Annotated in this window: 55 protein-coding genes and 2 tRNA genes (2 of these 57 cut by a window edge); 46 read left to right on the top strand and 11 right to left on the bottom strand. The window is 71.4% G+C overall.

Annotated features, from left to right (window positions below; all coding sequences use genetic code 11):
• Positions 1 to 293, top strand: partial view of an NAD(P)H-binding protein gene (locus tag AB0K12_RS09970; RefSeq protein ID WP_364557630.1) — the final stretch only. 472 nt of this gene lie to the left of the window's left edge; the window shows 293 of its 765 coding nt (coding positions 473–765); its start codon lies off the left edge, out of view; it ends in the stop codon at positions 291 to 293.
• A gap of 38 nt (positions 294 to 331) precedes the next feature.
• Here the strand turns inward: AB0K12_RS09970 and AB0K12_RS09965 are convergent, their stop codons facing one another.
• The 4 genes from AB0K12_RS09965 to AB0K12_RS09950 all read right to left on the bottom strand — a co-directional run bounded on the left by AB0K12_RS09965 (position 332) and on the right by AB0K12_RS09950 (position 5097).
• Positions 332 to 1030, bottom strand: a complete 699-nt coding sequence (locus AB0K12_RS09965; RefSeq protein ID WP_364557627.1) for a hypothetical protein — start codon at positions 1028 to 1030, stop codon at positions 332 to 334.
• Positions 1031 to 1072: 42 nt separating this feature from the next.
• A complete protein-coding gene (gene nhaA, locus AB0K12_RS09960) occupies positions 1073 to 2869 on the bottom strand; it encodes a Na+/H+ antiporter NhaA (RefSeq protein ID WP_364557780.1) in 1797 nt (598 codons plus the stop codon).
• Positions 2870 to 2935: 66 nt separating this feature from the next.
• Positions 2936 to 3625, bottom strand: a complete 690-nt coding sequence (locus tag AB0K12_RS09955; RefSeq protein ID WP_364557624.1) for a GAP family protein — start codon at positions 3623 to 3625, stop codon at positions 2936 to 2938.
• A 101-nt stretch (positions 3626 to 3726) separates the two neighbouring features.
• The gene (locus tag AB0K12_RS09950; protein ID WP_364557621.1) at positions 3727 to 5097 is read right to left on the bottom strand and encodes a Dyp-type peroxidase; all 1371 of its coding nucleotides are present in this window, start codon (positions 5095 to 5097) and stop codon (positions 3727 to 3729) included.
• A 253-nt stretch (positions 5098 to 5350) separates the two neighbouring features.
• On the opposite strand from AB0K12_RS09950, the gene AB0K12_RS09945 reads away from it, so the two are divergent.
• Positions 5351 to 5947 carry a helix-turn-helix domain-containing protein gene (locus AB0K12_RS09945; protein WP_364557618.1) on the top strand — a complete coding sequence of 199 codons (597 nt, stop codon included), beginning with the start codon at positions 5351 to 5353 and terminating at the stop codon, positions 5945 to 5947.
• A gap of 41 nt (positions 5948 to 5988) precedes the next feature.
• A complete protein-coding gene (locus tag AB0K12_RS09940) occupies positions 5989 to 6372 on the top strand; it encodes a hypothetical protein (RefSeq protein ID WP_364557615.1) in 384 nt (127 codons plus the stop codon).
• Positions 6373 to 6416: 44 nt separating this feature from the next.
• Here the strand turns inward: AB0K12_RS09940 and AB0K12_RS09935 are convergent, their stop codons facing one another.
• Positions 6417 to 6911, bottom strand: a complete 495-nt coding sequence (locus tag AB0K12_RS09935) for a DUF523 domain-containing protein (protein WP_364557612.1) — start codon at positions 6909 to 6911, stop codon at positions 6417 to 6419.
• Complete coding sequence (locus tag AB0K12_RS09930) at positions 6881 to 8230, bottom strand: DHA2 family efflux MFS transporter permease subunit (RefSeq protein WP_364557778.1); 1350 nt, start codon at positions 8228 to 8230, stop codon at positions 6881 to 6883. The genes AB0K12_RS09935 and AB0K12_RS09930 overlap by 31 nt, the downstream gene beginning before the upstream one ends.
• 35 nt (positions 8231 to 8265) lie before the next feature.
• Here AB0K12_RS09930 and AB0K12_RS09925 point away from each other — a divergent pair, with 35 nt between their 5' ends.
• The 8 genes from AB0K12_RS09925 (at position 8266) to AB0K12_RS09890 (ending at position 13452) form a co-directional block, all read left to right on the top strand.
• Positions 8266 to 8973, top strand: coding sequence for a TetR/AcrR family transcriptional regulator C-terminal domain-containing protein (locus tag AB0K12_RS09925; RefSeq protein ID WP_364557609.1), 708 nt, complete (start codon positions 8266 to 8268; stop codon positions 8971 to 8973).
• Between the two features lie 128 nt (positions 8974 to 9101).
• On the top strand, positions 9102 to 9464 hold the full coding sequence (locus AB0K12_RS09920; protein WP_364557606.1) for a hypothetical protein: 363 nt from the start codon (positions 9102 to 9104) through the stop codon (positions 9462 to 9464).
• The gene (locus AB0K12_RS09915) at positions 9461 to 9838 is read left to right on the top strand and encodes a hypothetical protein (RefSeq protein WP_364557603.1); all 378 of its coding nucleotides are present in this window, start codon (positions 9461 to 9463) and stop codon (positions 9836 to 9838) included. The genes AB0K12_RS09920 and AB0K12_RS09915 overlap by 4 nt, the downstream gene beginning before the upstream one ends.
• Before the next feature lie 31 nt (positions 9839 to 9869).
• The gene (locus AB0K12_RS09910) at positions 9870 to 10475 is read left to right on the top strand and encodes an SRPBCC family protein (RefSeq protein WP_364557601.1); all 606 of its coding nucleotides are present in this window, start codon (positions 9870 to 9872) and stop codon (positions 10473 to 10475) included.
• A 124-nt stretch (positions 10476 to 10599) separates the two neighbouring features.
• A complete protein-coding gene (locus tag AB0K12_RS09905) occupies positions 10600 to 11841 on the top strand; it encodes an MFS transporter (RefSeq protein WP_364557598.1) in 1242 nt (413 codons plus the stop codon).
• A 95-nt stretch (positions 11842 to 11936) separates the two neighbouring features.
• A complete protein-coding gene (locus tag AB0K12_RS09900) occupies positions 11937 to 12668 on the top strand; it encodes a metal-dependent hydrolase (protein WP_364557595.1) in 732 nt (243 codons plus the stop codon).
• A 32-nt stretch (positions 12669 to 12700) separates the two neighbouring features.
• Positions 12701 to 12919, top strand: coding sequence for a helix-turn-helix domain-containing protein (locus AB0K12_RS09895; protein ID WP_364557592.1), 219 nt, complete (start codon positions 12701 to 12703; stop codon positions 12917 to 12919).
• Positions 12919 to 13452: a hypothetical protein gene (locus AB0K12_RS09890; RefSeq protein WP_364557589.1), complete on the top strand. Its 534-nt coding sequence runs from the start codon at positions 12919 to 12921 to the stop codon at positions 13450 to 13452. The genes AB0K12_RS09895 and AB0K12_RS09890 overlap by 1 nt, the downstream gene beginning before the upstream one ends.
• Positions 13453 to 13456: 4 nt before the next feature.
• Here AB0K12_RS09890 and sigJ read toward each other — a convergent pair whose 3' ends face one another.
• Positions 13457 to 14350: an RNA polymerase sigma factor SigJ gene (gene sigJ, locus AB0K12_RS09885; protein WP_364557586.1), complete on the bottom strand. Its 894-nt coding sequence runs from the start codon at positions 14348 to 14350 to the stop codon at positions 13457 to 13459.
• A 74-nt stretch (positions 14351 to 14424) separates the two neighbouring features.
• On the opposite strand from sigJ, the gene AB0K12_RS09880 reads away from it, so the two are divergent.
• A tRNA-Ala gene (locus AB0K12_RS09880) sits at positions 14425 to 14497 on the top strand.
• Positions 14498 to 14556: 59 nt separating this feature from the next.
• Here the strand turns inward: AB0K12_RS09880 and AB0K12_RS09875 are convergent.
• Positions 14557 to 14955, bottom strand: coding sequence for a VOC family protein (locus AB0K12_RS09875; RefSeq protein ID WP_364557583.1), 399 nt, complete (start codon positions 14953 to 14955; stop codon positions 14557 to 14559).
• Positions 14956 to 15045: 90 nt separating this feature from the next.
• Between AB0K12_RS09875 and AB0K12_RS09870 the strand changes: the two genes are divergently transcribed.
• On the top strand, positions 15046 to 16005 hold the full coding sequence (locus tag AB0K12_RS09870; protein WP_364557580.1) for a WYL domain-containing protein: 960 nt from the start codon (positions 15046 to 15048) through the stop codon (positions 16003 to 16005).
• 138 nt (positions 16006 to 16143) lie between these two features.
• Here AB0K12_RS09870 and AB0K12_RS09865 read toward each other — a convergent pair whose 3' ends face one another.
• A complete protein-coding gene (locus AB0K12_RS09865; RefSeq protein WP_364557577.1) occupies positions 16144 to 16347 on the bottom strand; it encodes a DUF4236 domain-containing protein in 204 nt (67 codons plus the stop codon).
• Between the two features lie 156 nt (positions 16348 to 16503).
• On the opposite strand from AB0K12_RS09865, the gene AB0K12_RS09860 reads away from it, so the two are divergent.
• Positions 16504 to 17250 (top strand): metallophosphoesterase, encoded by a 747-nt coding sequence (locus tag AB0K12_RS09860; RefSeq protein ID WP_364557574.1) that lies wholly within the window; start codon positions 16504 to 16506, stop codon positions 17248 to 17250.
• Positions 17251 to 17294: 44 nt separating this feature from the next.
• On the opposite strand, the gene AB0K12_RS09855 is transcribed toward AB0K12_RS09860, so the two are convergent.
• Positions 17295 to 20687, bottom strand: a complete 3393-nt coding sequence (locus AB0K12_RS09855) for an alpha-L-arabinofuranosidase C-terminal domain-containing protein (RefSeq protein WP_364557571.1) — start codon at positions 20685 to 20687, stop codon at positions 17295 to 17297.
• A gap of 229 nt (positions 20688 to 20916) precedes the next feature.
• Between AB0K12_RS09855 and AB0K12_RS09850 the strand changes: the two genes are divergently transcribed.
• From AB0K12_RS09850 to AB0K12_RS09740, 23 genes are all read left to right on the top strand, one after another.
• Positions 20917 to 21900, top strand: a complete 984-nt coding sequence (locus AB0K12_RS09850; protein ID WP_364557775.1) for a LacI family DNA-binding transcriptional regulator — start codon at positions 20917 to 20919, stop codon at positions 21898 to 21900.
• A 75-nt stretch (positions 21901 to 21975) separates the two neighbouring features.
• Positions 21976 to 22974 carry an ABC transporter substrate-binding protein gene (locus AB0K12_RS09845; protein WP_364557568.1) on the top strand — a complete coding sequence of 333 codons (999 nt, stop codon included), beginning with the start codon at positions 21976 to 21978 and terminating at the stop codon, positions 22972 to 22974.
• A 78-nt stretch (positions 22975 to 23052) separates the two neighbouring features.
• A complete protein-coding gene (locus tag AB0K12_RS09840; RefSeq protein WP_364557565.1) occupies positions 23053 to 24564 on the top strand; it encodes a sugar ABC transporter ATP-binding protein in 1512 nt (503 codons plus the stop codon).
• On the top strand, positions 24561 to 25601 hold the full coding sequence (locus AB0K12_RS09835; RefSeq protein WP_364557562.1) for an ABC transporter permease: 1041 nt from the start codon (positions 24561 to 24563) through the stop codon (positions 25599 to 25601). Before AB0K12_RS09840 ends, AB0K12_RS09835 begins: the two co-directional genes overlap by 4 nt.
• A complete protein-coding gene (gene yjfF, locus AB0K12_RS09830) occupies positions 25598 to 26593 on the top strand; it encodes a galactofuranose ABC transporter, permease protein YjfF (RefSeq protein WP_364557559.1) in 996 nt (331 codons plus the stop codon). The genes AB0K12_RS09835 and yjfF overlap by 4 nt, the downstream gene beginning before the upstream one ends.
• A 272-nt stretch (positions 26594 to 26865) precedes the next feature.
• Positions 26866 to 27975, top strand: a complete 1110-nt coding sequence (gene chvE, locus AB0K12_RS09825; protein WP_364557556.1) for a multiple monosaccharide ABC transporter substrate-binding protein — start codon at positions 26866 to 26868, stop codon at positions 27973 to 27975.
• Positions 27976 to 28034: 59 nt separating this feature from the next.
• Positions 28035 to 29564, top strand: a complete 1530-nt coding sequence (gene mmsA / locus AB0K12_RS09820; protein WP_364557553.1) for a multiple monosaccharide ABC transporter ATP-binding protein — start codon at positions 28035 to 28037, stop codon at positions 29562 to 29564.
• Positions 29565 to 29569: 5 nt separating this feature from the next.
• Positions 29570 to 30832: a multiple monosaccharide ABC transporter permease gene (mmsB, locus tag AB0K12_RS09815; RefSeq protein WP_364557550.1), complete on the top strand. Its 1263-nt coding sequence runs from the start codon at positions 29570 to 29572 to the stop codon at positions 30830 to 30832.
• A gap of 80 nt (positions 30833 to 30912) precedes the next feature.
• The gene (locus tag AB0K12_RS09810; protein WP_355412953.1) at positions 30913 to 31926 is read left to right on the top strand and encodes a LacI family DNA-binding transcriptional regulator; all 1014 of its coding nucleotides are present in this window, start codon (positions 30913 to 30915) and stop codon (positions 31924 to 31926) included.
• A gap of 38 nt (positions 31927 to 31964) precedes the next feature.
• Positions 31965 to 33602, top strand: a complete 1638-nt coding sequence (gene araB / locus AB0K12_RS09805; protein WP_364557546.1) for a ribulokinase — start codon at positions 31965 to 31967, stop codon at positions 33600 to 33602.
• Positions 33599 to 34270, top strand: a complete 672-nt coding sequence (locus AB0K12_RS09800; protein WP_364557544.1) for an L-ribulose-5-phosphate 4-epimerase — start codon at positions 33599 to 33601, stop codon at positions 34268 to 34270. The genes araB and AB0K12_RS09800 overlap by 4 nt, the downstream gene beginning before the upstream one ends.
• Entirely contained in the window at positions 34267 to 35727 is a 1461-nt protein-coding gene (gene araA, locus AB0K12_RS09795) for an L-arabinose isomerase (RefSeq protein WP_364557541.1), read from the top strand. Before AB0K12_RS09800 ends, araA begins: the two co-directional genes overlap by 4 nt.
• 92 nt (positions 35728 to 35819) lie before the next feature.
• Complete coding sequence (locus tag AB0K12_RS09790; RefSeq protein ID WP_364557538.1) at positions 35820 to 37028, top strand: FAD-binding protein; 1209 nt, start codon at positions 35820 to 35822, stop codon at positions 37026 to 37028.
• A 90-nt stretch (positions 37029 to 37118) separates the two neighbouring features.
• Positions 37119 to 37913 (top strand): LLM class flavin-dependent oxidoreductase, encoded by a 795-nt coding sequence (locus AB0K12_RS09785; protein WP_364557535.1) that lies wholly within the window; start codon positions 37119 to 37121, stop codon positions 37911 to 37913.
• A gap of 35 nt (positions 37914 to 37948) precedes the next feature.
• Positions 37949 to 38341, top strand: a complete 393-nt coding sequence (locus AB0K12_RS09780; RefSeq protein WP_364557532.1) for a DUF3224 domain-containing protein — start codon at positions 37949 to 37951, stop codon at positions 38339 to 38341.
• Positions 38342 to 38390: 49 nt separating this feature from the next.
• Positions 38391 to 39476 (top strand): class I SAM-dependent methyltransferase, encoded by a 1086-nt coding sequence (locus tag AB0K12_RS09775; protein WP_364557529.1) that lies wholly within the window; start codon positions 38391 to 38393, stop codon positions 39474 to 39476.
• A gap of 67 nt (positions 39477 to 39543) precedes the next feature.
• Positions 39544 to 40563, top strand: coding sequence for a 3-oxoacyl-[acyl-carrier-protein] synthase III C-terminal domain-containing protein (locus AB0K12_RS09770; protein WP_364557526.1), 1020 nt, complete (start codon positions 39544 to 39546; stop codon positions 40561 to 40563).
• On the top strand, positions 40560 to 41063 hold the full coding sequence (locus AB0K12_RS09765) for an isoprenylcysteine carboxylmethyltransferase family protein (protein ID WP_364557524.1): 504 nt from the start codon (positions 40560 to 40562) through the stop codon (positions 41061 to 41063). Before AB0K12_RS09770 ends, AB0K12_RS09765 begins: the two co-directional genes overlap by 4 nt.
• A 34-nt stretch (positions 41064 to 41097) precedes the next feature.
• Positions 41098 to 41262 carry a hypothetical protein gene (locus AB0K12_RS09760; RefSeq protein WP_364557521.1) on the top strand — a complete coding sequence of 55 codons (165 nt, stop codon included), beginning with the start codon at positions 41098 to 41100 and terminating at the stop codon, positions 41260 to 41262.
• A 121-nt stretch (positions 41263 to 41383) separates the two neighbouring features.
• Complete coding sequence (locus tag AB0K12_RS09755; protein ID WP_364557519.1) at positions 41384 to 42865, top strand: von Willebrand factor type A domain-containing protein; 1482 nt, start codon at positions 41384 to 41386, stop codon at positions 42863 to 42865.
• A gap of 89 nt (positions 42866 to 42954) precedes the next feature.
• Positions 42955 to 43027 (top strand) — tRNA-Ala (locus tag AB0K12_RS09750).
• A gap of 115 nt (positions 43028 to 43142) precedes the next feature.
• Complete coding sequence (locus AB0K12_RS09745) at positions 43143 to 43757, top strand: TetR family transcriptional regulator (RefSeq protein WP_364557516.1); 615 nt, start codon at positions 43143 to 43145, stop codon at positions 43755 to 43757.
• Between the two features lie 9 nt (positions 43758 to 43766).
• Entirely contained in the window at positions 43767 to 45215 is a 1449-nt protein-coding gene (locus AB0K12_RS09740) for an FAD-dependent monooxygenase (protein WP_364557513.1), read from the top strand.
• Between the two features lie 132 nt (positions 45216 to 45347).
• Here AB0K12_RS09740 and AB0K12_RS09735 read toward each other — a convergent pair whose 3' ends face one another.
• Positions 45348 to 46298 (bottom strand): helix-turn-helix domain-containing protein, encoded by a 951-nt coding sequence (locus AB0K12_RS09735; RefSeq protein ID WP_364557510.1) that lies wholly within the window; start codon positions 46296 to 46298, stop codon positions 45348 to 45350.
• A gap of 71 nt (positions 46299 to 46369) precedes the next feature.
• On the opposite strand from AB0K12_RS09735, the gene AB0K12_RS09730 reads away from it, so the two are divergent.
• From AB0K12_RS09730 to AB0K12_RS09690, 9 genes are all read left to right on the top strand, one after another.
• Positions 46370 to 47638 carry an MFS transporter gene (locus AB0K12_RS09730; RefSeq protein WP_364557507.1) on the top strand — a complete coding sequence of 423 codons (1269 nt, stop codon included), beginning with the start codon at positions 46370 to 46372 and terminating at the stop codon, positions 47636 to 47638.
• Positions 47635 to 48294, top strand: a complete 660-nt coding sequence (locus AB0K12_RS09725; RefSeq protein WP_364557504.1) for a peptidyl-tRNA hydrolase — start codon at positions 47635 to 47637, stop codon at positions 48292 to 48294. Before AB0K12_RS09730 ends, AB0K12_RS09725 begins: the two co-directional genes overlap by 4 nt.
• 188 nt (positions 48295 to 48482) lie before the next feature.
• On the top strand, positions 48483 to 49271 hold the full coding sequence (locus AB0K12_RS09720) for a hypothetical protein (protein ID WP_364557501.1): 789 nt from the start codon (positions 48483 to 48485) through the stop codon (positions 49269 to 49271).
• Positions 49272 to 49308: 37 nt separating this feature from the next.
• Positions 49309 to 51297, top strand: coding sequence for an ATP-dependent zinc metalloprotease FtsH (gene ftsH / locus AB0K12_RS09715; protein WP_364557498.1), 1989 nt, complete (start codon positions 49309 to 49311; stop codon positions 51295 to 51297).
• Between the two features lie 71 nt (positions 51298 to 51368).
• The gene (locus tag AB0K12_RS09710) at positions 51369 to 51968 is read left to right on the top strand and encodes a DUF937 domain-containing protein (RefSeq protein ID WP_364557495.1); all 600 of its coding nucleotides are present in this window, start codon (positions 51369 to 51371) and stop codon (positions 51966 to 51968) included.
• 103 nt (positions 51969 to 52071) lie between these two features.
• Positions 52072 to 52506, top strand: coding sequence for a calmodulin-binding protein (locus AB0K12_RS09705; RefSeq protein ID WP_364557492.1), 435 nt, complete (start codon positions 52072 to 52074; stop codon positions 52504 to 52506).
• 75 nt (positions 52507 to 52581) lie between these two features.
• Entirely contained in the window at positions 52582 to 53163 is a 582-nt protein-coding gene (locus tag AB0K12_RS09700) for a nucleoside triphosphate pyrophosphatase (protein WP_364557489.1), read from the top strand.
• A gap of 10 nt (positions 53164 to 53173) precedes the next feature.
• On the top strand, positions 53174 to 53944 hold the full coding sequence (locus AB0K12_RS09695) for an EI24 domain-containing protein (RefSeq protein ID WP_364557486.1): 771 nt from the start codon (positions 53174 to 53176) through the stop codon (positions 53942 to 53944).
• 1179 nt (positions 53945 to 55123) lie between these two features.
• A protein-coding gene (locus tag AB0K12_RS09690) for a DUF4192 domain-containing protein (protein ID WP_364557484.1) crosses the window boundary here: on the top strand, positions 55124 to 55979 show its 5' portion. It continues 317 nt past the right edge of the window; the window shows 856 of its 1173 coding nt (coding positions 1–856); the start codon lies at positions 55124 to 55126; its stop codon lies off the right edge, out of view.

The raw sequence follows: 55979 nt of genomic DNA, 5'->3' as shown, positions 1-55979 counted from the left end.
CGCGCGTCCCCATGCAGACCGTGGACGTCCGGGACGTCGCCGGGCACCTCCTCGCGACCGTCGCTCGCGGGCCCGGCGGCACGATCGAGGAGTACGGCGGGCCCGAGGTGCTCACCATGGAGGATGCCGTACGGCGGTGGCAGCGGGCGCGGGGGCTGCGGCGGCCGGTGCTCCGCCTACGACTGCCCGGCGCCTCGGGGCGCGCCTTCCGCGCCGGTCACCTCATCACCGAGGCACACCCCAGGGGCACGATTACCTGGAACGACTACCTGGGCACACCCACACGCCCCTGAACGACCGCCCCAGGCGCTGTTCAGGACGGCGGCTGCTGTCAGGACGGGGGCTGCTGGTAGCCCTGGGCCGGCGGCTGCCAGCCCTGCTGAGGCGACGATCCGCCGGACTGCTGATCGGGCGCGGGCTGCTGCGGCGACCAACCGGGCTGCGGCTGACCAGGCTGCCCCTGCTGGCCGGACTCGGGCTGCCAAGGCGCCTGCTGGCCGGGCTGGGATTGCGCACCGGGCTCAGGCTGCCAAGGGGCCTGGGCACCGGGCTGGGCGGCGGGGTCGGAGGGCCACGAGCTCTGCTGGCCGGGCTGGGGCTGCCAGGCGGGCTGCCGGCCTGGGTGGGTGGGCTGCCATTCTGGATGGTGGCCCGGCTGCTGGTGCCGGCCGGGGTGGGTGGGCCAGGACTGGGCGGGGGCGCCGGCGGGCTGGGGGGTGCGGCGGGCGACCACGCCGAAGACCAGCAGGGCCGTGCCGGCCACCTGGAGCACGATCACGAGCAGGTTGGCGAGCGGCAGGATGATCTCGTACGCCGTCCTCCCCATTTCGGTGACCAGCGTGGTGACGGAGAACACGATGGCGGCCTGGATGACGGCTCCGATGAGGAGCACGACGCAGCCGGCGATGCCGAGGCCGGCCCCCCGCCCATGATCCTTCCTGCGCATCGCCATCATGACGATGCCACCACCTAGAACGATGACCATGAGGAGCAGATCCGCGATGTTGATGATGACGTTCGGCATGGTCATCCGGTGAGATCTCCAAAAAGGGACGAAAGTGACCCGACGACGCTACGCGGACTGGCGGAGATCTTCCACCGCACGCGTGATCGAATCGAGGTCGTGGCCGCCTTCGTACCGCACGCCGTTCAGGAAGAGCGTGGGCGTGCCGCGCGCCCCGCTCGCCTGCCCCGACTCCTCGTCCACGGCGACCCTGGCGACGTGGCGCGGCACGTCGGCCCAGGGGTCGACGTCGAGCTGGGCGGCGTAGTGCTCCAGGTCGGCGTCGGTGAGGAAGCGCTGGTTGGCGTAGAGGATGTCGTGCATCTCCCAGAAGCGGCCCTGGTCGGCGGCGGCCTCGGCGACGATGGCGGCCGGGGCGGCGCGCGGGTGCAGGGTGCGGATCGGGAGGTGGCGGAAGACCACCCGCACGTCGGGGTTGCTCCTGCGGACCTCCTCCAGGATGGGCTGGAGGCGGCCGCAGTAGGGGCATTCGAAGTCGCCGTACTCGACGATCGTGATCTTGGCTCCGGCGGGCCCGCGCACGTGGTCGGTGGGCCCCACGGGCACGGCGAGCGTCTTGGGGAGGTCTTCTGACGGCTCGGCGTCGGGCGGCGCGCACACGCCACCGCGGTCCCACGCGAGGCGGAAGATCACCCAGCCCAGGACGGCCGACAGCAGCGACCCGGCCAGGATGCCGATCTTCGCCTGGTCGTGCAGGGCCGAGTCGTCGAAGGCGAGGTCCACGATGAACAGCGAGACGGTGAACCCGATGCCGGACACCGCGGCTCCGCCGAGCAGCTGGCCCCACACGAGGTTGCCGGGCAGGATGCCCCATTTGAGGCGCAGTGGCAGCCAGGTGCCGAGCGCGATGCCGACGAACTTGCCGAGCACCAGCCCCAGCGCCACGCCGATGGCGATCGGCGAGGTCATGGCCGCGCGCAGGGTCTCGCCGTCGAGCCGCACCCCGGCGTTGGCCAGCGCGAAGATCGGCACGATGACGTAGCTGCTCCAGGGGTGCAGGCGCAGCTGCAGCCGCTCGTTCACCGACACGGCCCGCTGGACGCGCCGCGCGGCCTCCCTGGCGGCCTCGGCGGTGGGCGAGCTGGTGAACCCCTGGACGGCCTCGCCGGCCAGCAGCAGCTTGTGGTCGGTGGGGGCGTAGACGAAGACGAGGATGCCGAGCGCGATGCCGACCAGCGTGGGGTGGATGCCGCTCTCCAGCGTGGCCACCCACAGCGCGAACCCCAGCACGATGTACGCCGGCGCCCGCCAGATCTTCAGCCACCGCAGCGTGAGGATGGCCGCGAGCAGCACCACGGCGGTGAGCAGGGCGGGCAGGGCCAGGGAGTCGGTGTAGAAGATCGCGATGATCATGATCGCGAGCACGTCGTCGACGATGGCCAGCGTCAGCAGGAAGGCGCGCAGCGGCTCGGGACACCGGGCCCCGACCACGGCCAGCACGCCCAGCACGAACGCGGTGTCGGTGGCGATCGGCACGCCCCAGCCGGACGCGCCGGGCCCGCCGAAATTGAGCGCCAGGTAGACGGCGGCGGGGACGAGCATGCCGCCGAACGCCGCCACCGCCGGCACCGCGAGCAGCCGCCGGTCTCTGAGCTGCCCGAGCCGCACCTCGTAGGAGACCTCGAGGCCGATGAGGAAGAAGAAGACGGCCATGAGGCCGTCGTTGACCCAGTGGCGCAGGTCGAGCATGAAGTGGGCGTCGCCGAAGGACAGGCCGGTGTTGATGTGCCAGAACGCCTCGTAGCTGTCGCCCCAGGGGGAGTTCGCCCACAGCAGGGCCACCACCGTGGCGACGAGCAGCACGGTGGTGCTGCCCGCTTCTGTACGGAAGAACGCCCGCAGCATCTTCACCCCCAGAAGCCCGATCCTAGGTGGGCCAGAACAGCAGGTGAAGCGCGCCCCCTGGGGAGGCTAGGAGGGCTGGAAGAACAGGAAGAAGGCGGCGTCGCGGGCGAGCAGGAACCCGATGATCGCCAGCGCCCAGCTCACCATCGACGCGGAGTGCTTGGCGAGCCAGGCGCGCAGCCGTTCCAGCTTGGGCTCCAGCCAGCCGCCCGCCGCCGCGCGCAGCGCCATGAGCGCCAGCGCGGGCAGGATCATCACCAGCACGTACGCCCCCAGCACCGCGAGCCACTGCCCGGCCGCCAGCCCGGCGCTCGTCATCATCCCGACCGCCGCGAGGTACGGCACCATCGTGGCCACCTCCAGGGCCCCGGCCGTCAGCCCGAGCAGCACCATCGTGCGCGGCCCGCCCGTCCTGGGGACGAACGCGCGCTCGGGCCGGCCCCGCTTGGCCCGCCGCTTCGGGTCGAACCTGAAGCTGAGCGCGAACAGCCCGACGCCGGCCGCGAGCTGCACGATGTAGGCGGTCCTGCTCTGCAGCGCGTCGCCGAACGCCTCCATGAAGGCGCTCGCGCCCAGCATGAGCGCCACGCCGACCAGGAAGTAGAAGCCGGCCACGGTGGCCAGGTAGATCAGCAGCCGGCGGCCCCGGTCACGGTCGGTGGTCAGCAGCAGGAAGACGGGGATGCCGAGGGTGCCGAAGCTCGTGCTGTCGATCACCGCCAGGGCCGCGAGGGTGAGCAGCAGCGCGATGGTCATGGGGACAAGTGTGCTGAACACGGCCCCCGGCCTGCCTCCTCCGGCGGAGTGAACCCGGCGTACATCCTTGTGCTCATGCCGCCGGAGGAGCGCCGTGATCGTCAGAGATCACGCAGGTAGGCCAGGGAGGGGGCGAAGAAGTACTCGCCGCCCTTCATGGTGACCGTCTGCGGCACCTGAGGCTGCGGGACCGACATCTCCGGCTTGCCCCACACCTTGGGGAAGCGCACCTTGACGTCGCGGTCACCCTGACCGATGACCGGGTCGTGCCCGGTGGCCGGCATCTCGAAGTCGGGGTTGTTCGCCCAGGTCTGCTGCATGAACTCGAACTGGCCGAGGAGTCCGGCGTTGAACGCCATGAACAGCAGGCCCACCTCGCCGCTCGGGCGCCGCTCCGGCGGGGAGTCGTCCCACGGGTCGTCCGTGCGCTCGCCGTACGTCTGCCCGCGCCGCGCCATGACCACCTCGCGGCCGAACGAGCGCGGGTTGGTCTTCCTGACGTGCGCGGAGAACGGGCACTTGGAGCCGTCGTCGGCGTCGAAGGTGAAGTCGTTGACGACGGTGCCGCCGGCCGGCCTCGACGTGAGCGTCAGCGGGGTGCCGTCCTTGAAGCGGCCGACGAGCATGGCGCCCGCCCGTTCGCGGTCGGCGCCCTTGAGGCCGAGGCTGTCGGCGAGGTCGCGCTCGATCTCCTTGAACGCCCGTACGTTCTGCTCCAGCTTCCTGAAGACCAGGTAGCTGCCGTGGTGGCGCTTGGGGTTCGGGGCGAAGGGGTCCGGCACCAGGACGTTGGACAGCGGGAACGCCGGGTTCCAGTGCTTCTTCGGCTCCTTGTCCACCTCGTCCTTGACGAACAGCGGCTGGCTGCGCCCGTCGACGTAGCCGAAGTGCTCGATGCCGTCGCCCGCCGGGTTGCGCATGCCCTGGCCGCGCTCCTCGCCCAGCAGCCTGGCGCTCTCGGGCAGGTCGCCGAGTATCTCCTCGCGCAGCCGGTCGACGGGCCCGCGCTCGGCGTCGCCGATGAGGATGACGGCGTGGATCTCCCGCTGGTAGGTGCGCTCCCACTCTTCGACGGGCGGGTCATTGACGACGGCGGTGCGGCGTTTCATGCCGTCGCGGAACACCGGGTCGTCGAACTTGCGGACGTCCTCGACGGAATGGCCGAGGTCGCGGTAGCCGGCCTTGCTGATGCCGACCCCGACGTAAGGGGTGCCCGGCCCCCGTCCTGCCCCGAAGTCGCGGATCTCCTGCAGGTGCTGCCGGGCCGACTTCATCTTCGTGGTGGCGAGGCGGCGCAGGAACGCCCGGCCCTCGGCCACGTCGTTGAACCGGACGAACAGCACGGACAGGTGCTCGCGTACGTGGGCGCGCAGGATGTTCGGCTGCAGATTGTCGAGCATCGCCTTGGTGTCGGCGTCGAGCGCGGCCGAGTCCCAGGCGAGTGGTCGTTCGTTGGTCAGGTCGACAGGCATCGTGCGTGTCCCTTTCCCCGTTTCCCGATTATGTGAAAAATCGGACCCCCTACGCGCTGAGGGAGAAAGGTTCGCAAGAATCTCTCGCCTTTCAACGCGTCCCACCCCTTCGACTCGCGAACGCCCGCGAAGGTTTCGCCTCCAACGGGATTGCTGGATTTCCCGTTGCGCGGAAACGGGGAACGCCCATTCGGGGCTCCTTTAGGGTGGTGACGGTGAAAAGCGGTGTGTCACGGAGTGCCCGGAGGCGGCCATGAGGAGCCGGCAGTGGAGCCGTTCCGGAGCCACGCGCGACACCCTGTTACGCGCGGCTCGCGACGTCTTCCTGGCCAAGGGGTACGCCGACGCCACGGTGGCCGACATCGTGGCGGCGTCGGGCATCAGCGTCGGCAGCCTTTATCACCATTTCGGCGGTAAGCCCGGTTTGTTCCTGGCGTTGTGGGAGCAGTTCACGCGCGGGCAGGAGGAACGCACCGCACGTGCGGCCAAGGCGGCCGACGGCGCCTCACAACGTTTTCTCGCGGGCGCCCGCGCCTATCTCGAAGGAACGTGGGAGCAGCGCGAGGTGGCCAGGCTCTTCCTGGAGAGCGACGGGCCCGCGGAGTTCACCACGCTGCGCCGGCAGCGCGGGTGGGGCTGGATCGGCGGCAACAAGCGGGTGCTCGGCCTCGCGGACACGCGGGAGAGCCACGTCCTGGTGGTGCTGCTGACCACGATGATGGGCGAGGCGGGCCGTGAGGTGGCCGCCTGCGAGACCGACGACGACGCCGCGGCGACGATCGGCGAGGTGATCCGGCTGGTGAGGCGGCTGCTGCCTACACCGCACGGCGTAGCGGAGCCGTCTTCCTAGGGACGATGGCCGCGGGTCGGCCGGGTGGGAGTGTGGGACGCATGGATCTGCTCCGCCGGGTGCTCGCCGTCTCTTCGGCGGTGTACGCGCTCGTCTTCCTGACGTTCGCGCTGGCGCACGCCGGGGTCGCGATCGGCCCCCTCCGTGAGCCGGTGATCGTGCCCGCCGTCGTCGTCGAGACGTTGTGCGCCGTGGCCGTCGCCATCGGCGTGTACGGCGCGGCGGCCCGCCGGGCGTGGGCCTGGGACGGCCTCCTCTACGGGCACGCGGCCGCGCTGGGCGGCGTGCTGCTCGGCATCGCGGCGACCACCCTGAGCCCGGGCGGCGGGACGACCGTGGTGCTGCTCTGGTATCACGGCGTGATGGCCGCCGCGCTGACCGCCGGCCTGGCGGCCGCGTTCCACGCCTCCCGGGTGCGCGGATGACCGGCGCGAGGGCGCGCCGGCCGCCGGCTGTGCATGCGGTCTGGTCACGCCTCCAGGGCGCGCAGGTAGTCGGCGGCCTCGGCCACCTGGTCCTCTGCGAAGACGCGGATGCCGTGTGACTCCAGCAGGGCCGTCGTGACGCCCTGGCCCGGTGCGCGGCGTCCGGAGAAGGAGCCGTCGTAGACGGTGAGGACCCCGCAGGAGGGGCTGCCCTCCTTGAGCACCGCCATGCGGACCCCCTGGGAGCGCGCGACCGCGAGCGCGCCCCGCGCGCCCGCCACGAACGCGGCGGTCACGTCGGCGCCGTCGGTCGCGAGCACGCGGGCCGTGCCGTCGAGCACGGCGGCGCCGCCCAGACCGCCCTCGATCTCGGCCGCGGGACGCGGAACGGGCAGCCCGCCCGCCACCTCGGGGCAGAACGGCACCAGCCGCCCCTCCTCCCGCCACCCGGCGAGCAGCGCGTCGGAGCTGGTCTTGGCGCCGCCGTCGTAGCGCACCTTGCGGCCCATCAGGCAGGCGCTGACGAGGATCCTCTCCACGCCTTCGATCCTATGAGCGCGATCGGCACCAGCGAGACCGCGGTCAGGGCCGCCACCACCCAGAACGCGTACGTGAACGGCTGCGCCACGCCCGCCCGGGTGAACGCCTGCAGCAGCACGGTCAGCACGGCGACGCCGAAGGGCGCGGCCAGGCGTACGGCGATGGTGCTCAGAGTGGTCGCCGCCGGGATCGCGGCCCGCTCCATCGTCGTGAACGCCGCCGCCATCACCGACGTGGACACCAGCCCGTGCCCGAGCCCCAGCAGGAACATCGGCGCGAGGCCGCCGCCGAGCAGCGTGAACGCCGCGATGCCGGCCACCGCGACGACCACCCCTGCCGCGCCGACGCCGCGCGCCCCCTTGCTGTCGGTGAGCCGGCCCGCCAGCGGCATCGTGATCGCCGCCCCGACGCCCATGGGCGCGAGCAGCAGGCCCGCGTCCAGCGCGGTGCCCCCGGCGGCGAGCTGGGCGTGCAGCGGCACGAGCACGGTGAACCCGAACAGCGCGGCCGAGTAGCAGACCAGCGCGCCGACCGCCGCGGTGAACGTCCTGTCGCCGAACAGCCGCAGGTCGAGCAGCGTCCCCCGGCGGCGCAGCGCCCGTACCGTGAACGCCGCCACCAGGGCCACGCCGGCGAGCAGCACGGGGAGCGCGGCGCCGCCCTGCTCCGACAGCCCGTACACGACGGCCGCGAGCCCGGGGGAGAGCAGCGCGAGCCCGGCCACGTCGAGTGGCTGCGGACGCTCACCAGGACCGCCGGGCAGCAGGACGAGCGCGGCCACCAGCGCGATCGCGCAGATCGGCACGTTGATCAGGAACAGCCACCGCCAGCCGAGCCCCTCCACGATCACGCCGCCGAGCGGCGGCCCGAGCACCGGCGCCAGCATCGCCGGCACGGACAGCGCGGCCATCGCCCGGCCCATGCGCTCCTTGCCCGCCGCCTGCGCCAGCATCGCCTGGCCGACCGGCATGAGCAGGCCGCCGCCGATCCCCTGGACGGCGCGGAAGGCGACCAGGCTCCAGACCGACCAGGCGGCGGCGCTGAGCGCCGACCCGGCCACGAACAGCACCAGAGCGGTCAGCCAGACGCGGCGCGCGCCGAACCTCCCGGTCGCCCAGCCGGTGACCGGCACCGTCATGGACAGCGCCAGCAGGTAACCGGTGACCGTCCACTGGATCTCGGACAGGGACGAGCCGAAGTCGCGAGTCAGGGTGCCGAGCGCGACATTGACGATCGTGGTGTCGAGCATCGTCATGATCACGCCGAGCAGGACGGCGGTGCCGGTGGCCCAGAGGGAAGTTCGTACGGCGTATCGCATGTCGTACACCGTATCACTCTCGTACGCTGTACCTCGTGACGTCTCCATGGTCGAAGCCCGCACCGCCCCGCCGCCCGGCGCTGACCAGGGAGGCGATCGTGGCCGCCGCCGTCGTGCTCGCCGACGCCGAAGGGCTGGACGCGGTCTCGATCAGGCGCGTGGCCACCGAACTCGGCGCCCGCACGATGACGCTGTACTCCTACATCGAGCGCAAGGAGGACCTCCTCGCGCTGATGGCCGACGAGATCGCCGCCGAGGCGCACGCCGATGAGCCGCTCCCTGACGACTGGCGCGAGGCGCTGCTGCTGCTCGCCCGCCTCGAACGCGCCCTCGTACGCCGCCACCCCTGGCGGGTCGATCTCATCTCGCAGCGCGTCGCGGTCGGTCCCAACGGGCTGCGGCACGTCGAGCAGAAGCTGGCGGCCATCGGCAAGCTGGGCGTCGACCGGCTGACGGCCTGGCGGATCCTGGCCGCGTTCAACGACTACATGACCGGCTTCGTGATCAGGGAGACGCTGGAGCGCGCGGCGCCGCGCGCGGCGGGCATCAGCGAGGCCGAGCGGGCCGCGCTGGCCGAGCCGCACGTCAGGGAGCTGATCGCGGGCGGCGAGTTCCCCCTGCTGGGGCCGATGATCGAGCACGGCGTGCAGGGGGTCGACGACAACTTCGAGCGCGGGCTCTGCTGGGTGCTCGACGGCATCGAGGCGCACCTGCGCGACCGGCCCCCGTCGGACGGCCGGTGAGGCGGGTCGTCGTCGGCGTCGGAAGGCCGGTGAGATCGCCGGAAGGCCGGCGGGCCGGGCGTCGGCGACGACGTCGCAAGGCCGGTCGTCAGCGGGGGCGGGGCCCCTGGGCGATAGCCTTACCCCCGATGAACACCACCGTCTCCACGATCGTCATCTCCGGCTCGCTGCTGCTGATGCTGATGAGCCTGATCGTCGCGATCCGCAACCGTCCGATGGGCATGGTGCTGCTGGTCGGCTTCGCCCTGCTGGAGGTGGCGGTGCTGGTGCAGGCCGGGTTCGTGATCGCCGGGGTGGCGGGCGGCGCGGGGCCCGGCGACAAGGCCACGCTGTTCGGCTACGTCGGCGGCGAGGTGCTGATCCCGCCGGCCGCGGTGTTCCTCGCGCTGGCCGAGCGCAGCAGGTGGGGCTCGGCGATCCTGGCCGTGGCCGGGTTCGCGATCGCGGTGATGACGGCCAGGCTGCTGCAGCTCTGGCAGGGCGTGGCGTGACCGGCTCGATCGGCACCGGGCCGGGGCGTGCGCTGATCGCCGTCTACGGGTTGTTCGCGCTGGCCGCGGGGGCGCGGGCGGGCGTGCAGATCGCCACCAGGTTCGGCGAGGCGCCGCTGGCCTACAGCCTGTCGGCGTTCGCGGCGGCGGTCTACATCCTGCTCACCGTCGCGCTGTGGCGCGGCGCCCGCCGGCTGGCGCTCGTCTCGCTCGGCATCGAGCTGGCCGGGGTGCTCGTCATCGGCACGCTCAGCGTGCTCGACCCGGCCGCCTTCCCCGACGAAACCGTGTGGTCCGCGTACGGCAAGGGTTACCTGTTCATCCCCCTCGTGCTGCCCCTCGTCGGCCTCTTCTGGCTGTGGCGCCGGCGTTAACGCCGGACGTGCCTGGGCAGTGGCTGACCCCATGAGCACGATCGAACACTCCGAAGACGTCAGGGTCCCCGTACGCGTCGCGTACGACCAGTGGACGCAGTTCGAAAGCTTCCCCGAGTTCATGGAGGGCGTGGAATCGGTCAAACAGCTCAGTGACACGCGTACGGCCTGGGTGGCCGACATCGCCGGTGTCCGGCGCGAGTTCGAGGCCGAGATCACCGAGCAGCACCCGGACGAGCGCGTCGCCTGGCGCAGCGTCGAGCGCCCCCACCACGCCGGCGTGGTGACCTTCCACCGCATCGACGAGAACACCACCAGGGTCACCCTCCAGATGGAGTACGACCCCGAGGGGTTCATCGAGACGGCCGGTGACTGGCTGCAGCTCGTCAGGATGCGCGTGGTCGGCGACCTCAAGCGGTTCAAGACGTTCATCGAGTCGCGCGGCGGCGAGACCGGCGCCTGGCGCGGCGACGTCCCGGGGCCGCACCAGGAGGGCTCCACGTACGGCGGCAGCGGCCAGCCCGTTCCCCCCGGCACGATCGGCGGCGGTGGCCAGGAGCCCGGGGGCACCCTGCCTCCTCCCGGCCCGATCCCCCCGAACGAGCCCCCCGCGACGCCGCCCAGGCCGGTGCTCTGACCGGTCAGGCGCCGTACCCCGAGACCGCGAAGAACCCCCGGACCTGTCCGGGGGTTCTCTGGTACCAGGAATAAAACGACATTTCACTCCTGTTAGGGTGGTCATTCGTCCCATGATTTGATGAGTGGAGGACCTCCCCAGCATGACCGTGCTCGCACAAGAGTCCCGTGGCAGCAGCACCCGCCTCGCCTGGCTTCTCGTCCTGGGGATCGTCCTAGCCGCACTCAACCTGCGCACCGGGGTCACCAGCGTAGGCCCGCTGCTCGACCAGCTCGCCGCCGGGCTCGGGATGTCCAGCGTCGGCACCGGCCTGCTGACCACGCTGCCCGTGCTGGCCTTCGCCGGCGTCGGCGCCATCACCCCGACCCTGGCCAGGCGGATCGGCGAGCACCGGCTGCTGCTGCTCGCCCTCGTCACGCTCGGCGCCGGGCTGCTGGTCAGGTCGCTGGTCGGCTCCGCCCCCGTGTTCCTGGTGAGCAGCGCGGTCGCGCTGTCCGGTGGCGCGGTCGGCAACGTGCTCATCCCGACGCTGATCAAGCGGCACTTCCCGGCGCGTACCGGGATCATGACCACCGTCTACACCACGGCCCTGGCGGTCGGCACCATGCTCGCCGCCGCCGCGACCGTGCCGATCGAGCGCGCGGCGGGGGACTGGCACGTCGCGCTCGGTGTGTGGGCGGCCCTGGCGCTCGTCGCCGCCATTCCGTGGCTCGCCCTGCTGCGCAGTGAGCCGGAGCGGGACACCGGGAGCCGGGACGCGGGCATCCGCGTTCTGCTCCGCAGCAGGCTCGCCTGGATGATCGCGATCTACTTCGGCACCCAGTCGATGATCGCCTACATCATGTTCGGCTGGCTCGCCGCGATGCTCACCGACAACGGCTACACCACCCCCGAGGCGGGGCTGATCCTCGGCGTCTTCACCGCGCTGAACATCCCGGTGTCGATCGTCGTCCCCATGGTCGCCTCGCGCTTCCGGGACCAGCGGCCGCCCGTCGTCGGGCTCGTCGCGTTCTACGCGGTCGGCTTCCTCGGACTGTGGTTCGCGCCGGCCTCGACGGCCATGGTGTGGGTGGTGTTCGTGGCCGTCGGCATGGGCTCCTTCCCGCTGGCGCTGATGATGCTGGGGCTGCGCACCCGTACGCCGGAGAGCACGGCCGCCCTGTCGGCCTTCGGCCAGAGCGCCGGTTACCTCATCGCCGGCGCGGGGCCGCTCCTCGTCGGCGTGCTGCGGGAGACGACCGGCGGGTGGGCGCTGCCATTCGGAATGATCTTCGTCGTTCTCGTCGTCCAGCTCCTCACCGGCCTGTACGCCGGACGCGCCCGCTATCTGGAGGACGAGCGCCCCACTGCCAGAATGACCGGGTGAAATCCACTGTCGTCACCTTTCCCAGCGGCCTGACCAGCGGCCGCTCACAGATCGTCGGGACCGTGCCGGTTGAGGGGGGCAGGCACGGTCTCGTCGTGTCCGAGACTCCTTTCCATCCCCTCGATCACACCTGGCCCGACCAGCCGGCCGACCGGGGCGCGCTCGGCGGCCGGCCGGTGCTCGACTGCGTGACGGGGGCGGTCGGCGGCTCCGGCGAGATCCTGCTGGGGCCCGCCATCCCCGTGCGGCGGGGCGCCGAGGGGTGGGAGTGGCTGGTGGTCCACGTCACCGAGTCGCCGCTGCCCGTGGGCGAGGAGGTGGACCTCGAAGTCGATCGCGAGCACCGTACGGCGCTGTCCGCCGGTCACACCGCCTGCCACCTCGCCGCGCTCGCGCTCAACGCCGTGCTGGCCGATCGGTGGCGCAAGGAGGCGCGGCAGGACTCGCTCGGCAACCCCGACTTCGATCAGGCCGCGATCACCTCCTCCCGCATCGAGCCCCACGGCAGCGTGGACGTCTACCGCCTCGGCAAGTCCCTGCGCAAGAAGGGCTTCTCCGCCGAGGACCTCGACCCCGCGCGGGTCGCCGCGCAGGTGAACGACCTGCTGGCGGGGTGGGTGGCCGCCGACGCGCCCGTACGCGTGGAGGTGCCGGGGCCCGAGCTGACCGCCCGGCGCACGTGGCACTGCTCGCTGCCGGAAGGGGAGGCGTCGATCCCGTGCGGCGGCACCCACCTCACCCGTACGTCGCAGCTGGGCCGTGTCTCCGTCGCGCTCACACTGGACGACACGGCCCTCACCATGAAGACGACTGTCAGCATGTGTTGACAGATGGCCTCGTGTCAGCTCATGCTGACACCATGGACGTGAAGGAACTGGCCGAGACGGCCGCAGGACGCGACCCCCATGACGGGCTGCGCGCCGTGGCCGCACTCAGGGCGCTGCTGGAGGAGCTGGAGGCGGTCCACGTGTCCACCGCCCGCGCGCAGGGCTGGTCCTGGGAACAGATCGCCGACGCGCTGGGAGTCCGGCGGCAGTCGGCGCACCGCAAGCACGCACGCAGGACGGGGAGAAGCTGATGATGTTCGCCAGGTTCACCGAGGGTGCCCGCGCGGCCGTGGTCGTGGGCGGGATCCACGCGCTGGACGCGGGACTGCCCGCGCTCGACACCGGGCCGCTCCTGCTCGGGCTCGCGGAGGTGCGGCCGTTCCGGCTGGAGCACTTCACCGCCGCCCCCGCCGACGTACGCCGGCACGCCGCGCTGCCCGACCCCCGCGCCCTGCTCGCCACGCTGGGCATCGACCTCGACGAGGTGCACCGCCGCACCCGGGCCGGCGCCGCCGACCCCCGGCGGTGGTCGTTGCGCCGCTCCCGCCTGCGCCCGCTCCGCGTCACCCTGTACGGGCCGCTCGGCGAGCTGCCGCTGACCATGCACGCCAGGAAGGTGGTGGAGGTGGCGGTGTCCCGCCCCGGCCCGGTGACCGGCGAACGCCTCCTGTGGGGCCTGCTCGCCGACGCCGCCAACGGCGCGGGACGGATTCTGCGCGCGTCAGGCGTGAACGTGTCCGCAGTGGTCCACGAGGCCGCCATCCCGACCCGCCACGCCGCCTGACCGATCAGGCGGCGGGGTGGAGGTGGGCGATCTTGTCGGGGTTGGCCATCAAGTAGATCGTTTCGACGCGGCCGTCCACGATCACCAGGGACAGGACGCCGACGACGCGGTCGCCGGCCGACATGACGATGCCGGGCGCGCCGTTGATCGTGTCCATGGTGAAGGACCAGCCGGGCACGTCCGGCAGGCCGATCGAGGCCATGAACTTGGCGATGTTCTCCTGCGTGGTGATCGAGGCGAGGAAGCGGCCGACGTTCGCCGAGCCGGTGATGGCCCGCAGTGCCGCCCTGGCCTTGCCGCCGCCGTCGCTGACCAGCTGCACCTTGTCGGACAGCAGCGTGATCAGCCCGTCGAGGTCGCCTTCCGCCGCCGCGCCGAAGAACCGCTCGGTGATCCGGCGGCGCTCGTCGCGGTCCACGTCGAAGCGGGGCCGCCGCTCGCGTACGCGCTCACGAGCCCGCCTGGCGAGCTGCCTGACGGCCGGCTCGTTGCGTCCGACGATCTCCCCGATCTCCGCGAACGGCAGGTCGAACGCCTCCCGCAGCACGAACACGGCCCGCTCCAGCGGCGTCAGCGTCTCCAGCACGACCAGCAGCGCCAGCTCGACGGAGTCGGCCAGCGCGGCGTGCTCGGCGACGTCGGGCCCGGTGGAGATCGGCTCGGGCAGCCACGGCCCGACGTACGACTCCCGCCGCGCCTTCAGCTGCCGCAGCCGGTCGATGGCCAGCCGCGAGGTCACCCTGACGAGATACGCCTTGGGGTCGGCGACGTCCGCGCGATCGGCCCCCGACCAGCGCAGCCACGCCTCCTGGACGACGTCTTCCGCGTCGGTCACACTGCCCAGGATGCGGTAGGCGACGGCGGTCAGCAGACTGCGGTGCTCCTCGAAGGTCGGCATGAACCCTAAGACGTACCACACAGGCGCGACGTGACACGAGGGCTCCGAACCTCCGTTACACTTGTTGATCGCAAGGGGCTATGGCGCAGTTGGTAGCGCGCCTCCATGGCATGGAGGAGGTCTGGGGTTCGAATCCCCATAGCTCCACAGGATTTCGAGCAGCGCCCCGCCTGATGGCGGGGCGTTCCGCGTTTCCGGGGGGCTGCTCAGCGGCCGTCGAGCACGGCCAGGTAGTGCGGGTTCCGCATGACGCCGAGCACGTTGCCGAACGGGTCCACCATCGAGGCCGTGACGAAGCCGGAGCCGTCGCCCTGCTCCCTGATCGGCTGGTGCTCCTTGGCGCCCATGCTGAGCAGCCGCTCCACCGTGGCCTCCAGGTCGTCCACGTGCCAGTACATGATGGCGCCCGCCGGCTGCCCGGTCGTGCCGGGCGGGGCGTAGCGGCCGTCGATGATGCCGAACTCGTGCTGGTAGTCGCCCAGGCGGAACTCGACGTATCCGGGGCGGCGGTAGTACGGCTCGACGCCGAGGAACTCGGTGTACCACGCCTGCGCGGCCTCGTGGTCGGCGGCCCAGAACGTCAAGGTGGCGAATCCGCGAAGCATGTCGGTGTCCTTCCGGTTGCTGGTACGAAGACCAGGATGCTCCGGGAAAGTGCTCATCTCCTGACTACTTTTCCGGAGAGAATCGGTGACATGCGAGCCGATCGACTGGTGGCCGCGCTGCTGCTCATGCAGGCGCGCGGCAGGGTGACCGCGGCGGAGCTGGCCGAGGAGCTGGAGGTGTCGGTGGCCACCGCGCGCCGCGACCTGGAGGCGCTGTCGGCGGCGGGCGTACCCGTCTATCCCCAGGCGGGGCGGGGCGGCGGGTGGCGGCTGCTGGGCGGTGCGCGTACCGACCTGAGCGGGTTGTCCTCCTCCGAGGCCCAGGCGCTGTTCCTGCTCGCCGGGCCCGCCGCGCCCGCGACGCCCGAGGTGCGCTCGGCGCTGCGCAAGCTGCTGCGGGCGCTGCCCGCGACGTTCAGGGAGGACGCGGAGGCGGCGGCGAGCGCGGTCGTGGTCGATCCCGCCCGCTGGGGCGCGACCGGGAAGGAGCCGCCCGCCGCGGTGCGGGTGCTGCGGGAAGCCACCGTACGGCGGCGCCGGGTCAGGCTGGCGTACGACGGGCGGGACGGGCGCAGCGAGCGGCTGGTCGATCCGTACGGGCTGGTCGATCCGTACGGGCTGGTGGACAAGGACGGCGTCTGGTACCTGCTGGCCGGCACCGCGCGCGGCCGGCGGACCTTCCGGGTGGACCGGATCACCGGGGCCGAGCCGACGGAGGAGGAGTTCGAGCGGCCCGATGACTTCGCGGCGGGATCCGCCTGGCAGGAGGTCGTCGAGGAGATGGAACGGCGGCGCTCGACGGTCGCGGCCATCGTGCTCATCGCGGCGCGGTTCGTCCCGATCCTGCGGGACAGGTTCGGGCGGCACTGCGAGGTCGTCGGCGAGGAGGAGGACGGGCGGGCCAGGGTGCGGGTGGCGGCGCCGATGGCCGTGACGCTCGCCGAGCAGCTCGCCGGGTGGGGCGCGCGGGCCGAGGTGGTGGAGCCCGAGGAGGTCAGGACGGAGCTGGCCCGCATCGGGGCCGAACTCGTCGCCCGCTACGCCCCCTGACCGGTGAGAAAGGGGCCGGTGAGAAAGGGGCCGGTGAGAAAGGGGCCGGTGAGAAAGGGGCCGGTGAGAAAAGGGCGGGCCGGAGGTATAAGCCTCCGGCCCGTTTCTATGACAAGCGGTCACGAGGACCGCCGAGGGTCAGTAGCGGTGGTGGCGGCGCCGGCCGCCGAACGTCTTGCCGAGGTGGAAGCCGCCGGGCAGGTGCACCGACACGTGACGGCGGCCGTCGGGGGTGGTCGAGACATGGAAGCGGCGGCCGCCGAAGCTGTGGCCGATGCCGCGCCGCGAGAGGTTGATCCGGAACGGACCAACTTTGACCGACTTGCTGTAGTGCCAGCCCACTGTCCCTCCTCCACCGTCATGCGCTCAGTCGGAAGAACGTCCGGAACGGCGGCCGGGTTCCCGGACTGGTCGCGCGTACGCACGCGGAAGTGGCTCTGAGCCCGCCCGCGGGCTCGGTCTACGTTATGAGCAGGACTTGGAGAAGGGGCCACCGACATGATCGTGCTAGCGCATCTGAGCGACGTCCACATCGGCGCCACGGCCGAGACCGTCACCCGTACGGCGGCGGTCATGCGTTACCTCGACGCGCTGCCCGCCGACCTCGACGCCGTGCTGGTCACCGGCGACATCGCCGACCACGGGACGGCCGAGGAGTACGAGAGCGCCGCCAAGCTGCTCACCTCCCGCCACCCCGTCCTGATCGGCCCGGGCAACCACGACGTGCGCGCCGAGTTCCGCCGCGTCCTGCTGGACCGGCCGGCCGACGACCGGCCGGTCAACCAGGTGCTGCGCACCCCGAACGCGATCTACGCGATGTGCGACTCCTCCATCCCCGGCGAGGCGGCGGGCCACCTGGAGGACGAGACGCTCGACTGGCTCGCGGGCGTGCTGGCGGGCAGCGGCGGACTGCCGGTGTTCGTGGCCTTCCACCACCCGCCGGTCATGCTGCACGGCCCTGGCATCGACGGCATCAGGATGCACAGGACGGACCGCCTCGAGGCGCTGCTCGCCGAGCACCCGAACGTGCCCGCCGTGCTGGTGGGCCACGCGCATACGGCCGCCGCCACCACGTTCGCGGGCCGGCCGCTGCTGGTGGGCGGCGGCGTGGTGTCCACGCTGAAGCTGCCCTGGGAGGGCGGCGTCAGCTTCGCCGAGGCCATCGACTACGCCCTGCCGCCGCTGATCGCCTTCCACGTGTTCGACGGCGCCAGGATGACCACGCACTACCGCGTCGTGCCGTGAGCGGGGACGGGCCCCCTGGGCCCAGGGGGCCCGTCCCCGCACGGTCACCGTTCGGTGAGCTCGATGAACGTCACCGAGTACGCCGGGAAGTCGTAGGTGAAGGCCGAGGAGAAGCCGTTCACCCGCTGCCGCCGCGGCGAGACGCGGTCGGGGTCGGACAGGGAGTTGACGTCGGAGGGCGACCCGGTCAGCGTCGTCACGGTGGCCGACGGGCGGAGCCGGGCCGAGCCGAGGTCCACGCTCCCGCGTACGGCACTGTCCTGCGCGTTGACGACCTTGAGCGTGATCGACTTCCCGTCCCTGGAGACCACCTGGTAGAGCGGCTCCACCCGGGAGGCGTCGACGAACTCGTTGACCTTCTCGCCGTCCAGCCAGGTCGTGATCGTGCGCCCGCTGACCTGCACCTTCAGGTGGTAGTCGCGGCCGGTCCCGACGGTGGTGGAGGAGGTGGCGATGGACGACTTGCCGCCGTTGACCGCCTTCTCGACGGCGGACTGGGTGTTGTTCCAGCCGCCGACGTTCCACCAGTAGAAGTTGCCGCTGTCGCGGGCCCCGAACATGATCAGGAAGCCCTCGGCGCCGGCGGTCTTGCGTGCCGTCACCTCGATCGTGTAGTTCGACCAGTCGGCAGAGCCGGCCGTGGACCTGGCGTCCTCGACCTGCGCGGTCTGGACGTACGCGCCGTCCTGCACCGCCCACGTGCCGAGCCCCGGCGACCAGCGGCCGGCGCCGGCCGAGAAGTCGTCCGCCAGCAGCACGGTGCCGTCGGCGGCGGTGACCTTGACGTCGTCGTAGCGGACCGCGGTGTTCCACGCGCCCAGCCCGACGGCGCCCCTGATGTCCTCGACCGGCCGCGGCTCGCCCTCGAACCTGCTGGGCACGACCCGGTCGCCGACGTTCGTGGCGAACAGGCGCTGCACGTGGTAGCTGGGCGAGCCGTACGCCTGGTCGTTGTCGAACCAGATGAGGTCGGGCGACCAGTCCACGTAGTCGACGTTGGCCAGCAGCGGCGCGTACGACGCCAGCTTCACCACGTCGGAGTTGCGCTCGATGCCCGTCAGGTACGACGCCTCGCTCAGCGCGTTGTAGAAGGTGTTGCCCCGGGAGGCGTACTCGCCCACGAACACCTGCGGCCCCTCGCGGTCGTAGGAGTCATAGCGGTGGTTGTTGGCGAGGAACCAGTCGGGGTTGTTGTAGTAGTGCTCGTCGACGAGGTCGGCCTTCTGGTCGCGGGCGAACTGCCACATCCGGTCGAACCAGGCGCCCTGCGAGGTCTGTCCCGAGTTACTGATGATCGTGATGTCGGGATGCTTCGCCCTGATCGCGGCGGCGAACTTCGGATAGTGGGTGAAGAACTCCTCGTAGATCTCCTCGTTGCCGAGCCCGATGTACTCCAGGCCGAACGGCTTCGGATGCCCCATCTCGGCCCGCTTCTTCCCCCAGGTGGAGGTGGCGGGGCCGTTGGCGAACTCGATGAGGTCGAGCGTGTCCTGCACCCAGCGGGCCAGCTTGGCCTCGTCGGTGAGCGGACGGTTCTCGCCGCAGCCGTTGACGCCGACCGACAGCACCGGCAGCGCCTTCGCCCCGATGTCCTCGGCGAACTGGAAGTACTCGTAGTAGCCGAGGCCGTAGCTCTGGTTGTAGCCCCAGAAGTTGAAGTTGGTCGGCCGCTCCTCGACCGGGCCGATCGTCTCTTTCCACTGGTAGATGCGGCGCCGGTCGCCGGTCTCCGCGTACGGGTCGTAGGTGCCGACGTTCGTCACGCAGCCGCCGGGGAAGCGCAGGAACCGCGGTTCGAGGTCGGCGATCAGCTTCGCCAGGTCGGCCCGCATCCCGTGCCCCTTGTACGTCTCGCGCGGGAACAGCGAGACCATGTCGAGGTCGGTCCGCCCGGCGGGCGCCTGCACGACGAGCCGCCCCGCGTCGGTCGTGGCGGAGGCGGTGAACGACGCCCGGTACTCGGCCCAGCCGCCCGCCTTCACCCGGACGGTGGCCCGGCCCAGCACCGTCGTGCCGTCCTCGGCGGTCACCGTGAGCGTGCCCGGCTCGCTGCGCCTGGCCCACAGCGACAGGTCGTAGCGCTCGCCCTCGCGCAGCGGCAGGCCCCGGTTGAAGCCGGCGTTGCTCACCCCGGCAGTGCCCGTCCCGGTCACGTCGAGGCGCAGGTAGTTGCGGTTGTTCGCGTTGAGCGGGCGGTCGCCGGTGACGGCCAGGGCGGCGGTGGCGCCGCGCTCGGCCTTGCTCCAGGCGGTCAGTCCCGTGTAGGTGGGCTCGTCGGTCGCGTTGAACTCGAACGAGCGGTTCTGCACCAGCTCGGCGTACAGGCCGCCGTCGGCGGCGTGGTTGATGTCCTCGTAGAAGACGCCGTACAGGTCGGGGCTGACCTTCGTGCCCTTGGCCCGGGTGTCCACGGTCAGCTCGCCGGTGGTGTACCCCTCGACGCGGAACTTGGCGGGCGGCGTGCCCATGACGAGCGCGCCGCCGCTGACGGCGACGGCGCGATCGCCCGAGGTGAGCGTGACCTTGCCGCCGCCCGCGTCGGTGAGCTTGAAGACCGAGCCCTGGGCGGACAGGCGCACCTTGGCCGCCGCCTCCAGGTACTTCCCGCCGGCCACGTCCTTGAGCCTGACGCCGTCGCCGCTCGGCTCGGCGGTGAAGGCCAGGCTCGTCATGCCCGCCGACGCCGAGGCGCGCACCGCGCCCGAGCGCTCGGCCGTCAGGTACGGCCGCTCCGCCGCCCGCAGCGTGAACGTCCCCTCCGGCACCACTGCCCGGCCGGGAGCCGCCTTGATCGCGAAGTAGTCGAAGCCCACCCGCATGGAGGTGCCGTTCTGGGCCGAGAGCCCGAACAGCCCGACCTGCCCGACCGCGAGCCGGGCGGTCATCCTGGACGCCTCCACCCACGCGGCGCCGTCCCAGTAGGAGGAGACGAACGCGTCGCCGGTGCGCGCCAGCTTGAGCACCTCGGCGGTGGAGCCGGGCCGGGGCGAGAAGGCGGAGGTGAAGGCGGCGCCGACCTCGGTGGCCGTCTCGATGACCGGGCCGCCTTCGAAGCCGACGTGGGCGAGCCCGGCGCGCACGTAGTTGTCCCAGTCCTGCCAGGCCAGCAGGCCCGCGCTCTGGTAGTCGAGCGCCACGGGGGCGCTGAGCCGGGTCACCACCTCGAAGTCGCCGTCGGGGACGTCGACGAGGAAGAGGTTGCGCGCGGTGTTGGTGGCCTGGTGGGTGTCGCCGGTGGAGGTGTCGAGGTGCAGGGCGCCGCCGGACAGGCTCCAGCGGGAGTCGTCGGGGGACAGCACGCTCCAGTCGGGGCCGAGCGTGGTGCCGTCGAACTCGTCCACGACGGCGCCGTCGGGTAAGGCGGGTTCGGCGGGCGCACGGGCGGGCGCCACCAGGGAAGCGGCCACGAGCAGGGCCGACAGGATGATGCGCGACATGAGCGGGGGGCTCCTCACGGGTTGTTAGCGTTAACACGGAAGTGAGCGTTAACAAGCGCGATCGGCGCCACGTTAGGGACGTCCGACCAGGGGCGTCAAGAGGCGGCTGTGTAACCCGACCGTAATCCGGCGAGCCCTTGACGGAAGGGATTGTGAGCGTTCACAGTCGGGGCCAAGCCAGGAAAGGAGCACGGCCGTGAGATCCACCCTGGGGCGCCGCCTGCCGGTCATGGCCGACGTGGCCAGAGAGGCCGGCGTGTCGCATCAGACCGTCTCACGCGTGCTCAACGACCATCCGAACGTCCGCAGCGAGACCCGTACGCGGGTGCTCCAGGCCATCGACAAGCTCGGCTACCGCCGTAACCTCGTCGCCCGAGCCCTGGTCACCAAGCACTCCAGGACGCTCGGCGTGGTCAGCTTCGACACCACCCTGTACGGCCCGGCCAGCACCGTCTACGGCATCGAGCAGGCGGCCAGGGCGGCCGGCTACTTCGTCAGCATCGTCAGCCTCACCTCGATCGACAGGGCCGGCGTCCGCGACGCCCTCGACTACCTGGCCGACCAGGGCGTGGACGGCGCCGTGGTGGTCGCGCCGCAGCGCTCGGCCGCCCAGGCGCTGGCCGACCTGCCGTCCGGCATCCCCACGGTCGCCGTCGAGGGCGGGCAGGCCGGCGAGGTGTCGGTGGTCTGCGTCGACCAGGTCGCGGGCGGCAGGCTCGCCACCGAGCAGCTGCTCGCGCTCGGCCACGAGACGGTCTGGCACGTCGGAGGTCCCTCCGACTGGCTGGAGGCGGAAGGGCGGGTGGCCGGGTGGCGGGCCGCGCTGGAGGAGGCGGGCCGCGAGGTCCCGCGGCCGCTCGCCGGTGACTGGAGCCCGCGATCGGGCTACGAGGCGGGCCGCGGCCTGGCGAGCATGAGGAACGTCACGGCGGTCTTCGTCGCCAACGACCAGATGGCGCTCGGCGTGCTGCGGGCGTTCAGTGAGCAGGGGGTGAGAGTGCCCGAGCAGGTGAGTGTGGTCGGCTTCGACGACGTGCCCGAGTCGGCGTACTTCTCCCCGCCGCTCACGACCATCAGACAGGACTTCGGCGCGGTGGGAAGGCACAGCATCGAGGTGCTGGTACGGCAGCTCAAAGGCGGCCTCGACCAGCGGGAGCGGCTCGTGGTGCCGCCCTCGTTCGTGGCCAGGGCCAGTACGGCCCCTCCGGCCTGAGCGAGCTGTGGAAAGGCAGGACGCGCTGGCGCCCAACCGGGCTTGTTAGCGCTCACATCGAAAGGAACCCCCCACGTGTTAAGAAGGATCTCGGCGCTGGTGCTCGCCGGACTCACCGCGTTCGCGGTGGCGTCGTGCGGCAGCGAGGGCGGCGGCGGCACCGGTGGCGACGCGGGTGCCGGTGGCGGGACGGACGACACGATCGTCATGGGCTTCTCCCAGGTCGGCGCGGAAAGCGGCTGGCGCACCGCCAACACCAAGTCCGTCCAGGAGTCGGCGAAGGCGGCGGGCATCGAGCTCAAGTTCTCCGACGCCCAGCAGAAGCAGGAGAACCAGATCAAGGCGATCCGCTCGTTCATCCAGCAGCGGGTGGACGTGATCGCCTTCTCGCCGGTGGTGGAGTCGGGCTGGGACCCCGTGCTCAACGAGGCCAAGAACGCGAAGATCCCGGTCATCCTGACCGACCGCGCGGTCGACTCCCAGGACACCTCCCTCTACAAGAGCTTCCTCGGCTCCGACTTCATCGAGGAGGGCAAGAAGGCCGGCCAGTGGCTGGTCGAGGAGTACAAGGACTCCTCCGACACCGTGAACATCGTCGAGCTGCAGGGCACGACCGGCTCGGCCCCGGCCAACGACCGCAAGGCCGGCTTCGCCGAGGTCATCCAGGCCGACGCGAAGTTCAAGATCATCGCCTCGCAGACCGGCGACTTCACCAGGGCCAAGGGCAAGGAGGTCATGGAGGCCTTCCTGAAGTCCAACCCCGACATCGACGTCCTCTACGCCCACAACGACGACATGGGACTCGGCGCCATCGAGGCGATCGAAGGCGCGGGCAAGGTGCCCGGCAAGGACATCAAGATCATCACCGTGGACGCCGTGAAGGACGGCATGCAGGCGCTCGCCGACGGCAAGATCAACTACATCGTCGAGTGCTCGCCGCTGCTCGGCCCGCAGCTCATGGACCTCGCCAAGAAGGTCGTCGCGGGCGAGGAGGTGCCGACCCGGGTGGTGACAGAGGAGACCACGTTCACCCAGGAGCAGGCCAAGGAGGCGCTGCCCTCCCGCCAGTACTGACCCGCAGGGCGTGACGACGACGAGCGGCGGCCCGGAGCAGGCGCCCGGGCCGCCGCCCCAACGGAAGGGGAAAGGCACATGGCCGTACCCGCGCCGGTCCTGACGATGAGCGGGATCGGCAAGAGGTTTCCGGGGGTGACGGCCCTGGACGGCGTGAACCTGCGGCTGCTGCCCGGCGAGGTGCACGCGCTGATGGGCGAGAACGGGGCGGGCAAGTCCACCCTGATCAAGGTGCTCACCGGCGTGTACGCCGCCGACGCCGGCACGATCGAGCTGGGCGGGGCGCCGGTGGCGTTCGCCAGCCCGCTGGAGGCGCAGCAGGCCGGCATCAGCACGGTCTACCAGGAGGTCAACCTCTGCACGAATCTGTCCGTGGCCGAGAACATCCTGCTCGGCAGGGAGCCGCGCCGCCTCGGCCGCATCGACTGGCGGCGCATGCGGGCCCGCGCGGGTGAGCTGCTGGCCCGGCTGGAGCTGGAGCTGGACGTGGCGGCGCCGCTGTCGTCGTACTCGCTGGCCGTCCAGCAGATGGTGGCGATCGCGCGGGCGATCGACATCGACGCGCGGGTGCTGATCCTGGACGAGCCGACCTCCAGCCTCGACGCCGACGAGGTGCGCCAGCTGTTCAGGGTGATGCGGCGGCTGAAGGAGGAGGGCATCGCGATCCTGTTCGTCTCGCACTTCCTCGACCAGATCTACGAGATCTCCGACCGCATGACGATCCTGCGCAACGGCCGGCTGGTCGGCGAGTACGCCACCCGCGAGCTGCCGCAGGTCGAGCTGGTCGCGAAGATGATCGGCAAGGAGCTGGCCGCGCTGGAGCGGCTGCACGGCACGGCCACGGTGTCCGACACGCCGCTGGTCGAGGCGCGCGAGCTGGGGCGTACCGGGGCGATCGAGCCGTTCAGCCTGACCATCCACGAAGGCGAGGTGGTGGGGCTGGCCGGGCTGCTCGGCTCCGGCCGTACGGAGATCGCCCGGCTGCTGTTCGGCGCCGACCACGCGAGCACGGGCGAGATCGCGGTCGGCGGCGCACCGGCGTCCTTACGCACGCCGCGCACGGCGATGACCCACAACATCGCGTTCTGCTCGGAGAACCGCAAGACCGACGGCCTGATCCCCGACCTCACCGTCCGCGAGAACATCATCCTGGCCCTGCAGGCCACCAGGGGCTGGACCAGGCCGGTGCCCCGCGACCAGCAGGACGAGCTGGTCGGCAGGTACATCAAGGCGCTCAACATCAGCCCGCCCAACCCCGAGCACCTGGTCCGCGACCTCAGCGGCGGCAACCAGCAGAAGGTGGTGCTGGCGAGGTGGCTGATTTTGGAGCCCAGGCTGCTCATCCTCGACGAGCCGACCCGCGGCATCGACGTCGGCGCGAAGACCGAGATCCAGCGCCTGGTGGCGGAGCTGTCGGACGGCGGGATGGCGGTGCTGTTCATCTCGGCGGAGCTGGAGGAGGTGCTGCGGCTCAGCCACAAGGTCGAGGTGCTGCGTGACCGCCGGCTGGTGGCCGAGCTGCCCAACGACGCCGAGCTGACCACCGACGTGCTGATGGAGACGATCGCGAGCGGAGGCCGGGCCTCATGAGACGCCTGATGTGGCCGGTCGTGGTGCTGGTCCTGCTGCTGGCGCTGAACGTGTTCTTCACGCCCGGCTTCTTCTCGATCGAGGTCAAGGACGGCCACCTGTACGGCAGCCTGATCGACATCCTGCGCTTCGGCGCGCCGCTCATCCTGGTCTCGCTCGGCATGACGCTGGTCATCGCGACCGGCGGCATCGACCTGTCGGTCGGCTCGGTGGTGGCCATCTCGGGCGCGCTGGCCTGCCTGCTCATCAGCGAGGAGGCGAGCCTGTTCACCGCGGTGGCGCTGGCGCTCGGGCTGTGCCTGGTGCTCGGGGTGTGGAACGGGTTCCTGGTCGCCGGCATCGGCATCCAGCCGATCATCGCCACGCTGATCCTCATGGTGGCCGGGCGCGGGCTGGCCCAGCTCATCACCGACGGGCAGATCATCACCGTCAACAGCCCCGCGTACAAGGTGATCGGCGGCGGCTACTTCCTGACCGTGCCGTTCGGCATCCTCATCGTGGTGGCGGTGCTCGCGATCACCGCGTTCCTGACCAGGCGGCTGGCGCTCGGCATGCTGATCGAGTCGGTCGGCGGCAACGCCGAGGCGAGCAGGCTGGCGGGCATCAGGTCGCGCGGCATCATCGTCATGGTCTACGCCTTCGCCGCCCTGTGCGCGGGCGTCGCGGGCCTGATGATCAGCTCGAACGTCTCCAGCGCCGACGGCAACAACGCGGGCCTGTGGATCGAGCTGGACGCGATCCTGGCCGTGGTGATCGGCGGCACGTCGCTGGCCGGCGGGCGCTTCTCGCTCGGCGGCACCGTCCTGGGCGCGCTCATCATCCAGACGCTGACCACCACCATCTACTCGATCGGGGTGCCGCCGGAGACGACGCTGCTGTTCAAGGCGCTGGTCGTGACCGCGGTCTGCCTGATCCAGTCGCCGGCGTTCCGGGCCAAGGTGATGCGGCGGCGCGGGCGGGCTGCGCCGCCGGGCCCGCCGGCCACGGCGGCGGCACCCAGTGAGGCGACGAGCACGCCGGACGGAGTGAGATCATGAGCACGATGAGCGGGACGGCGGCGCTCGGGCGGGTGCCGGTGCCGGCGAAGTATCTGCCGGTCCTGGTGACCGGCTGCCTGTTCGTGGCCATGTTCGTGGCGGGCGGGATCCGCTACGAGGGGTTCGCGCACGGGCAGGTCATCCTGAACGTCTTCATCGACAACGCGTTCCTGCTGGTGGTGGCGGTGGGGATGACGTTCGTGATCCTGACGGGGGGCATCGACCTGTCGGTGGGGTCGGTGGTGGCGCTGTCGACGATGATCGCGGCCAGCCTCATGTCGGGGCCCGGATGGCCGCCGTACCTCGTGGTGCCGCTGGTGCTGGCCATCGGGGCCGGGCTCGGGCTGGTGATGGGGTACATCGTGCACGCCTTCGACATCCAGCCGTTCATCGTGACCTTGGCGGGCATGTTCCTGGCGCGCGGGCTCTGCTACACGATCGGCACCGACTCGATCCCGATCAGGGACGCCACGTTCACGGCGTTCGCGCAGACCAGGGTCGATCTGTTCGCCGATCTGTGGATCTCCCCGAGCGTGGTGATCGCGGTGGTGGTGGTCGCGGTGGCGGCGTACGTGCTGCACTACACCCGCTTCGGCCGGTCGGTCTACGCGACGGGCGGCAACGCGCAGTCGGCGCTGCTCATGGGGCTGCCGGTGGGCCGGACGAAGATCATGGTCTACACGATCAGCGGGTTCTGCTCGGCGCTCGGCGGGGTGCTGCTGTCGTTCTACATGCTCTCCGGCTACGGCCTGCACGCGGTGGGCATGGAGCTGGACGCGATCGCGGCGGTGGTCATCGGCGGCACGCTGCTGACCGGTGGCACCGGGTTCCTGCTGGGGACCGTGCTCGGCGTGCTCGTGCTCGGCCTGATCCAGACCGTCCTCAGCTTCGAGGGGACGTTGTCGTCGTGGTGGACGAAGATCGTCATCGGCATGTTGCTCTTCGTCTTCATCCTCCTGCAGCGGCTGTTCTCCGCACGAACACGGAGGTGAGGAGGGGGTAACCGTAAAGAAACCTGCCCAATCGATCGGCCGACCAGGCGTCGTGCCTGGTCAGGCCGGAGAGCGAGGGCCCGAGCATCCGACTGGAAAGTTACCATCAGGTTATGCCCCGGCGTTGACATAGTCTTTGTTAGCGATAACAATCGGGCGAAGCAGGTGTGAACTTTGTTCTGATTCGTCACGTTCTGTGGCTGAATCTCCTCACTTTACCCGGCAGCAGCCGCGTTCCAGCGCTGCCGCGACCCCTATGGAAAGGGACACTCATGAGGTTGGGACGGATCGGGGGCGTGGTGTCGGCCATCGCGCTCGCCGCGACCATGACGGCGTGCGGATCGAGCACGAAAACCGTCGACGCCGAAGCCTCCGCAACGGCCGCGGCAGGCAACGCCGGCGCCCTGATCGGCGTCACGATGCCCACCAAGTCCTCCGAGCGCTGGATCCATGACGGCGACAACGTCAAGAAGCAGCTCGAGCAGCTCGGTTACAAGGTCGACCTCCAGTACGCCGAGAACGACATCCCGACGCAGGCCAACCAGATCGAGAACCAGATCACCAAGGGCGCCAAGCTCCTGATCATCGCCTCGATCGACGGCACCGCGATCACCTCCCAGCTGCAGCAGGCCGCCGACGCGAAGATCCCGGTCATCGCCTACGACCGGCTGATCCGCAACAGCCCCAACGTCGACTACTACGCCACCTTCGACAACTTCAAGGTCGGCGTGCAGCAGGCGACGTCCCTGCTCAAGGGCCTCGGCGTCGAGGACGGCAAGAAGGGCCCGTTCAACGTCGAGCTGTTCGGCGGCTCGCCCGACGACAACAACGCCACGTTCTTCTGGAACGGCGCCATGTCGGTGCTCCAGCCGAAGATCGACGACGGCACCCTGGTGATCAAGAGCGGCCAGACCGACTTCAAGCAGGCCGCCATCCTGCGGTGGGACCCCGCCACGGCGCAGAAGCGCATGGAGGACATCATCACCAAGACCTACACGGGCTCCACCAAGGTCGACGGCGTGCTGTCCCCCTACGACGGCCTGTCCATCGGCATCCTTTCTGCGCTGAAGAGCTCCGGCTACGGCAAGCCGTACCCGATCGTGACCGGCCAGGACGCCGAGCTCCAGTCGGTGAAGTCGATCATCGCCGACGAGCAGTACTCCACGATCTTCAAGGACACCCGCAAGCTCGCCGAGCAGACGGTGAAGATGGCCGACGCCGTGCTCAAGGGCCAGCAGCCCGAGGTGAACAACACCAAGGACTACGACAACGGCAACAAGGTCGTGCCCTCGTACCTGCTCGACCCGGTGATCGTCGACAAGAGCAACTACAAGGACGTCATCGTCGGCGGCAACTACTACACCGAGGACCAGCTCAAGTAAGGGACCGTGCCCCTGGGGACGACCGTCTCCCAGGGGCTCTCCCTGAACGCGAGGGGCATATGACCGAGCACATCTTGCGGATGAGCGGGATCACCAAGACGTTCCCCGGCGTCAAAGCACTCCAGGACGTCAACCTGTCGGTGCGGCACGGCGAGATCCACGCCATCTGCGGCGAGAACGGCGCAGGGAAGTCGACGCTGATGAAGGTCCTGTCCGGGGTCTACCCGCACGGGGACTACGAGGGCGAGATCTTCTTCGAGGGGCAGCGCTGCGAGTTCGGCGGCATCCGCGACAGCGAGCACGCCGGCATCGTCATCATCCACCAGGAGCTGGCGCTCAGCCCGCAGCTGTCGATCGCCGAGAACATCTTCCTCGGCAACGAGCGCGCCAGCCGCGGCTTCATCGACTGGAACCGCACCAACTACGAGGCCGCCGAGCTGATGCAGCGGGTCGGCCTGCGGGAGAACCCGACGACGCCGATCTCCGACATCGGCGTGGGCAAGCAGCAGCTCGTCGAGATCGCCAAGGCGCTGTCGAAGAAGGTGAAGCTGCTCATCCTCGACGAGCCCACCGCGGCGCTCAACGACGACGACTCCGCGCACCTGCTCGACCTGCTGCGCGGGCTGCGCGACGAGGGCATCACCTGCGTGATCATCTCCCACAAGCTCAACGAGGTGACCGCGATCGCCGACGCCGTCACGATCATCCGCGACGGGCGCACGATCGAGACGCTGAACATGGCCACCGACGCCGTCACCGAGGACCGCATCATCGCGGGCATGGTCGGCCGGGCGCTGGACAACCGCTTCCCGCCGCACGAGCCGACGATCGGCGACGAGGCGCTGCGCATCGAGGACTGGACGGTGTTCAGCCCGAGCCAGCCGGACCGCAAGGTCGTCGACGGCGCCTCCCTGATGCTGCGGCGCGGCGAGATCGTCGGGCTGGCCGGGCTCATGGGCGCCGGCCGCACCGAGCTGGCGATGAGCCTGTTCGGGCGCACGTACGGGGTGCACATCTCCGGCAAGGTCTTCAAGGACGGCAAGCCGATCGAGATCCGCAACGTGCAGGACGCGATCAACCACGGCATCGCGTACGCCTCCGAGGACCGCAAGCGCTACGGGCTCAACCTCATCCAGGACATCAAGACCAACATCAGCGCCGCCGGGCTCAAGGGCCTGGCCAAGCGCGGCTGGGTGAACGAGAACGAGGAGTACCGGGTCGCCGAGGAGTTCCACAAGAGCATGAACATCAAGGCCCCGAGCGTCGCCAGCATCGTGGGCCAGCTCAGCGGCGGCAACCAGCAGAAGGTCGTGCTGTCGAAGTGGATCATGACCGAGCCGGACGTGCTCATCCTCGACGAGCCCACCCGGGGCATCGACGTCGGCGCCAAGTACGAGATCTACACGATCATCAACCGGCTCGCCGACGAGGGCAAGGCCGTGCTCGTGATCTCCTCTGAGCTGCCCGAGCTGCTCGGCCTGTGCGACCGCATCTACGCACTCTCCGAAGGACGCATCACCGGCGAGGTACCCCGCCAGGAGGCCACCCAGGAAAGCCTCATGTATCTCATGACCAAGGGACAGGAGTAGCTCCCATGAGCAGCATCACGCCCACCGGCCTGCGTGAGGCCGGCGCCGCGGGCGACGGAGGAGCGCCCAAGCAGCCGGGCCGGGTGTCGCTCGGCGGCATATCGCTCAACCTGCGCTCCAGCGGCATCTACATCGCCTTCGCACTGATCGTCGTGCTGTTCTCGGTGCTCACCGACGGCGCGCTGCTCACGCCGCAGAACATCTCCAACATCATCGTCCAGAACTCCTACGTCCTGATCCTCGCGATCGGGATGATCCTGATCATCATCGCCGGGCACATCGACCTGTCGGTCGGCTCGGTGGTGGCGGTCACGGGAGCGCTGGCCGCGGTGCTGATGGTCAACATGGGCTGGCCGTGGCCGCTGGCCCTGCTCGCCACGCTGGTGGCGGGCGCGCTGATCGGCGCCTGGCAGGGCTACTGGATCGCGTACTTCGGCATCCCGGCGTTCATCGTGACGCTGGCCGGCATGCTGCTGTTCCGCGCGCTGACGCTGACCGTGCTCGGCAACCAGGGCATCGGGCCCTTCCCCGACCAGGTCCGTACGCTGGCCAACGGCTTCACCGACGGCTACCTCGGCAACATCGGCCTCGGCCCGCTCGGCGGCGCCGACCTGTTCAGCCTGCTCATCGGCGTCGTCGCGATCGCCGGCATGTTCACCGCCCAGTGGCGGGCCCGCGCCGCGCGCAAGGGGTACGGCCAGTCGGTCGAGCCCATGGCGCTGTTCGTGCTGAAGCTGGCGGCGGGGACCGCGCTGATCCTGTTCCTGGTCGTGCAGCTGGCCAGGTTCAAGAACCTGCCGTGGGTGCTGGTGCTGCTGGCGATCCTCGTGCTGGCGTACTCGCTGATGGCCAACCGCACGGTCTTCGGCCGGCAGATCTACGCCATCGGCGGCAACCTGCAGGCCGCGATCATGTCCGGCGTGAAGGTCAAGTCGGTCGTGTTCTGGATCTTCGTGAACATGGGCGTGCTGTCGGCCATCGCCGGCATCATCTTCGCCGGCCGGCTCAACCAGGCGGGCCCGACCGCGGGCAACAGCTTCGAGCTGGACGCGATCGCCGCGGCGTTCATCGGCGGCGCGGCCGTGCAGGGCGGCGTCGGCAAGGTGGTCGGCGCGATCACCGGTGGCCTCATCATGGCCGTCATCAACAACGGCATGTCGCTGATCGGCTCGCCGAGCGAGCGGGTCATGCTCGTCAAGGGCGCGGTGCTGCTGGCCGCCGTCGCGTTCGACGTGTGGACCAAGCGCAGGGCGGGCGCCGGCCGCTGACGGCTCGGGGGAGCCCGCGGCACCAAGATCCGGTACCCGGGCTCCCCTGAGTAAGATCCCCCAGAGCGAAAGGAGAGACCGTGACGACACCGAAGCGTCGCCTGCCGGTCATGGCCGACGTGGCCAAGGAGGCGGGCGTGTCGCATCAGACGGTCTCCCGGGTGCTCAACGACCACCCCAACGTCAGGCCCGACACCCGCGCGCGGGTGGAGGAGGCGATCAGCCGGCTCGGCTACCGCCGTAACCTCGTCGCCCGTGCCCTGGTCACCAAGCGCTCGCGCACCCTCGGCGTGGTCAGCTTCGACACCACCCTGTACGGCCCGGCCAGCACGATCTACGGCATCGAGCAGGCGGCAAGGACGGCCGGCTACTTCGTCAGCATCGTCAGCCTGAAGTCGCTCGACACCGCCAGCGTCCGCGACGCCATCGGCTACCTGGCCGAGCAGGGCGTGGACGGCGTCGTGGTGGTGGCGCCGCAGCGCTCGGCCGGCCGCGCCCTGGAGAGCCTGCCCCCTGGCATGCCGGCCGTCGCGGTCGAGGGCACCCACAGCGCCGACGTGTCGGTGGTCTGCATCGACCAGGCGGAGGGGGCCAGGCTCGCCACCCGGCACCTGCTCGACCAGGGCCACGAGACGGTCTGGCACGTCAGCGGCCCGCACGACTGGCTGGAGACCGAGGGCCGCCTCGAGGGCTGGCGCTCGGCGCTGGAGGAGGCGGGCAGGCCGGTGCCCGAGCCGCTGGCCGGCGACTGGAGCCCCCGCGCCGGCTACGAGGCGGGCAAGAGCCTGGCCGCGATGGACGGCGTCACCGCCGTCTTCGCGGCCAACGACCAGATGGCGCTCGGCGTGCTGCGCGCCCTGTCCGAGAAGGGAGTGCGGGTGCCCGACCAGATGAGCGTGGTCGGCTTCGACGACATCCCCGAGTCGGAGTTCTTCTCGCCGCCGCTCACCACGGTCAGGCAGGACTTCGACGTGGTGGGCCGGCACTGCATCGAGGTGCTGCTGCGGCAGATCGACGTGGGCCCGACCGCGTTCGAGCGCCTGGTCGTGCGGCCGAGCTTCGTGGTGCGGGCCAGCACCGCCCCTGTTCGGTAGATGATGGGGCATGCCCCCGGAAACCCCTGGAGTTCAATGTGAACGCTAACAAGTACGTCGTCGGAGTGGACTTCGGCACGCTCTCAGGGCGCGCCGTCGTCGTACGCGTGAGCGACGGCGCCGAGCTGGGCAGCGCCGTCCACGAGTACGCCCACCGCGTCATCGAGCAGACCCTGCCCGGCACCGACGTGCGCCTCGGCCCCGACTGGGCGCTGCAGTCGCCGCAGGACTGGATCGACGTCATCAAGATCGCGGTCCCGCAGGCCATCGCCGCGGCGGGCGTGCCGGCCGCCGACGTCGTCGGCATCGGCACCGACTTCACCGCCTGCACCGTCCTGCCGACCACGGCCGACGGCACGCCGCTGTGCGTCGAGACGCCGGACGAGCCGCACGCCTGGCCCAAGCTGTGGAAGCACCACGCCGCCCAGCCGCACGCCGACCGCATCAACGAGCTGGCCGCGCGCCGCGGCGAGAGCTGGCTGCCCCGCTACGGCGGCAAGATCTCCTCCGAGTGGGAGTTCGCCAAGGCGCTGCAGCTGCTGGAGGAGGCCCCCGAGGTCTACGCCAGGACCGAGCGCTGGATCGAGGCCGCCGACTGGATCATCTGGCAGCTGACCGGTGTCGAGAGCCGCAACATCTGCACCGTCGGCTACAAGGGCGTCTTCCAGGACGGCGGCTACCCGTCGCGGGAGTTCCTCGCCGAGCTGAACCCCGGCTTCGCCGACTTCACCGCCAAGCTCGCCACCGGGCAGGTCGGCGACGACGTGGGCGGTGTCACGCTGGCTCCGCTGGGCGGCCTGGCCGGCCGGCTGACCGCGCGCGCCGCCGAGTGGACCGGCATCCCCGAGGGCGTCGCCGTGGCCGTCGGCAACGTGGACGCCCACGTCACCGCGGCCGCCGCCGACGCCGTGCGGCCCGGCCAGATGGTCGCCATCATGGGCACCTCCACCTGCCACATCATGCCCAGCGACCGGCTGGCCGAGGTGCCCGGCATGTGCGGCGTCGTGCAGGACGGCATCGTGCCGGGCCTGTGGGGCTACGAGGCCGGGCAGTCCGCGGTCGGCGACATCTTCGGCTGGTTCGTGGACTCTTTCGGGACCGAGGGCCACGACGAGCTCACCGCGCTCGCCGAGAAGCAGGCCGTCGGGCAGCACGGGCTGGTCGCGCTCGACTGGTTCGGCGGCAACCGCTCGGTGCTGGTCGACCACAACCTGTCCGGCGTGATCGTCGGCCAGACCCTGGCCACCCGGCCCGAGGACGTCTACCGGGCGCTCATCGAGTCCACGGCGTACGGCGCCAGGATGATCGTCGAGACGTTCGAGCGGTCCGGCGTGCCGGTCGAGGAGTTCGTGGTGGCCGGCGGGCTGCTCAAGAACTCCTTCCTCATGCAGGTCTACGCTGACGTGCTGCGCCGCCCGCTGTCGGTCATCGGCTCCGACCAGGGGCCCGCGCTCGGCTCGGCCATCCACGCCGCCGTCGCCGCCGGCGCCTACCCCTCCATCGAGGAGGCCGCCGCGGCGATGGGCAAGCGCACCGAGCGGGCGTACGAGCCCGACCCGGCCCGCGCCGACGCCTACGACCGGCTCTACGCCGAATACCGCAGGCTGCACGACTTCTTCGCCGACGGACGGATGCTGCACACGCTGCGCGCGATCAGGAACGAGGCAAGCGCATGACAACCCCCGATCTGGCCACCCTCCGCAGGACCGTCGCGGACCTGCACGCCGAGCTGGTCCGCTACGACCTGGTGGTGTGGACGGCCGGCAACGTGTCGGGCCGCGTCCCCGGCGAGGACCTGTTCGTCATCAAGCCGTCGGGGGTCTCCTACGACGAGCTGACGCCGGAGAACATGGTCGTCTGCGACCTCGACGGCAACCTGGTCGAGGGCGAGCACTCGCCGTCCAGCGACACCGCCGCGCACGCCTACGTCTACCGCAACATGCCGGACGTGGGCGGCGTCGTGCACACCCACTCCACGTACGCCTCGGCGTGGGCCGCCCGCGGCGAGGCGATCCCGTGCGTGCTGACCGCGATGGCCGACGAGTTCGGCGGCGAGATCCCGGTGGGGCCGTTCGCGCTCATCGGCGACGACTCGATCGGCCAGGGCATCGTCGAGACGCTCAAGGGCCACCGCTCCAAGGCCGTGCTGATGCAGAACCACGGGGTGTTCAGCATCGGCAAGGACGCCAAGGCCGCGGTGAAGGCCGCCGTGATGTGCGAGGACGTGGCGCGTACGGTGCACGTGGCCCGCCAGCTCGGCGACCCGCTGCCCATCGCGCAGGACGACATCGACCGCCTGTACGACCGCTACCAGAACGTCTACGGACAGAGGAGCCCGCGTTGAAGATCTGGTTTCTGACCGGCAGCCAGGGACTGTACGGCGAGGACACGCTGCGCCAGGTGGCCGAGCAGTCGCGGCGCATCGCCGAGCAACTGCCCCTGCCGGTGGAGTGGAAGCCCGTCCTGACCGACGCGGCGGCCATCCGGCGCGTGATGCTGGAGGCCAACGCCGACGACGAGTGCGCCGGCGTGATCGCGTGGATGCACACGTTCTCCCCGGCCAAGATGTGGATCGCCGGGCTGGACGCGCTGCGCAAGCCGCTGCTGCACCTGCACACGCAGGCCAACGTCGAGCTGCCGTGGGCGACCATCGACATGGACTTCATGAACCTCAACCAGGCCGCGCACGGCGACCGGGAGTTCGGGTTCATCCAGACGCGGCTGGGCGTGCCGCGCAAGACCGTGGCGGGGCACGTCAGCGACCCGGCCGTGGGGCAGCGCATCCTCGCCTGGCACCGGGCGGCGACGGGCCTGGCGGAGCTGCGCACGCTCAGGCTGGCCCGCTTCGGCGACAACATGCGCGACGTGGCGGTGACCGAGGGCGACAAGGTCGAGGCGCAGCTTCGCTTCGGCGTGTCGGTCAACACCTACGGGGTCAACGACCTGGTCGAGGCCGTGGACGCCGCCTCTGAGGCGGACGTGACGGCGCTGGTCAAGGAGTACGAGGAGCAGTACCGCGTCGCTCCCGAGCTGCTCGGCGACCGCAACGACTCGCTGCGTTACGCGGCCAGGATCGAGCTGGGCCTGCGCGGCTTCCTGGAGGCGGGCGGCTTCCGGGCGTTCACCACGAACTTCGAGGACCTCGGCGGCCTGCGCCAGCTCCCCGGCCTGGCCGTGCAGCGGCTGATGGCCGACGGCTACGGCTTCGGCGGCGAGGGCGACTGGAAGACCTCGGTGCTGCTGCGGACGCTGAAGGCGATGACCGGCGGCCAGGGCGGCACGTCCTTCATGGAGGACTACACCTACGACATGACGCCGGGCGAGGAGCTCATCCTCGGCGCCCACATGCTGGAGGTGTGCCCGTCGATCGCGTCAGGCACGCCGTCGTGCGAGATCCACCCGCTCGGCATCGGCGACCGCGAGGACCCGGTGCGGCTGGTGTTCGACGCCGAGCCGGGCCCCGGCATCGTGGTGGGCCTGGCCGACATGGGTGACAGGTTCCGGCTGGTGGCCAACGAGATCGACGTGGTGGCGCCGCCGCAGCCGCTGCCCAAGCTGCCGGTGGCGCGCGCGGTGTGGCGCCCGCGGCCGGACCTGCGCACCTCCACCGAGTCGTGGCTGACCGCCGGCGCCCCGCACCACACCGTGCTGTCGCAGGCGGTGGGCCGCGAGGAGCTGACGGACCTGGCCGAGATGCTGGGCGTGGAGCTGGTGATCATCGACGCCGGCACCACGACCGAGCGCTTCGCCAAGGAGCTGCGCTGGAACCAGGCGTACTACCGGCTGGCTCAGGGCCTCTGATCGTCCGCGAGTTCCCGTGCCGCGAGCGGCCGCGCGGGAACTCGCGGCACCCGCCGTGACCTGGTGGGAAGGGTTGTGGGAAGGTGAGGCGCGTGACGCTGACCAATTGGGCGGGAAACACCACATTCCACGCTAAAGAAGTCCATCATCCGACGTCCCTTGACGAGCTGCGGCGGCTCGTCGCGGGCAGCAGCAGCGTACGGGCGCTCGGCAGCGGCCACTCCTTCAACCAGGTCGCCGACACCGCCGGCGACCTGGTCGTTCTGGACCGCATGCCCGAGCTCGTGGAGATCGACAGCGCCGCCGCCAAGGTGCGCGTCGGCGCCCGCACCACCTACGCCAGGCTCGCGCCGCTGCTGCACCAGGCCGGGTTCGCGCTGGCGAACATGGCCTCGCTGCCGCACATCTCCGTCGCGGGCTCGGTCGCGACCGGCACCCACGGCTCCGGCGTCACCCAGCCGGGCCTGGCCGCCGCCGTCTCCTCGATCGACCTGGTCACCGCCGACGGCTCCGCGCTGACGCTTTCGCGCGGCGCCGCCGACTTCGCTGGCGCCGTGGTCTCGCTCGGCGCGCTCGGCGTCGTCACCTCGCTCACGCTCGACCTGGTGCCCGCCTTCGAGCTGCGCCAGTACGTCCGCGAGGGCCTGACCCAGGACGCGCTCGCCGACTTCGAGGCCATCATGGCGAGCGGCTACAGCGTGAGCCTGTTCACCGACTTCCGCGACACCCGCGTCTGGCTCAAGCGCGAGGACGAGCTGACCACCCCCGGCTGGTACGGCACCACCCCCGCCGACGGCCCCCGCCACCCGCTGCCCACGATGCCGGCCGACACCTGCACCGGCCAGCTCGGCGTCCCCGGCGCGTGGTACGACCGGCTGCCGCACTTCCGCGCCGACTCCCCGCCCAGCGGCGCGGGCGACGAGCTGCAGTCGGAGCTGCTGCTGCCCAGGGAGCACGCGGTCAAGGCGCTGCGCGAGCTGTTCGCGATCGGCGATCGCATCCGCCCGGCCCTGCAGATCTCCGAGATCCGCACGATCGCCGCCGACGACCTGTGGCTGAGCCCCTTTAACGGCCGCGACACCGTCGGCATCCACTTCACCTGGGTCAGAGACGTCGCCACCGTCATGCCCGTGCTGGAGCTGGTGGAGGAGACGCTGGCGCCGTTCGACCCCAGGCCGCACTGGGGCAAGCTGTTCACCCGGTTCCCCGAGTGCCCTGAGCGGTTCCGGTCGCTGGTGCACCGGCTCGACCCCGCCGGCAAGTTCGGCAACGCGTTCACCCGCGTACTGCTGGGGGAGTAGCGCGGCGGCGGGAGGTGCGCTCCCTGACGTAGCCGGGCGCGGGTCCCGGAGAGGATGTGCCGGGGCCCGCCTCCGGGCGATCGTGGGGGCATGACCGATCACCCGTTCAGGTTCGGCGCGGTAGCCGGACGAGCTCCCGACGCCGGCGCGTGGGCCGGCCTCGCCCGCCGGGCCGAGAGCCTGGGCTACGCGACCCTGCTGGCGCCCGACACGCTGGGGACGTTCTCGCCGTTCCCCGCCCTCGCCGCGGCGGCCGCGGCCACGACCAGCCTGCGCGTCGGCACGTACGTGCTGAGCGTCGCCAACCGCACCCCGCGCGCGGTCGCGTGGGAGACCGAGACCCTGCAGGCGCTCAGCGGTGGCCGGTTCGAGCTGGGACTCGGCGCCGGGCGGCCGGACGCCGAGCAGGACGCGGCGGCCCTCGGCCTGCCCTACGGCACGCCGGGCGAGCGCGTCGAGCGGCTCACGCGGACCATCGACGCCGTGGAGAGCGTGCCGGAGAACGTGCCGATCCTGGTGGCCGCGTCCGGCACCAGGCTGCTGCGCCTGGCCGCGCGCAAGGCCGGCACGATCGCGCTCGGCGTGCCGGCGCAGCACACGGAGGAGCAGGTGGCGGCCAAGCTGGACGAGCTGTACGAACTGTCCGGCGACCGCTTCCACGACCTGGAGCTGGCCATGAACCTCGCCTACGCCGGCGAGCGGCCCCCCGATTGGGTCGTGAGCCGCTTCGGCGCGAGCGGCACCGGCGTCCTCGTCGGCACACCCCGGCAGATGGCCGACACGCTGCTGCGCCGCCGCGACGCGCTCGGCGTCTCGTACGTCACGGTGAACGCCCAGTTCATGGACGCCTTCGCCCCGGTCGTGGAACACCTCGCCGGTACCTGACATGATCTGACAGGTATGGCCGCCACGATGGCCACATGACAGCGAAAGGCACTTTCGACCTCGTCAATGTGACGCCGCAGGCGCCCCTCCACGAAAGCGACGGCGTCTCGATCGGGCTCGTGACCATCGACAAGACCTGGCACGGCGACCTGACCGGCACCAGCGTCGTCACCATGCTGGCGACCGCCACGCCGGTCGAGGAGTCGCGCTCGTACGTGGCGATGGAACGCATCGAGGGCGCCCTGCACGGCCGGCCCGGCTCGTTCGTGGTGCAGCACGACGCCGTGAGCGACGCCAGCGCCCAGTCGCTGCGCTGCCGGGTGGTGCCGGACTCGGCGACGGGCGGGCTGCGCGGCCTCAGGGGCGAGATCGCCATCTCCATCGCCCCCGACGGCACCCACTCCTACACCTTCGACCACACGCTCTGAGGTAAAGCAGTGGCCGTGCGGGGGCGGCACGTGAAACGGTCGAGTCCTGATGATCCAGTGGACCGAGGCAGGACTCCAGAGATCGGCGCCGTGGCGATCCGTGCTGGGCGCGCCGCCGCCCGCCCGGGTGGTGGCCGCCGACGACCGTACCAACGCCGGCACCGCGTACAAGCTGGCCTGTGAGGGCACCGCGCTGCTGTGGCAGGGCGACTTCCACAACGCGCGGCAGCTGCTGTCGGCCATGGGGCGGCGCTGCAAGCCCGCCGCTCCCGGCAGCGGCTTCCACCGTCACCGGCAGGCCCAGACGCAGCGCGCCCGTACGCTCGGCATGCTGCTCATCCCCTACGACGCCGACCACGTGGTGCCGCTGCGGCGCGCCCCCGACGTACGCGAGGCGTGCGCCGCGGTGCACGGCCCGCACGCGCCGCCCGCGGTGGGCCCGCTGCGCGAGCTGCTCGGCCTGATCGGCGCCCACGAGTGGCGGGTCAAGGGCGTGCACGTGCCCGCGCTCGACGCTCGCATCCACCCCCACCACGGCGTCTTCTCCCCGATCAGGGGCGAATACGTGGATCTGGTGGCCGGGGCGCCGCTGCCCGCCGACCGGCTGGCCTTCGACGTCGGCACCGGCACGGGCGTGCTCGCGGCCGTGCTGGCCAGGCGCGGGGTGCGCCGGGTGGTGGCCACCGACCTCGACGAGCGGGCCGTCGCCTGCGCCGGCGAGAACGTCGCGAGGCTGGGGCTGGCCGATCGGGTCGAGGTGGTGCGGACCGACCTGTTCCCGCCGGGGCGGGCGCCGCTGGTCGTCTGCAACCCGCCGTGGCTGCCCGCCAAGCCGGTCTCGCCGCTCGACCACGCCGTCTACGACCCGGGCGGGCGCATGCTGCGCGGGTTCCTCGACGGGCTGGCCGAGCACCTGGAGCCCGAGGGGGAGGGCTGGCTCGTGCTGTCGGACCTGGCCGAGCATCTGGGGCTGCGCAGCAGGGCGGAGCTGCTGGAGGCGTTCGAGCGGGCGGGCCTGCGGGTGGCCGGCCGGCTCGACGTGACGCCCCGCCACTCCCGTTCCCGCGACCCCGGCGACCCGCTGCACGCCGCCCGCGCCGCCGAGGTGACCTCGCTCTGGCGGCTCACCCGCTGACGGCCATGCCGACCTGGCAGGACGTGGCGGCATGTTAGGCGGGGCCTCTCCGCGGCAGGAGAGATATATGCATATTGCGGGAGTACAGACCGTTTTGCCCGAGCATCGCTACGGGCAAGCGGAGATCACCGAGGCGTTCTCCCGGCTGACCGACTGCGACGAGGAGCTGCTCCGCCGGTTCCACACGGCCACCGGCGTCGAGGGCCGCAACCTCGCCCTGCCCCTCGCCGACTACGCCAAGCTCGACTCCTTCGCGCGCGCCAACGACGCCTACGTCGAGCGCGCGCTCGACCTCGGCGAGCAGGCACTCGCCGGCGCCCTGCGCAAGGCCGACATCCCTCCCGAGAAGGTCGATCACCTGCTGTTCTGCTCGACCACCGGGGTGTCCACACCCTCGCTCGACGCCAAGCTCGCCCAGCGCATGGGGCTGCGTCCCGACGTGAAACGCGTGCCGATCTTCGGGCTCGGCTGCGCGGCGGGCGCGTCCGGGCTGTCCCGCATGCACGACTATCTGCGCGGCTGGCCCGGCCACGTCGCCGTGCTGGTCTGCGTGGAGCTGTGCTCGCTGACCATCCAGCGCGACGACACCTCGATCGCGAACCTGGTCGCGAGCGGGCTCTTCGGCGACGGCGCCGCAGCCGTCGTCGCGACGGGGCGCGGACCGGGGCCCGAGGTGGTCGCCACCCGCAGCCGCCTCTACCCCGACACCGAGCACCTCATGGGCTGGGACGTCGGCGACCACGGCTTCCGCATCGTCCTCGACGCCGACCTGACCGAATTCGTGGAGCAGGTGCTCGCCGCCGACATCAAGGCGTTCCTCGCCGACTACGGCCTGACCCCCGAGCAGGTCGCCACCTGGATCTGCCACCCCGGCGGCCCCAAGGTCATCGACAAGATCGTCCAGACGCTCGGCCTGCAGCCCAGGGCGCTCGACGTCACCTGGCGGTCCCTGCGCGAGAACGGCAACCTCTCGTCGGTCTCCGTGCTCCACGTCCTGCAGGAGACCCGCGGCCGTCCAGGCACGCCCGCCGTGCTGATGGCGCTCGGCCCCGGTTTCTCCGCCGAGTTGCTGCTGCTGCACTGGTGATCGCCTACCTCGTGCTGATCGGGCTGGTCGTCCTCGAACGGCTGGCCGAACTGGTCGTGGCCAAGCGCAACCTCGCCTGGGCCCGCGCGAAGGGCGGCGTCGAGTACGGCAGAGGGCACTACCCGTTCATCGTGCTCGCCCACGTGGCGCTGCTGGCCGCCGCGCCCGCCGAGGTGTGGCTGGCGCACCGGCCCTTCGTGCCCGCGCTCGGCTGGCCCATGCTGGCCGTCGTCGTCCTGGCCCAGGGGCTGCGCTGGTGGTGCATCCGCACGCTCGGGCGGCAGTGGAACACCCGCGTCGTCGTGGTGCCCGGGCTGCCGCTCGTGGACCGGGGGCCGTACCGGTTCTTTCCCCACCCCAACTACGTGGCCGTGGTCGCGGAGGGCGTCGCGCTGCCCTTGGTGCACAGCGCCTGGGTGACCGCCGTCGCGTTCACGGCGGTGAACGCGGTGCTGCTCGCCGTACGCGTCCGCGTGGAGGAGCGCGCTCTGGCAGGCTGAACGCCATGCCAGGGCCGCCGGCCGCGACTACGAGGTGCCGGAGGCGACCGCCGAGGTGCTGCTGGAGTTCTCCGCGCGGCAGGCGCCCATCGGGCGGGAGCGCGGCGTCTTCGGGGCGGAGGTGCCGATGCCGGACGACGCTCCGGCGCTCGACCGGTTCCTGAGGCTGATCGGACGGGACCCCGCCTGGAAGGCGTGAGCCGCCTCATCCGTCTCACCCTTCACAGCGCATCACGTGGTGATCGCGGTTTGTGCTCGCTTGCATCACCGACCCGGCCGGGACGAACGACATTTCGTCGTACGGCTCGGAGGTGTTGGAGATGAAATTTCGTCCTATGGCGGCGAGCATCGGCCTGATCGCGCTCCTCGGTCTGGCGGCCTGTGGCGGTGCCGGCGGCAACGCCACGAGCGCGGACAGGCCCGCCCCGGCCCGGCAGCCCGCCGTACCGGAATCGCAGCGCTCCGCCTCGCCCGCGCCCAGCGCAGGCGAGGAAGACGAGGAGACCACGACGGCGCAGATCTCCACGTTCGCCCTCGACGTGGACACCGCCTCGTACGGCTACGCCCGCCGCGCCCTCCAGGAGGGCCGCTGGCCGGCGCCCGGCGAGATCCGGCCGGAGGAGTGGGTCAACGCCTTCAGGCAGGACTACGCGCAACCGCCCGACGACGGCTTCACCGTGCACGTCGACGGCGCCAGGCTGCCCGGCCGCGACGAGGCCGTGATGCGGGTGGGCCTGCAGACCCGCGCCTCCGACCCCGCCGCGCGCCGGCCCGCGAACCTCACGTTCGTCGTGGACGTGTCCGGCTCGATGGCCGAGCCCGGCCGGCTCGACCTGGTGAAGGCGGCCCTGCACAAGCTGCTCGACCAGCTCGCCCCCGGCGACCAGGTCTCCATCGTGTCGTTCAGCGACGGCGCCGACGTGCTGGCCACGATGACCCCGCTGACCGCCAGGGACGAGCTGCGCGCCGCCGTGGACGAGCTGGAGATCGGCGGCGGCACCAACCTGGAGGCCGGCCTGGTCGCCGGCTACCAGGAGGCGGCCAAGGCGTTCCGCCCCGCCGCCACCAACCGCGTCATCGTGCTCTCCGACGGCCTGGCCAACCAGGGCGACACGCGCTGGCAGTCGCTGCTCGACCAGGTCAAGGACTACGCGGGCAAGCAGGTCACGCTGCTCACGGTCGGCGTGGGCCGCGAGTACGGCGACGAGCTGATGGAGCAGCTCGCCGACAACGGCGACGGCATGGCCGTGTACGTCAGCACCCAGGAGGAGGCCGACAAGCTGTTCACCACGCAGCTGCCCGCCACCATCGAGCTGCGCGCCCGCGATGCCAAGGCCCAGGTCGTCTTCAACCCGTCGGTCGTCGAGCGGCACCGCCTGATCGGCTACGAGAACCGGGAGCTGGCGGCGGAGGACTTCCGCGACGACGCCCGCGACGGCGGCGAGATCGGCCCTGGCCACTCCGTCACCGCCCTCTACGCGCTCGAGCTCAAGCCCGGCGCCCGCGGCCAGCTCGCCCAGGCCACCGTGCGCTGGCAGGACCCCGACACCAGGGAGGCGTCCGAGGCGAGCGGGACGCTGCGCTCCGGCGACCTGGCCGAGGGCCTGTGGGCGGACGCGCCGCCGCGGCTGCAGGTGGACGTGCTGGTGGCGGCGTTCGCGGTCTACCTGCGCGACAAGGAGGCGTTCGGCATGGACCTGCCCGAGCTCGCCGAGCAGGCGGGCCGCCTCGCGCCCGCGACCGAGGACCCGATGGTGTCCGAGCTGGCCACGCTCATCGAGAAGGCCAGGTCGGTGGCCTGACCCTTCCTGGGGCCCGCGCCTCGTGGCGCGTGCCCCGGAAAAGGCGTGCAGAGGGGGTCCCAAAGTCGGATACACTCGTACAGGCACGCGGGGCTATGGCGCAGTTGGTAGCGCGCCTCCATGGCATGGAGGAGGTCTGGGGTTCGAATCCCCATAGCTCCACAGTTCGCGACAAGGCCGCTCCCGGGGTTCGGGAGCGGCCTTCTTTCATGCCGGAAAAAAGTTGCGTACCCCGAAAACTTGCGGGTCACGCAACTTCTTCTTATGCTGAGGCGCTGTGAGCGGACTCAGAGAGCGCAAGAAGCAGGCCACGCGCGAGGCGCTGATGGCGGCCGCGCTCCGCCTGGCGCTCGAACGCGGGCTGGACGACGTCCGGGTGGAGGACATCGCGGCCGAGGCCGGCGTCTCGCCCAGGACGTACAACAACTACTTCTCCAGCAAGTACGAGGCGATCGCCGCCCGCCACGCCGACCGTGTCCGCGCGTCGGCCGAGGCGCTGCGCGCCCGCCCCGAGGGCGAGCCGCTGTGGGACGCCCTCATCGAGGTCATGATCCAGCCGTGGGCGCAGCACGCCGGCGACGGCGGCGAGCGCCCGCCGTCCCCCGAGCGCCTGGCCGCCACCCGGATGCTGGGCGGCGAGCCCGCGCTGCGGGCCGAGACGCTGCGGGCCGCGTTCGCCTCCGACGGTGAGCTCGTCGCGGCGATCGCCGAGCGCACCGGCACCGACCCCGCCCGCGACCTCTACCCCTCCTTGGTCGCCGCCACCGTGACCGCCGCCCTGCAGGCCGGCGTCGCGCAGTGGCTGCGCGCCGACCCACCGGTCCCGCTGGTGCCGCTGCTGCGCACCTGCCTGCGCGAGCTGGCCGCGGGACTGCCCGACCCCTCCGCGTAAGGAGATCCCATGGACGTCGTCATCGCCGGCGCAGGACCCAACGGGCTGATGCTGGCCTGCGAGCTCGCCCTGGCCGGGGTACGCCCGGTCGTCGTCGAGCGCCGGCCGGAGCGCAGCGCCGAGCCCAAGGCCAACGGCATCGTCGGCCAGGTCGTCCGGCTGCTGCGGCTGCGCGGCCTGGCCCCGCAGGAGGCGCCGCTGCCGGCGTTCGTGTTCGGCGCGATGCCGCTCGACCTGTCCGGGCTCGACGACAACCCCCTGCACGGCATGGGCGTCAGGCAGCCCGAGCTGGAGGAGTTGCTGGAGCAGCGGGCGGTCGAGCTCGGCGCGGAGATCAGGCGCGGCCACGAGCTGACCGGCCTCACCCAGGACGACCATGCCGTCACGGTGGCCCTCACCGGCCCCGGCGGGCCCTACGAGCTGCGCACCCGCTACCTCGTCGGCTGCGACGGCGCCCACAGCACGGTCAGGAAGCTCGCCGGCATCGGCTTCCCCGGCCTGCACACGGCCGGGGTGGTCAGCCGGACGGGGCATGTCAGCGTCGCCGGCGCGGAGATCCGGCCCGAGCGGGCCGAGATGGAGGTGCCGGGGCTCGGCACGTACGTGCTCTACACCTGGCACAGGACCGCGCGCGGCGCCTACGCGATGCTGCCGGCCGGGCCCGGCACGCTGCTGGTCAGCGCCATGGAGTGGGACGACGCCACGCCGGGCGACGAGGTGCCCATGACCGTCGCCGAGCTGCGCGCCGCGCTGGCCCGCGTGCTCGGCGCCGAGCTGCCGCTGGCCGCGCCGCTCAGCCACGGCCCGCACGTGCTGCGGCGGCTGAACGGGCGCAACACCCGGGTCGCCGACCGCTACCGGGCCGGGCGGGTGTTCGTGGCAGGGGACGCCGCGCACGTCCACTCCGCCATGGGCGCTCCCGGGCTCAACCTCGGCCTCCAGGACGCCGCCAACCTCGCGTGGAAGCTCGCCGCCGTCCTCCAGGGGTGGGCGTCCGGCGGGTTGCTCGACACGTACGAGGCCGAGCGCCGGCCCGCCGCCGCCCGCGTCGCCATGCAGACCCAGGCCCAGCTCGCGCTGGCCGCGCCGGGCGCCGAGGTGACGGCGCTGCGCGAGGTGGTCGGCGAGCTGCTGGCCGACACCGGCGCGCGCCGCCGCGTCGCCGCCCTGATGGCCGGGTCCGACCTGGCCTACCCGATGCCGGCGCCGCCGCATCCGCTGCTCGGCCGGTTCCTGCCCGACCTGCCCGCCGATCCCGGCCGCCGCGCGCGGCCCGTGCTGCTCGACGCGACGGGCACGGCGCGCACCCGCCACGGCCGGGTGGACGTGCGGCCGAGCGACGGGCCCGACTCGGTGCTCGTGCGGCCCGACGGCTATGTGGCGTGGGCGGGCGTCCCCGACGGGACGCTGGACGAGGCGCTGGAGACCTGGTTCGGGGAGTCGCTCGAGGCGGCCTGAGCGCGCAGCGATCGACGCCGGCCGGCACGCGGTCCGTCTCCGCCATCGGTGACGCCCCTTCCCGTGATCCTTTGAGCCGGAGACCAAGCGCGACGAGCCGGACGTTCCGGCGGCCGTGCGGTGAGCGGGCGGTCAGGTGCGGCGGAAGGTGCGGCGGTAGGCCAGGGGCGCGACGCCGACGGCCGCGTGCAGGTGCTGGCGCAGCGACACCGTCGTCCCGAACCCCGCCCGCCTGGCCACCTCCTCCACGCCGAGATCGGTCGTCTCCAGCAGGTGCCTGGCGTGGCGTACCCGCTGGCCGGTCAGCCACTTGGCCGGGCTCTGCCCCGTCTCCTCGCGAAAGCGCCTGGTGAACGTGCGCACGCTCATCCTGGCGTGCCCGGCCAGCGCGGCCAGGTCGAGCGGGGCGTCGAGGTGGGCGAGCATGTAGTCGCGGGTGGCCGCCGTGCCGCCGCCGGGACCGTCGGGGAGCGGCCGGTCGATGTACTGCGCCTGGCCGCCGTCCCGCCACGGCGGCATCACGCACCTCCGGGCCGCGGTGTTGGCCACCTCGCTGCCGTGGTCGCGCCTGATCACGTGCAGCGCCAGGTCGAGCCCGGCCGCCACGCCCGCCGAGGTCAGCACGTCGCCGTCGTCCACGAACAAGACATCGGGGTCCAGCTCGACCTGCGGGAAGAGCCGGGCGAACCGGGGCGCGTCGCGCCAGTGCGTGGTGGCGGGACGGCCGTCGAGCAGCCCGGCCGCCGCGATCACGAACGCGCCCGTGCAGATCGACATGACCCGGGGACGGCCCTGCAGGGCCTTGTGGAGCGCGCCGGAGATCGTGCCGTCGAGCAGCGCCGGGCCCCCGTGGATGCCCGGCACCACGACGGTGTCGGCGGTGTCGAGCACGTCGAGGTCGTGGTCCGGCAGGACGGCGTAGCCGGCCTCGCAGCGTACCGGCCTGCGCCCTTCCGAGCAGGTGACCACCTCGTACAGGCGCTCGCCCGACGGCGTGCGGGCCGCGCGGAAGACCTGGCCGGGCACGCCGAGGTCGAGCGGGGCGAAGTGGTCGAGCGCGACGACGACGATCCGATGGGGCATGGCCGGATTCTTGCACATATTGGCTTTCGGGCCACTCGTGGCCATGTGCCGGGATCGTTCAGGATGTGCGCATGACTGTGAGCACCACCCCCGCGAGCGGCCGGCGGTTGCACCGGGCCTGGTTCGTCGCGGCCGTCGCGTTCGTGGCCATCCTCGGGGCCGCGGGCTTCCGCGCCACGCCCGGTGTGCTGATCACACCGCTGCAGGAGGAGTTCGGCTGGTCGGCGGGCACGATCTCGCTGGCCGTCTCGATCAACCTGGTGCTCTACGGGCTGATGGCCCCGTTCGCCGCCGCCCTCATGGACCGCTTCGGCATGCGCCGCGTGGTCGCCGCCGCCCTGCTGCTCATCGCCGCGGGCAGCGGGCTGACCGTGTTCATGACGGCGACGTGGCAGCTCCTGCTGTTCTGGGGCGTGCTGGTGGGGCTCGGCACCGGGTCGATGGCGCTGGTGTTCGCCGCGACGGTCGTGGACCGCTGGTTCGTCCGCCACCGGGGGCTGGTCACCGGCATACTCACCGCCGCGGGCGCGACCGGGCAGCTCGTCTTCCTGCCCGTGCTGGCGTGGCTCGCCGAGGGCCCTGGCTGGCGCTTCGCCTCGCTGACCGTGGCGGGGGCGGCGCTGGTCGTGGTGCCGTTCGTGTGGTGGCTGCTGCGCGACCGTCCCGAGGACGTCGGCACCACCGCGCTCGGCGCGGACCCCGCCGCCCCGCGTCCCGCGCCGCCCGCCACCGCCAACGCGGCCGTGCGCGCGGTCTCCGTGCTCGCCGCCGCGGCGCGGACGCGCCCCTTCTGGTTCCTCGCCGGCGGCTTCGCGATCTGCGGCGCCAGTACGAACGGCCTGGTCGGCACCCACTTCATCCCCGCCGCGCACGACCACGGCATGGCCGAGCCCGTCGCCGCGGGCCTGCTCGCCGTCATCGGCGTCTTCGACATCGTCGGCACCGTCGCCTCCGGCTGGCTCAGCGACAGGATCGACCCCAAGGTGCTGCTCGGCGTCTACTACGCGCTGCGCGGCCTGTCGCTGATGGTGCTGCCCGGCCTGTTCGCGGCCACGACCGAGCCCAGCATGCTCATCTTCATCGTCTTCTACGGCCTGGACTGGGTGGCGACCGTGCCGCCGACCGTCGCCCTGTGCCGGCGCGTCTACGGGGCGGACGGCGCCGTGGTGTTCGGCTGGGTGTTCGGCTCGCACCAGGTGGGCGCCGCCATCGCCGCCGTCGGCGCCGGACTGACCCGCGACCACCTGGGCGCCTACGACCTCGCCTGGTACGCCGCGGGCGCCCTCTGCCTCCTCGCCGCCGGCCTGTCCCTGGCCATCGGGCATGCTAGAGGGCGATGAACGCCGAGCTGTACGTCCTGCCGCTGGTCGTCCGCATCGAGCGGGCCACGCCTCCCGAGCGCACCGACGCCCTGGAGGCCGCCGCCATGGCCGTGCTGAGCCTGCTGGCCGACCCCGGGGAGTGGGCCGCCGAGCTGCACGCCTGGCAGTCCACCGGGAAGATCCGCAAGGTGGTGCGCAGGGCCAGGGGCGCCGAGTGGCGCCGGGCCGTCGCGCTGCCCGGCCGCACGATCGAGCACCGCACCGCCGAAGTACGCGTCCACCCGCCCGTGCCCCTCGACGACTGGCCGCGCGACCTGGCCAGGCTCCAGGTCTCCGGCACCGACCTGACCGACACCGCCGCGCCCGGCCCCGCCGAGCCGCCGACGCTGTGGGAGAACCCGGCGCTGGAGATGTCCGCCGGCAAGGCCATGGCGCAGGCCGGGCACGCCGCGCAGCTCGCCTGGTGGGCCAGCGACGCCGGTGAGCGGGCGGCCTGGCGGGAGCGGGGGCTCGCGGTGACCGTGCGCACGGCGGCCGGGTCCTCCGGCTTCTCGTCGATGGTCGCGGCGGGGCTGCCCGTGGTGCGTGACGCGGGGTTCACGGAGATCGAGCCTGGCTCGTGCACGTTCGTGGCGGACGCGCCCTGGTTGGCCGGCCGGGTCGCCCACCCCTGATCGGGACGCCGTTCCAGGGGCTCCAAGATTGCACTTCGGTAGCTTCGCGGACGCCATGCCGGGATATGTCGTACGCTCCCGTCGTGCTCCATGGGGAAGATGAGATCAAGGGTTCCCAAGTGGTTACGCCCGCGCGTCGCGGGATCCCGACATCTCCCCCCAAACGCTCCCGCATCGGGGATATTCGGATGCGGGTGGTGTACCGGGGGCTGGCCGTGGCCGCCGCCGTCGTGGCCGCGGCCGCGACGCTGGCCGTGGTGCTCCCGTCTGAGCCGGACGAGGTCGCGGCGGGGCCGGTAACCGCGCCGCCGGCCGCACCGTCCTCGTCCGGCTCCGCACCTTCCTCCCCGCCCACTCCCACCGCCCCGCCTACTGCCGCGCCCACTCCCGTGGCGGCGCAGGAACGGGTCACGCCGCGTCCAGGCACCTCGCTCGCGCCCGGCTACACCGCCATGGAGGCCCTGTTCGCCGACCCGCGCGTGCCCAAGCTCACCCGCTCCGTCAAGCGCATGGCCCTGCGCTCCCCGGGCCGCCGCTTCGTCAAGGACCGGCGCTCGGGGCTCGCGGTGCCCAGGCTGCCGCGGCCGTGGAAGGCGTACGGGGCGGCGCCGTTCACCACCAAGCAGGTGCTGCCCAAGGAGCGCGGCACCGCGCTGCGCGGCGTCTTCGTCACCTGCCCGCTGCCGATCATGGAGCAGAAGTCCGCGCGCGACACGGCACTGCTGGCCGCCCGCTGGACGCTCAACCACCACCCCGAGGGCTCCCGCATCACCTGGCTGGCCTCCCAGCCGGTCAAGCGCGGCTGGATGCTCGTCTACCGCGTCACGTACGGCAAGCGCACCTCCCGCGCGGCCGTCGTCGTGCTCGACGGGGGAATGAGCAAGCCGGGACTTGCGTTCGTCACAGTGCCGGACTCACAGCGCAAGCAGTGGCGTGACATCGGCCGCGTGGCCTCAGGGGTGCGTGTTCTAGGCTAGAAAGATCATGAAAGCGGCGATGTTGGGGAGTGACGCCGTGGAACGCTCTGGACCGCCGCAGGCGCCCGACAAGGGCAAGGGCAAGCCGCCCTGGCGCTCGGAGGGCCTGCCAGGCACGCCCGGAGGCCGGCCCAAGATCAACTGGTGGCGGTTCATCGTCACCCTGCTCGTCGTCTACGCGGGCTTCTTCATCGTGTCGTCGTTCGTCGACAGCGGTTCGGTCGAGACGATCTCCTACACCGAGTTCACCAACCAGGTGAACGCGAAGAACGTCAAGGACATCTACGCCCAGGGCCTGTCGGTCGAGGGCGACCTGCGGTCGCCGGCGAAGAACCCCGACGGCGGCTCCTCCTACACCCGCTTCGCCACCGAGATCCCGGCCTTCGCCAACACCGACCAGCTCGACCAGCAGCTGGCCACCGGCCAGGTCGTGATCACCTCCAAGCCCATCACCCGCGGCTTCTTCTCCAACCTGCTGCTGTCGCTGCTGCCCGTGCTGCTGCTGGCCGGCCTGTGGATCTGGATCATGCGGCGCGGCGCCAGCATGATGGGCGGCGGCCTCGGCGGGCTCGGCAAGTCGAAGGCGGCCAAGCCCGTCGACGCCGGGCAGGTGCGGGTCACGTTCGAGGACGTCGCGGGCATCGACGAGGTCGAGAACGAGCTCGTCGAGATCGTCGACTACCTCAAGGACCCCGGCAAATACCGCAGGCTGGGCGCCAAGCTGCCCAAGGGCGTGCTGCTCGCCGGTCCTCCCGGCACCGGCAAGACGCTGCTGGCCAGGGCGGTCGCCGGTGAGGCCAAGGTGCCGTACTTCTCCGCCAGCGCCTCCGAGTTCATCGAGATGATCGTCGGCGTGGGCGCCTCGCGGGTGCGCGACCTGTTCGAGGAGGCGCGCAAGGTGGCGCCGTCCATCGTGTTCATCGACGAGATCGACGCCATCGGCCGCGCCAGGGGCGGCGCCGGCGGCATCGGCGGCCACGACGAGCGCGAGCAGACGCTCAACCAGATCCTCACCGAGATGGACGGCTTCTCCGGCGCCGAAGGCGTGATCGTCATCGGGGCCACCAACCGTCCCGAGATCCTCGACCCGGCGCTGCTGCGTCCCGGGCGCTTCGACCGTACGGTGCAGGTGGGCCTGCCCGACGCGGCCGGCCGCACCGCGATCCTGGCCGTCCACACGCGCGGCGTGCCGCTCGAGGGCGAGATCAGCCTCGACCAGATCGCCAAGACCACGCCCGGCATGACCGGCGCCGACCTGGCCAACCTGGTCAACGAGGCCGCCCTGCTCGCGGCCAAGCGCGGGCGCGAGAAGGTCACCATGGCCGACTTCGCCGACGCGCTGGAGAAGCTGCAGCTCGGCGCGGCCCGCAGCATCGTGATGCCGGAGGAGGAGCGCACCCGCACCGCCTTCCATGAGGCAGGTCACGCGCTGCTCGGCATGCTCCAGCCCGGGGCCGACCCGGTCAGGAAGATCTCCATCATCCCGCGCGGCCGGGCGCTCGGCGTCACCCTCTCCACCCCCGACTCCGACCGCTACGCCTACGACGAGCAATATCTGCGCGGGCGCATCACCGGCGCGCTCGGAGGCATGGCGGCCGAGCAGGTGGTGTTCGGCGTCATCACCACCGGCGCCGAGAACGACCTGGAGCAGGTCACCATGATCGCCCGCGGCATGGTCGGCCGGTGGGGCATGTCGGAGAAGGTCGGTCCGCTGACCATCCTGCCCAACGACGGCCAGCAGCCGCAGGCCTCACCCGTCACGCTCGCCATGGTGGACGAGGAGGCGCGGCGGATCGTGGACGAGTGCTACGAGCGCGCGGTCCAGGTGCTCAGCGACAACCGCGACAAGCTCGACGCCATCGTGGCGGCGCTGCTGGAGCACGAGACCCTGGACGAGGCCGGGGCGTACGCCGCGGCCGGGCTGCCGCGGCCCGCCGAGGGCCAGCCGCCCGCGGTGACGCAGCGCCCGCCGGCCGAGGTGCACCGCTCGGCAGCCGTGGAGGACGGGTCCTTTCCCAAGAATTAGGACATTCCGGACGTTGCTTCGAGTCCTGCTCGGGAACGTCTCCCGAGACACGTGTGGATCGGGGGACCGTCGTGACACTTAATGACGAGCTTCTCGCCGGACTCGGAGCCCCAGGGCTGGAGCAGATCGCCGGGATGCTCGGCACCGACCAGCTCACGGCACGCCACGTCATCGAAGCCGTGTCCGCGACGATCGTGGGCGGCCTGGCCCGCAACGCCGCCCACCCGGACGGCGCCGACGCCCTGCGCGGGGCGCTCGACGACCACATGGACGCCGACCCCTTCAACGGCGACGTGGCCTCGCTGACCCGCGACGGGCACAGCATCCTCGGGCACGTGCTCGGGGCTCAGGGCACCGAGCAGGCCGCCGCCACCCTCGCCGGGCTCGCCGGGCTGGGCTCCTCGGCGATCATGAAACTGATGCCGCTGATCGCCCCCATGATCATGTCCCTGCTCGCGAACCGGGCCACCGAGCGCGGCATGGACGCCGCCACCCTCGCCGACGACCTCGACCGCCAGCAGGCGGCCGTGCCGGCCGAGCTGGGGGACGTGATCGACAGGCTGCTGGGGGACATCCTCGGGGGGAACGTGCCGCGGCAGCCGGGGCCGTTCTCGCCGTACCGGACGGAACGGGAAGTGACGCCGGGGAGCACGTCCAACGCCGACTGGTGACTGGCGCAGCGGCCATGAAACAGTTCCTTAACTTTATGTGATTGTCCGCTTACTTTCAGTGATAGAGGTCGCAGAGCGTGACCCTGTTCACTGGAGGTTCCCCTTGTCACGTACCCTCAACAAGGTCGTCGCGGTGCTGGCGGCGATCACGATGCTGGGCCTCACCACGGCCACCCCCGCTCACGCGGTGGGAGAAGCGTACTTCCGCTTCACCGACAGCCACGGATACCACCGCTTCACCATCCAGCTCCGCGACGCGGACAAGATCGCCCACGCCCGCCGCGTCCTCAGCGGCGCAAAGACCCGGCAGGTGCACGTCCTGGGCCGGATCCACAAATATCCCGCCTCCTACAATCACCCGTGGAGTTACCACCTCGACCCCGGCACGATCGGCTTCTTCGAAGTCGCGATCGAGGTCTGCGACTCCACCATCGAGTACCTCGAGGATCACTTGGACGAGGCCGGCGGCGCCTTCCTGCCCGGGGCCTACTGGTGCCCCTGGAGTTCCCGCCTGGTCGATGAGGTCCGTCCCTCATAGCCCCCGGTGGTGCCTCCTTGACATCGAGGGCCGGGGGTGTCAAGGAGGCTGCTCGGCGACCGGTACCCTGATGTGGTGATCGTTCTCGCCTCAGCCTCCTCCGCTCGCCTGGCACTCCTGCGCAGCGCGGGCCTCGACCCGAAAGTGATCGTCAGCGGCGTCGACGAGGACTCCTACTCCGCCTACTCACCCGCCGCGCTCAGCCTGGTGCTGGCCAGGGCGAAGGCGGAGGCCGTGGCGAGCGGGCTCGAAGAGGGGCTGGTCATCGGCTGCGACTCGATCCTCGAGCTCGACGGCCGCCCTTACGGCAAGCCGGCCAGCCGCGAGGAGGCCGTCGAGCGCTGGCGTCTCATGCGCGGCCGCACCGGCCGGCTCGTCACCGGTCACTGCGTCATCGACGTCGCCGCCGGTCGCCAGGCCGCCGAGACCGGCACCACGGTGATCCGGTTCGGGCAGCCGTCCGAGGACGAGATCGCCGCCTACGTCGACACCGACGAGCCGCTCAGCCTGGCCGGGGCGTTCAGCATCGAGGGGCGCGGCGGCTGGTTCGTCGAGAGCATCGAGGGCGACCACGGCAACGTGCTCGGCATCTCCCTGCCGCTGCTGCGCGACCTGTTCGCCGAACTCGGCTACTCGGTCACGTCGTTCTGGCGCTAGCCTGCCGGGCATGCGAGCACTGCGTGACTTCACCGGCGGGGTGGGCTTCTTCTTCCAAGGACTCGGATGGGTCGCCAGGAACGGCCGATGGTGGCTGTTCGGGCTCATCCCCGCGCTGATCGCGTTCGCGGTCTACGTGGCCGCCCTGATCTTCCTGGGAACTAACGCCTCCGACCTGGCCGCGTTCCTCACCCCCTTCGCCGACACGTGGAGCTGGCGCGAGGCGTTCCGTACGGTGGTGGCCGTCGCACTGGTCCTCGGAGGGCTGGCGGTGGCGGTGATCACGTTCACGGCGCTGACGCTGGCCATCGGGGATCCGTTCTACGAGCGGCTGTCGGGCGAGGTGGACCCGCTGGAGACGGACGACGACCAGCCGTGGTGGCGTACGCTGCCGCGCTCCATCCGCGACAGCCTGGTGACCCTGTTCTACGTGCTGCTCTTCACGGTCCCGCTGTTCTTCCTGGGATTCGTACCCGTGATCGGACAGACGGTGGTGCCGGTCGTGGGCGCCCTGGTGTCCGGCTTCTTCCTCACCGTCGAGCTCACCACCCTCGCCATGGAACGCCGCGGCATGGCACGCAAAGACCGCTTCGCCCTGCTCCGGGCGAACAAGTCCAGCGCGCTGGGCTTCGGGGTCGCGGTCTTCCTGCTGTTCCTGGTGCCCTTTGTCGCCATCGTCGCGATGCCGGCAGCGGTGGCGGGCGCGGCATTGCTCGTACGCACTCGCCTGGCCCCCACCCCGCCCACCCCCACCCCGAACCCACCCAGCCCTGCCCCCTGACTCATCTAGCGGCCCTGCCCGCGTCCTGGCCCTTGCCATGCTGCGGCCCTTGATCAAACTGCGTCCCTTGCTCAGGCCGCGCCCCTTGCCTACGCCGCGATCCCTTGCACGTTGCGGCCCTTGCACGTGGCGGCCCTTGCCGCGCTGCGGTCGTGCCCACGCTGCCGCTCGTCGCGAGCAGTGGTTTTGCCCAGGCTGCCGCTCGTCCCGAGCTGCGCTGAGGCCCACGCTCCGGACCACGTCCGTGCGGCGGTTCTGTTCGGACCGTGCCGCACCTGGCGCTTGTCCTTGCCCCGTCGGCGGACCCCCCGATGCGCTGCCCTGTTCGCAGGAACTCGCCCGCCCACCTCCTGAACGGCTCGCGGTGTCGTCCGGGCTGCGGTTCCGCCCGGACTGGTGAGCCACAGGTTGCGATCACCTCACGACTCGGCAACTTCGGGATGCGGCCGGCTCGAAGGTCGGGGGGAGGCTTCACAACCCGGCGATCCCTCGGGCCAGACGACTTTGGGCCGGGCGCCTCTGGCGGAGCGGCCTGGCTCTGAAGTGCTTCGGCATATGCTTCTGTGGCCGTGGCCGTGGCCGTGGCGGTCTGTGGCTGTGATCGCTACAGATACTGAGAGCCTTACCCTGCGGGTTATCCACAGCCAATCCCGCGTTGAGCACGTCATCCACAGAACCGCGTTCGGCTGCCCGGAAGCCCCTCCGCGCCCGACACCCTATGGACCCATGACGACCAACCGCTCCCCCCGCCCCGCCTCCCGTTCCTCCTTCACCCCCGGCTCACCGTTCGTCCCCGCACCTCGCCAGCCCGTCGTCCCCGCCTCCGCGCACGCGCTCATCGCACCTCAGGCGCCGTTCGGTGCAAGCGCCATCAGCGACGCTCCCACCACCGACACGTCACACTTCGCCGCGCCAATTCCCCGCGCCTCAGGTCCCCGCGCCTCACGTCCCGGTACGTCAGGTCCTGGCAGCTCAGACCCCAGCACTTCAACCTCCGAGACCTCACGGCTTGGCCCCGCAGGTGCGCCGACCGCCTCAGTCCCGGGCGCTTCTACCCCCGAGACCTCAAGGTTCGGGCCCACAGTTACGCCGACCGCCTCAGTTTCCGGCACATCAACCTCCAAGACCTCAAGCCCGGGGACTCCTGTCTCGGACGCTGCTGCGTGGAGCGCCGACAGGGTGGACGCCGACAGGGTGGACGCCGACAGGGTGGACGCCGACAGGGTGGACGCCGACAGGGTGGACGCCGACAGGGTGGACGCCGGTGTATCGGACCCCTTCGAGTTCTCGTCCGAGCCGTGCCTGACCCTCACCAGTCCCACCGACGTTCTGGCCGCCGTCCCCTATCTGGTCGGCTTTCATCCCACCGCGAGTCTCGTCGTCGTGGGCCTGGCCGAAGGGCGAGCCAAGATGGTGGCCAGGTGGGGGCTGCCCTTCCCGCCCGGCACCCTCGACGCCATGACCCCTCTCATCGACCGTGAGGGCATCACAGACGTCGTGATCGTCGGCTACGGCCCCGGCGACCTGGTCACCCCGGCGGTCGATGAGGCGAGGACGCTCGCCTTGACGACCGGCATCCAGGTAGGGGAGGCACTGCGAGCCCATGAGGGCCGTTACTGGTCCTACATCTGCAACGTGGTCACCTGCTGCCCTGCCGAAGGCACTCCCTACGACCTCTCCACGAGCCCGATAGCGGCCGAGGCGACCGTACACGGCCTGGTGGCCCTTCCCAACCGCGAAGTCCTCGAACGCACCGTCGCCCCCGTGACGGGTCCCGTACGGATGGCGATGCGGCGGGCCACGTCCGAGGCGATCGCCGCATTCAGAGCGGACCTCATGGCCGCCCCCGACCTCGACACCTTTGCCCGGCACTTCGTCGCCGACGGCCTGGCCAGAGTCCGCTCGGCGCTGGAGACCCCCATCGAAGGCGGCCGCCTCGACGACGTGGAGGCGGCGAAACTCGGCATGGCATTGACGGTCATGAGAGTCCGTGACGAGGCGTGGACCCTCATGCACGAGTCCCACGCGGCGCTCT

Source organism: Nonomuraea sp. NPDC049419, from assembly GCF_040676995.1.
In the GTDB taxonomy this organism is placed as follows: Bacteria; Actinomycetota; Actinomycetes; order Streptosporangiales; family Streptosporangiaceae; genus Nonomuraea; species Nonomuraea salmonea.
Note: the sequence above shows the minus strand (reverse complement) of the source record. Positions and strands in the feature narration are given on the sequence as shown.

What these genes read in the sequence shown, in the direction of transcription:
- AB0K12_RS09855 (WP_364557571.1), bottom strand. Translation starts at nt 20,687, where the DNA reads ATGTCGCGCATCATCCTGTCGGCCCTGCTCGTGGCCGCTTCCCTGGTG.
- AB0K12_RS09895 (WP_364557592.1), top strand. Translation starts at nt 12,701, where the DNA reads ATGGACGTGAAGGAACTGGCCGAGACGGCCGCAGGACGCGACCCCCAT.
- AB0K12_RS09835 (WP_364557562.1), top strand. Translation starts at nt 24,561, where the DNA reads ATGAGACGCCTGATGTGGCCGGTCGTGGTGCTGGTCCTGCTGCTGGCG.
- AB0K12_RS09755 (WP_364557519.1), top strand. Translation starts at nt 41,384, where the DNA reads ATGAAATTTCGTCCTATGGCGGCGAGCATCGGCCTGATCGCGCTCCTC.
- AB0K12_RS09840 (WP_364557565.1), top strand. Translation starts at nt 23,053, where the DNA reads ATGGCCGTACCCGCGCCGGTCCTGACGATGAGCGGGATCGGCAAGAGG.
- AB0K12_RS09955 (WP_364557624.1), bottom strand. Translation starts at nt 3,625, where the DNA reads ATGACCATCGCGCTGCTGCTCACCCTCGCGGCCCTGGCGGTGATCGAC.
- AB0K12_RS09940 (WP_364557615.1), top strand. Translation starts at nt 5,989, where the DNA reads ATGGATCTGCTCCGCCGGGTGCTCGCCGTCTCTTCGGCGGTGTACGCG.
- mmsA (WP_364557553.1), top strand. Translation starts at nt 28,035, where the DNA reads ATGACCGAGCACATCTTGCGGATGAGCGGGATCACCAAGACGTTCCCC.
- AB0K12_RS09800 (WP_364557544.1), top strand. Translation starts at nt 33,599, where the DNA reads ATGACAACCCCCGATCTGGCCACCCTCCGCAGGACCGTCGCGGACCTG.
- AB0K12_RS09910 (WP_364557601.1), top strand. Translation starts at nt 9,870, where the DNA reads ATGAGCACGATCGAACACTCCGAAGACGTCAGGGTCCCCGTACGCGTC.
- AB0K12_RS09950 (WP_364557621.1), bottom strand. Translation starts at nt 5,097, where the DNA reads ATGCCTGTCGACCTGACCAACGAACGACCACTCGCCTGGGACTCGGCC.
- AB0K12_RS09780 (WP_364557532.1), top strand. Translation starts at nt 37,949, where the DNA reads ATGACAGCGAAAGGCACTTTCGACCTCGTCAATGTGACGCCGCAGGCG.
- AB0K12_RS09875 (WP_364557583.1), bottom strand. Translation starts at nt 14,955, where the DNA reads ATGCTTCGCGGATTCGCCACCTTGACGTTCTGGGCCGCCGACCACGAG.
- AB0K12_RS09930 (WP_364557778.1), bottom strand. Translation starts at nt 8,230, where the DNA reads ATGCGATACGCCGTACGAACTTCCCTCTGGGCCACCGGCACCGCCGTC.
- AB0K12_RS09720 (WP_364557501.1), top strand. Translation starts at nt 48,483, where the DNA reads ATGCGGGTGGTGTACCGGGGGCTGGCCGTGGCCGCCGCCGTCGTGGCC.
- AB0K12_RS09785 (WP_364557535.1), top strand. Translation starts at nt 37,119, where the DNA reads ATGACCGATCACCCGTTCAGGTTCGGCGCGGTAGCCGGACGAGCTCCC.
- AB0K12_RS09740 (WP_364557513.1), top strand. Translation starts at nt 43,767, where the DNA reads ATGGACGTCGTCATCGCCGGCGCAGGACCCAACGGGCTGATGCTGGCC.
- nhaA (WP_364557780.1), bottom strand. Translation starts at nt 2,869, where the DNA reads ATGCTGCGGGCGTTCTTCCGTACAGAAGCGGGCAGCACCACCGTGCTG.
- sigJ (WP_364557586.1), bottom strand. Translation starts at nt 14,350, where the DNA reads ATGCCGACCTTCGAGGAGCACCGCAGTCTGCTGACCGCCGTCGCCTAC.
- AB0K12_RS09695 (WP_364557486.1), top strand. Translation starts at nt 53,174, where the DNA reads ATGCGAGCACTGCGTGACTTCACCGGCGGGGTGGGCTTCTTCTTCCAA.
- AB0K12_RS09850 (WP_364557775.1), top strand. Translation starts at nt 20,917, where the DNA reads ATGGCCGACGTGGCCAGAGAGGCCGGCGTGTCGCATCAGACCGTCTCA.
- AB0K12_RS09965 (WP_364557627.1), bottom strand. Translation starts at nt 1,030, where the DNA reads ATGACCATGCCGAACGTCATCATCAACATCGCGGATCTGCTCCTCATG.
- AB0K12_RS09730 (WP_364557507.1), top strand. Translation starts at nt 46,370, where the DNA reads ATGACTGTGAGCACCACCCCCGCGAGCGGCCGGCGGTTGCACCGGGCC.
- mmsB (WP_364557550.1), top strand. Translation starts at nt 29,570, where the DNA reads ATGAGCAGCATCACGCCCACCGGCCTGCGTGAGGCCGGCGCCGCGGGC.
- AB0K12_RS09775 (WP_364557529.1), top strand. Translation starts at nt 38,391, where the DNA reads ATGATCCAGTGGACCGAGGCAGGACTCCAGAGATCGGCGCCGTGGCGA.
- AB0K12_RS09770 (WP_364557526.1), top strand. Translation starts at nt 39,544, where the DNA reads ATGCATATTGCGGGAGTACAGACCGTTTTGCCCGAGCATCGCTACGGG.
- AB0K12_RS09860 (WP_364557574.1), top strand. Translation starts at nt 16,504, where the DNA reads ATGATCGTGCTAGCGCATCTGAGCGACGTCCACATCGGCGCCACGGCC.
- AB0K12_RS09725 (WP_364557504.1), top strand. Translation starts at nt 47,635, where the DNA reads ATGAACGCCGAGCTGTACGTCCTGCCGCTGGTCGTCCGCATCGAGCGG.
- AB0K12_RS09735 (WP_364557510.1), bottom strand. Translation starts at nt 46,298, where the DNA reads ATGCCCCATCGGATCGTCGTCGTCGCGCTCGACCACTTCGCCCCGCTC.
- AB0K12_RS09920 (WP_364557606.1), top strand. Translation starts at nt 9,102, where the DNA reads ATGAACACCACCGTCTCCACGATCGTCATCTCCGGCTCGCTGCTGCTG.
- AB0K12_RS09870 (WP_364557580.1), top strand. Translation starts at nt 15,046, where the DNA reads ATGCGAGCCGATCGACTGGTGGCCGCGCTGCTGCTCATGCAGGCGCGC.
- AB0K12_RS09945 (WP_364557618.1), top strand. Translation starts at nt 5,351, where the DNA reads ATGAGGAGCCGGCAGTGGAGCCGTTCCGGAGCCACGCGCGACACCCTG.
- AB0K12_RS09890 (WP_364557589.1), top strand. Translation starts at nt 12,919, where the DNA reads ATGATGTTCGCCAGGTTCACCGAGGGTGCCCGCGCGGCCGTGGTCGTG.
- yjfF (WP_364557559.1), top strand. Translation starts at nt 25,598, where the DNA reads ATGAGCACGATGAGCGGGACGGCGGCGCTCGGGCGGGTGCCGGTGCCG.
- chvE (WP_364557556.1), top strand. Translation starts at nt 26,866, where the DNA reads ATGAGGTTGGGACGGATCGGGGGCGTGGTGTCGGCCATCGCGCTCGCC.